The following is a 54864-nucleotide window of genomic DNA, read 5'->3' on the forward strand; positions in this document are numbered from 1 at the left end:
GGTGGCGTCATCGTCGAGGGCCGCGCCATCGGCCAGAAGATCGGCGCCGGCGCGGTCCGCGTCCTCGACAACCCCGAGTCGATGCACGACTTCCAGGCCGGCGAGGTCCTCGTCGCCGACATGACCGACCCCGACTGGGAGCCGGTGATGAAGCGCGCCAGCGCCATCGTCACCAACCGTGGTGGGCGCACCTGCCACGCCGCGATCATCGCCCGTGAGCTCGGCATCCCCGCCGTCGTCGGCACCGGCTCCGCGACGCGCGACCTTGCCGACGGACGTGAGGTCACCGTGTCCTGCGCCGAGGGCGACACCGGCTTCGTCTACGAGGGGCTGCGCGAGTTCTCCGTCAACGAGACCGAGCTCGACGACATGCCCGAGGTCCCCGTCAAGATCATGATGAACGTCGGCACCCCGGAGCAGGCCTTCGAGTTCTCGCGCCTGCCCAACAAGGGCATCGGCCTCGCCCGCCTCGAGTTCATCATCAACCGCCAGATCGGGATCCACCCGCGCGCGCTCCTCGAGCTCGACGACCAGGAGCCCGAGCTCAAGGCCGAGATCGAGAGTCTCATCGCGGCATACGACTCTCCTCGCGACTTCTTCGTCAAGCGCGTCGCCGAGGGCGTCTCGATGCTCGCCGCGGCCTTCGCGCCCGAGCCGGTCATCGTCCGGATGAGCGACTTCAAGTCCAACGAGTACGCGCACATGATCGGTGGGCCGCGCTACGAGCCGACCGAGGAGAACCCGATGATCGGGTACCGCGGCGCGGCCCGCTACCTCTCGGCCGACTTCGCCGACTGCTTCGCCATGGAGGCCGAGGCGCTCAAGATCGTGCGCGACGACATGGGCCTCACAAACGTCAAGGTGATGATCCCGTTCGTGCGCACCCTCGCCGAGGCCGAGGGCGTCATCGACCTCCTCGCCTCGCACGGTCTCAAGCGCGGTGAGAACGGGCTCGAGGTCGTCATGATGTGCGAGGTCCCGTCCAACGCGGTCAACGCCGACGCCTTCCTCGACCACTTCGACGGGTTCTCGATCGGCTCCAACGACCTCACCCAGCTCACCCTCGGTCTCGACCGCGACTCGGCGCTCGTCGCCGGCTCGTTCGATGAGCGCGACCCCGCGGTCAAGAAGATGCTGAGCATGGCGATCGAGGCGTGCAAGGCACGTGGCAAGTACATCGGCATCTGCGGTCAGGGCCCTTCGGACCACCCCGACCTCGCCGACTGGCTGCTGGACCAGGGCATCGAGTCGATGTCCCTCAACCCCGACACCGTCGTCGACACCTGGCTTCGCCTGGCGCAGCGCGCCGGCTGACCTTCGCGGTCCCGCGAAGGTGGGCGGACGGCATACCCGAATCTGTGGGTATGCCGTCCGCCCACTTGTGTCAGGTGCGCCGCCTTCGCGGGCGGAAGAGTCGGCGGCTTCGGCGTTCCTTGGTCGCGGTCTCCTCGCGGGCCCGGGCCTCCTCGTGGGCGCGACGGGCGGCAGCGGCCCGGGCGGCCTTGCGGTCGGCCCACTCGGTGACGGTGGCTTCGACGTCACGCGGCATGGTGATGAGCGGCGGGCCCTCCGTGAGGTCGTACCGCGCCCGGATGACCCGCTCGTTGAAGAGCTCGATCTCGTGGCGGACCTCTGCCTCGGTCCAGATCTCGTCGAGCAGGTCGTCCAGTGCGGCGTCGTCCTTGCGCAGCTGGATCGAGGGCGGCAGCAGGACGAGCCGTTCCCGCTTCATGAGGCTCTTGATCCACCAGTCGGGGTCGTGCTGCTCGGGCAGATCGAGGGGCTTGCCGGCGCCGGGCAGGTCGTCGAAATCGCCCCGTCGGATCGCCCGGCGGATCTGCATCTCGGCGATGAGGGCGATGGCCACCTCGGTGTCGATCGAGAAGGCGTAGGGGTTGCAGAACGCGGGCGACAGCCCTCGCTCCTCCCACGGCTCGGCGTCCGCCATCGCGTTCCTCCCTGTTTTGCAAGTCACCTGTATTGTGACACGAGCAGTGCCGAACGAGGAGGCAGGATGCCCAAGCAGGTCGACCATCGCGCGCGCCGAGAGGCCATTGCGCGCGCCCTGTGGACGGTGGTCGATGCGCAGGGGTGGGCGCGGGCAACGATGCGCGAGGTGGCGCGCGAGGCAGGCGTCTCGCTTGGGCAGGTGCAGCACTACTTCGCCTCACGCGCGGAGATGCTGGCGTTCGCCATGGAGTTCGCGTCCGAGCACACATCCGAACGGGTCTCGCGGGGCCTTGCCGCCCTCGACCCGCCGCCCCACCCCCGGGACGTGCTCCGCGTGGTGCTCACCGAATTCCTGCCGCTCGGGCCGGACGCCCGCGCCACGAGCCGGCTCAACGCTGCCTACGTGCTCGAGGCGCTGCACGACCCCGAGTTGCACGGGCGGGTCTCGCTCGGGCTCCGCGATGGGCGTGCCCTGGTCGAACGCCTCATTCGTGAAGCCATGGATCAGGGGTGGATTGCGCCGGACCGCGACCCGGTGGTCGAGACCGATCTCGTGCTCGCGCTGACCGGCTTCGCTCCGCTGATCGAGCTCGACGTGGTCAGTGCGGACGCGGCGCTCGCAGCGATCGACCGGCACCTCGACCGCCTCTTCGCGCCCACCCACTGACGGGACGGGCGCGGCGAACGCGAGCGGACGGCATACCGAATCATTTCGGTATGCCGTCCGCCCACCTCAGGCGAAGAAGTCGCGGATCGCTCCGCCGAGTTCCTCCGGCACCTCCATCGACGCGAAGTGGCCGCCCTTGGGGTGCTCGGTCCACGAGACGATGTTCGTGTTGTCCCGCTCGGCGAACGGACGCATCGAGCGGAAGTCGTCGGCGAAGACGGCGACACCGATCGGGCCTTCGTTGACGCGCGCCTCGACGGCTGCGTCGGTGCGGTAGTAGCGCGTTGCGCCGGCGCTGCTGTTGGTCAACCAGTAGAAGCTGACCTGGGTGAGGACCTGGTCGCGGGTGAGGGTGGAGGTGCCGTTGCCGAAGTTCTCGAAGAGCTCGTTGTAGGCGAGCTGGCCGACGGGCGAGTCGCTCAACGCGGCCGAAATCGTCTGTGGCCGTGAGGAATTCATCGTTGCGAACCCGTTGACGGTCTGGAACCAGCCGGCGAACTCGAGCGCCGCGTAGTCGGCGGGCGTCATCTTCTCGAACTCGGCCGGGTCGCCCGACGGGAAGGAGAAGAGCTGGAGGACATGCGCGCCGAGGAAGCCGTCCGGGTTGAGGATCGCGAGCTCGCGTCCGACCATCGCGCCGTTGTCGGAACCGTGGACGCCGTACGAGTCGTAGCCCAACCCGCGCATGAGCGCGTCCCAGGTGCGGGCGACGCGCGGGGTGTCCCACTCACCGTCGGACAGCGGCTGGCTGTAGCCGATGCCGGGGAGGGTCGGGATGACGAGGTGGAAGTCGGCAGTGAGCTGCGGGATGAGGTCGAGGAAGTCGATGAACGAGCCGGGGTAGGTGTGCGCGAGCAGGAGGGGCGTCGCGTCCTCGTTGGCGGAGCGGACGTGGACGAGGTGGATGCTCTGGCCGTCGATCTCGGTGAGGAACTGCGGGTAGGCGTTCATCGCGGATTCCTGTGCGCGCCAGTCGAATTCGCCGAGCCAGTGGGCGACCATCTCGCGCAGGTAGGAGACGGGAGCGCCGTTGCTCCAGTCGCTGGTGTCGTGCTCGGTGGCCGGCTCGGCGGCGAAGCGGGTGCGCTCGAGGCGGGCCTGCAGGTCGTCGAGGTCTGACTGCGGGACGGCGACGGTGAAGGGTCGGAGGGACAGGGCCTGGGTGTTCTCGGTGGTGTTCATGGAAGAACAGTCGCAAGGGTTCCGGCACGGTTAGTTCCTGATTAATCTGGGTCCGTCGACAAAGTTTTCGGGCCTGTTTGTCGGGCCGTTCCGGGAGGTGGTCGCGGTGCTCCAGACGTCGGCGCGACTGCTCGCGCTGCTCGGCCAGCTGCAGGCCCGCGACATCGTGTCGGGCGTCGAACTCGCCGAGCGGCTCGGCGTGGGGGAGCGCACCGTTCGCAAGGACATCGAGCGGCTGCGCGAGCTCGGCTACCCAGTCGATTCGGTGCGCGGACCGGCGGGCGGCTACCGGTTCGGAGACCACGGCCGGCTGCCTCCGCTGCTGCTCGAGCCCGACGAGGCTGTGGCTGTCGCCGTCGGATTGGCCTCTGTCGCAACGGTTCGCGGCATCGAGGAGTCGAGCGCGCTCGCCCTGGCCAAGCTCGAACACGTGCTTCCTGACCGGCTGCGACGTCGGGTGCGGGCGCTCCACGAGAGCACCGACGTCGGCCTCAACAACACCGAGAGCAACGTCCAGGCACCACCCGTCGACGTTGCCGTCCTCGCCGAGTTGGCGGCCGCGATCCGCGATCGCGAGGGATTGCGCTTCTTCTATCGACCTGGTGAGCGCGGGGACGAGGAACGCGTCGAGGCTGACCCCTATCGGCTCGTGAGCTGGCACGAGCGGTGGTACGTCGTGGCGCGTCGACGGCCGTCGAAGGAGTGGCAGGTCTTCCGGGTGGACTGGATGGAGCTGCGTATGCCGGGTGGCGGGCGATTCGTGTCCGATCCCCTCGACGGGGGCGACTATGCGTCGTTCGTCCTGCGCGAGGTGGCGTTCTCGGGCTGGAACTTCCATGCCCGCATCGCCGTCGACGCGCCCGCGGCCGAGGTGCTGTCGCGCATCCACGCCGCGGTGGGTGTCGTGGAGACGGTCGACGAGTCGCACAGCGTCCTCGTCACCGGTGGCGACAGCCTCGAGGTCGTCGCCGTCTGGATCGGGATGCTCGGCCTCGACTTCCACGTCACCGGGCCGCCGGAGCTCGTCGAGCACCTGAGGATCCTCGGCGAGAGGTACGCCCGAGCCATCGCCTCACAGCACTAGCGGCGGAGGCGTACCGGCGGACATGCAGTGGCCGCCCCACGAGTGCTTCGGCGGGGCTGGCTGAGCGCAACGATCCGGCCTGAACGGGACCATTGCATGTCCAGCGGCCCCGGCACCCACGGTGCGCGGACCGCGGGTGTCAGCCCTGCGGCATACGTTGCCAGAGTGCTGACCACCGTCGCGGTCTCGGGATACCGCTCACTGCGCGACGTCGTCGTGCCGCTCCACGGTCTTGACCTCGTCACGGGCGCCAACGGCTCCGGCAAGTCGAGCCTCTACCGCAGCCTGCGCCTCCTCGCGGGCTGTGGACGCGGCGATGTCATCGGAACGCTCGCCCGCGAGGGCGGCCTCCAGTCCGCGCTCTGGGCCGGTCCGGTCTCGCTCGATGGCGCCCGCAAGCAGGGCCATGTCGTCCAGGGGACAGTGCGCAAGGCTCCGATCAGTCTGCGGCTGGGCTTTGCCACCGAGGAGCTCGGCTACCTCGTCGACCTCGGGTTGCCGGTGCAGGGGCCGGCATCGGACAACAGTGGCTCGGCGTTCCTGCGGGACCCCGAGATCAAGCGGGAGATCGTGTGGGCCGGGCCGGTGATGCGGCCCAATTCGGTTCTCGTGAGGCGTCGTTGGGGTGTCGTCGAGGTGCGTGGCGACATGGCGACCCAGTCGGCTCGTTCGGGATGGGACGACGACTGGGCCACTGATCGAGCCCCCGGTTGGGAGTCCGACCCCGAACCGGAGCCGGACGAGCCGGCTCCCGGTCGGACGCGAGGCTGGACCCAACTCACGACCTCGCTGCGCCCCTGGCAGTCGATGCTCACCGAACTCGCCGACCCCGAGCGAGCACCCGAGCTGCTCCGGATGCGCCGGCTCATCTCGGGCTGGCGCTTCTACGACGGGTTCCGGGCGGACGCAGCCGCACCGGCGCGCCAGGTGCAGGTGGGGACGCGAACCCCGGTGCTGTCCGACGACGGATCCGATCTCGCGGCAGCGCTGCAGACGATCCGGGAGGACGGGCGGTCGGGGCTCGACGCTGCGATCGCCGACGCATTCCAGGGGGCGACGCTCGACGTGCCGGCCGTCGACGGGCGGTTCGGCGTGCACCTGCACCAGCCCGGGATGCTGCGACCGCTCGACGCTGCGGAACTGTCCGACGGGACGTTGCGCTACCTCTGTCTGGTGGCCGCCCTCCTCACGGTCGATCCGCCGCCGCTCATGGTCCTCAACGAGCCGGAGACGTCGCTGCACCCGGACCTGCTGCCGCCGCTGGCTCGGCTCATCCGGGCCGCGTCCGAGCGCAGCCAGATCATGGTGGTCTCGCACTCGGAGGCGTTGGCGCGTGAGCTCGGTGCCGGGGCGGGCACGGACTGGGACGACGACGCGGCCGACGACGATGAGCCGGCCGGACTGGGCTCGCGGCCGCGTCGAGTGACCCTGGTCAAGGACCTTGGCGAGACCTTCGTCGAGGGGCAGGGCCTGCTCACGACACCACCGTGGAACTGGGGCAGCCGCAGATGACCGAACTCCTCAACGCGCGGATCGGCGTTCGGTCGCCTACGGTGTCCGGATGGATTCGCTCCTCACCACCGACGCGTGCACGCTGCCGACGACCGATCGGCCGCTGCGGCTCGCGGAGTTCGACGACCTCTTCGAGACGTCGGTGCACCAGGCCGAGTTCGCCGGCGACCTCGTCCGGCTGCAGCTCACCGGTGAGGTCGGCCTCGAGGCGCGGGTGCGAGACCTCGCCGAGCGCGAGTCCGCGTGCTGCTCGTTCTTCACCTTCGAGCTCACCGGGGACGACGAGCACCTCACCCTCGACATCTCGGTCCTCCCGCAGCATCGCGACCTGCTCGACGACCTCGCGGCACGCGCCCGACGCCTCTCGGCGTGAGCGCTCGCCGCGGCTCCCCGTGACAGGGTGAGCGCATGCGTGGTGACAGCGACCTGACGCGCTTCGGCGGCCCGGACTCCGGCGAACCTGTCGTCTTCACCGGTCCGGTGATCGAGTGGCGCGGTCCCGCGCCCTACTACTTCGTCGCGATCGGGCCCGAGGACAGCGAGGACATCAAGCTCGCGGCCAAGGGCCTGGAGTACTGGGGCCAGGTGCCGGTGAGGGCCCGCATCGACGGCACCGACTTCCGGACCGCACTCTTCCCCAAGGACGGCGCCTACCTCCTGCCGGTCAAGGACGCCGTGCGGCGGGCCATCGGCGTCGAGGTGGACGATGTCGTCGACGTTGTCCTGTGGCTCGGGCGCGACTGACACGTACCCGGATTCGCGCGACGGCTCGCTGCCGGTCCTGACAGGATGACCCGATGGACGCCCTCAGGTCGATGGTCCTCTTCGCCGCCGCGGCCCTCGCCGAGATCGGCGGCGCCTGGCTCGTCTGGCAGGGAGTGCGCGAGCACCGCGGGTGGGCGTGGATCGGTGCCGGCGTCATCGCGCTCGGTCTCTACGGCTTCGTCGCCACCCTCCAACCGGACGCTCACTTCGGAAGGATCCTCGCGGCATACGGAGGGGTCTTTGTCGCCGGCTCGCTCGCCTGGGGGATGGTGGTCGACGGCTTCCGACCCGATCGATACGACGTCGCCGGGGCGCTGCTCTGCCTCGCCGGAGTGGCCGTGATCATGTACGCACCGAGAGAGGCCTGAGCGATGTCGACCCTCGAGATCACCGTCGCCGACCCGCTGCCGGGGTCTGTGGACGAGGCGAGCGAGCGGGCGGTGTGGACGGCCACGCGCGCGCGGGTGTGGTCGATCGTCACTCTCGAGAAGGTCATGCTCGTCGGGCTCATCAGCGTCATCTATGGCCAGGTGCTCCCGGATCTGCGCTCGACGGGGACGCAGTTGTTCATCGGCATCTCAGTCGTCGTTCTCGCCAATGCGGCGATGGCCCTCGCGTTCGCGCGTGCCGGGCGCAGCATTCAGGGGGCGGCGATGACGTTCGCGTTCCGGGTGGCCGTCAACGTCGCGCTGGTGCTCGTGGGCGGTTGGCTGCTCGGGCGCAACGGTGGAGACGCCAACGAAGGCGCAACCCTCTTCTTCATCCTCCTGCTCAGCCTCATCACTTCGCTCCACGACCGCTACTGGCCGGTGCATGCGACCCGCGTGCACGAGGAGGGCATGGATGAGCCGGGAGTGAGTGCGTCCGGCGTCGTCAGCTGAGGGTGAGTCGCATGACCCAGCGCCACTTGGCGATCCTCCGATCCCGCTCGAACCCGAACTCCTCGAAGAGGGTCTCCGGACCGGTGTGGAACCATGCTCCTCGCTGCGGGCCCCGCTCCTCGACCTGCTCAGGGTAGGCCTCCACGATGCCGCCGCCGGACGCGCGGATCCCGTCGAGGACGGCCGCGACGGCGGCGCGGGCGACGCCGCGGCCGCGGTGCTTGCTGCCCGTGAAGATGCAGCCGATGCGCCAGTTCGGGGGTGTGGTGGCCTCGCGCTCGTAGGTCTTGCTGTTCTTGATGTTCGGCAGCTCGGCCGGCGTGCCGAACTGGCACCAGCCGACACAGTCGTCGCCGCTGTAGACGAGGACCTGATGGACGGTGCCGGCTCTGGCGTGCGCCTCCTTGGCGGCGCGGTTGGCGGCGGCGCTCGGCGGCTTTGACAGCCCTTCCGGGTGGAAGCCGATGCACCAGCAGCCGCCCCACACGCCGTTGTTCGCCTCGACGAGTGCCGCGAAGTCGGGCCACGTCTCCTTGGTGAGCAGGCGGGTCGTGTAGTCGGGTGCCACCCGTCCAAGGTCCCACGGACCACGCCGCTGAGGGCGCGGTCCGTGGGACCCGTTCGGTGAGCGGTCGGCTCTGTGCACCGACCCCTCGGCTCAGGCACCGAAGTACTCAAGGCCCTTGCCATTGGCGCCGTTGGGGTTCATCCGGCCCGTCTCCTTCGGGTCGCCGATCGTCATCTTCTCGAAGATCTTGAGACCGACCGGGAGGCCTTCGGCGCGCAGGGCGGCGTAGCCGGCGTCGACTGCTGCGTCGCACTCGGCCTCGTAGCCCTCGAAGCCGGCACCGTCCTGCGCCGACAGCACGAACCAGTTCGAGCTGGTCGGCCCGTTGAGGGTGTACATCGGGACGAAGCAGTGGTGGGCCATGGCGGGTGCGGCGACGACGACGGCCGCAGTGCCGGCGGCCGCGACGGCGAGACCGGCACGGCGCAGGGTCTTGCGTGGGGACATGAGTTCCTCCTGTGGATGGGCCCGGCGGACCTCGGTGGCCGCCGTGGGTGTGGGACCACGGTCCAGCCGGGCGCGTCCCGTCCGACAGGGGTGGGCGTCCCGATCCACCGGGACGTTTCGAGGTGTTGCGGCAGGAGGTGTCGGGGCAGGAGGTGCCGGAGGGAAACTGTGGGGTCCGGAGGGCACATAAGCCTCCGGACCCCACACGTACCCTCATGGGGAGCAAAAGTTGGGGGCGGGGGTCAGTAGGGTGGCGGCGATGATCCTGCCGAAGGTCCGCGACCCGCGACTCATCACGGTGCGTCGCGGAGGCACGCTCACCGACGCCGACCACCAGCTCCTCACGCTGTGGGCGGCGCAGTGCGCGGAACACGTGCTCGACCTGTTCGAGTCGGCTGAGCCCGGCGACGAACGCCCCCGGGCCGCGATCGAGCACGCGCGGGCATGGGTGCGCGGCGAGGTCCCGATGATGGAGTCGCGAGCTGCCGGTGGGCACGCCATGGGTGCCGCCCGGCCGCTGCGTGGTGCTCCACGCTTCGCGGCGTATGCCGCGGGGCAGGCCGCGTGCGTTCCTCACGTCGCGGAGCACGACCTGGGCGCCGCCGCCTATGCCATCAAGGCGGTGTTGGCCGCGGCTCCTGCTGCGTCGGCTGAGGAGGTCCGGTTGCGGGAGCGCGACTGGCAGCGCGAGCAGTTGCCGGACCAGGTCCGCGACCTCGTGCTCGAGGACCAGACGCGTCGCAACGACATCTGCTGGTTCGTCTTCGCCGACTGACCGGCCGAGTCCACCGGCGCACGGAACCGGGCGGCACGGCATACCGGCGTGTTGCGGTGGAGCGTCGCTACGATCGAACGGTGACCACCACACTCGTCCTCTCCGTCATCGGCGACGACCGCGCCGGACTCGTCAAGGCGCTCGCCGACGTCATCGAGCAGGGCGGTGGCAACTGGGAGCGCAGCCATCTCAGCGAACTCGCCGGCAAGTTCGCGGGCATCGTCGTCGTGACCGTGCCCACCGACCGGGCGGACGACCTGCGTTCGTCGCTGGAGCCGCTGCAGGGTCTGCTCGACGTGGCCGTGCACGACGGCGCTGTCGTCGAAGCGGCGGAAGGCGTGCAGGAGGTGCGCGTCGAGCTGCTCGGCAACGATCAGCCCGGCATCGTCGGCAGGGTCTCGGGCGTCCTGGCCCAGCACGGTCTCAGCGTCGCCGAACTCGTGAGCACGACGCGGGACGCACCGATGGCCGGCGGGCGACTGTTCGAGGCGATCGCGGTGGCAACGGTCCCGGCCGACGCCGACCTCGATGCGTTGCAGGCCGACCTCGAGCAACTCGCGACCGAGATGATGGTCGACCTGACGCTCAGCCCGCACGACGACGACGCCGACTGACTCTGGTCACGGCGCGAGGCGCCAAACCGGAACACAACGAAGGCCCCCGACCGTGTGGTCGGGGGCCTTGGTCCGAGATCAGGATCTCGAAGCTGGAAGAAGGATCAGAGACCCTTGACCTTCTCGGCCTGCGGGCCCTTGGGACCCTGGGTCACGTCGAACTCGACCTTCTGACCCTCGGTGAGCTCGCGGTAGCCGGTGCTGTCGATCGCCGAGTAGTGAACGAAGACGTCAGCGCCGCCACCGTCCTGCTCGATGAAGCCGAAGCCCTTTTCGCTGTTGAACCACTTCACGGTGCCGGTTGCCACTTGGTGTTGCCTTTTCTGTATCGCGAGCGCTCCCGTGTGGAGCGCTCAGTGCCGCCGATGCTCACATCCGGAAAACTCACGCGACCTTCGCGCTGCTTCTCGACCGTGTTGGCCACGCGGACGTGGACTGAAAGGCAACAGCGATGACGTTAGCAGTCTTCGACGCTTCGGACCCAGCGCGCAGCGCGAACCTAAACATTGGTCTTGACTTATATAAGCGTATACGCAAATAATGAACCATGCACGCGCTCGACGTCCTCGGTGATCCGGTCCGTCGCCGCATCCTCGAACTGCTGGCCGATGGCGAGCTCAGTGCCGGGGACGTGGCGGCAACGATCGGCACGGAGTTCGGCATCAGTCAGCCAGCCGTGTCGCAGCACCTCAAAGTGTTGCGGGACAACGGTTTTGCCAGTGTTCGTGCCGAAGGAACACGACGCCTGTATGCCGTTGACGCCCGTGGCGTGACCGAGGCCCGTGAGTGGTTGTCGGCCTTCGAACGCTTCTGGCTGCCGAAGCTCGCCGCACTCGACACGGAGCTCGCCCGGGGCCGCCGCCAGCGCCGCCTTGCATCCGAAACCCAGAAAACACATCCCAAGGAGACCTGATCATGGTCGATGTCCTGTCCCAGCTCGGCGCCGTCACGCGCGAGTTCCGCAACGACGAGGTGGATGGCGAGCCGTCGCACATCCAGACCCTCGAGCAGACGTATCCCTCGCCGATCGACGACGTGTGGGACGCGGTCACCAGCGCGGAGCGCATCCCGCGGTGGTTCCTGCCCATCTCGGGTGACCTCGTGCTCGGCGGTCGCTACCAGCTCGAGGGCAACGCCGGCGGTGAGGTCCTCGAGTGCGAGCCACCGACTGAGGGCAGTGGTGCGGCGCGCTATCGCGTGACATGGGAGTACGCCGGGGGAGTCACGTGGCTCACCGTGCGCCTCCACGGCGAGGGCGAGCGGACTCGGCTCGTCCTCGAGCACCTGGCTCGCGCCGCCGACGTGCCTGCCGAGATGTGGGAGGCGTTCGGCCCGGGCGCGACCGGTGTCGGCTGGGACAGCGGACTGCTCGGTCTCGGGCTGCACCTCGGTGCCACCGACGGGAAGCTCGCGCCGGGCGAGGCCGCCGCCTGGGGTGCGACGGACGAGGGCAAGCAGTTCTATCGCGGTGCGGCTGACGCGTGGGGCGCTGCGCACGCTGCCTCCGGAGTCGACGCCGATGTGGCCCAGCGCGCCGCCGACGCGACCTATGGGGCCTACACCGGCGCCTGAGGGACTGGATCGCGTACCGCCGGACATGCAATGGCGCTCTGGTGCGGGTCTCGCTGCCCGGTCCGGAGCGTGTGGACGACCCCCCGCGGGGGCCTCCCCTGGACTACTGCATGTCCGGCGGCACGCTGCTGTGCTGCCGCGCTGGTCAGGACTCGAGCAGGAGGAGTGGGCGCGCTACTTCAAGAAGCTGGCGGCCCTCGGCAAGCTCGCCGCGGGCCTCGCACACGAACTCAACAACCCCGCCGCGGCGATCGAGAGCTACTCCCACATGGACCGCGCCGACCGAGCACTTCACCGACGTCCACGAGGGCATCGAGGACCCGCTTGTCATCCTCGCGCACCGCGGACGGTCTTCCGCGTGGCGCTGCCCCTTTCGGTGCCGCTTGCCTCGGACGCCTGACACCCGGCATACCGGCGTGTCGTGTCCCCAACCCGGGAAATGGGTGAGATCGGGACGGGTCAGGCGGTGGTGGTGACGACGGCGAGGAGGGCGGTCTCGGCTGCGGTGAGGTATTCCTCGAGCTCATTCCGTGCGCCCTTGACATCGCCCCGACCGAGCAGGTCGACGAGGGTGCGATTGCGCCGCAGGAACGGCTCGTGCAGCGCCTCGCGGTCGGGCAGTTGGAGGAAGGCGAGCCGCAGTTCCGCGAGCAGCCCGTCGAACATCGACGACACGTGGACGCTGCCGGCCGCCGCGACGAGCCGCCGGTGGAACTCGATGTCGCCGGTCCCGACGCTCTCCCAGTCGCCGGTCTCGGCGGCCTGCTCGGCCTCGGCGACGATCGCGTCGAGGGCTGCGAGAGTCTCGCGACTCGCGACGATCTCCCCGAGTCCGAGCGGCTCGAGGAGTCGTCGGGTCACATACATCTCGCGTATGCCGTCCGGTCCGATCGTGCGGACGAAGACGCCTTTGTGGAGGGCGTGCTCGACAAGCCGTTCGTGCCCGAGAAGTCGGAAGGACTCGCGCACCGTGTTGCGGGAGACCCCGAGTGCGGCCGCGATCTGCTCCTCGCGCAGTTGCGCCCCCGGGAGGATCCGACCCTGGGAGATCTGGGTGCGCAGCACACCGGCCACGGCCTCGGCAGTGCTCGCCCGGCGGGGGAGAGCCGGCAGGGCACCCAGGTCAGCGTCGACGGGAACGGGGGCGGACGGCATACGCGGAGCATAGTCACGACTCTCAAAAATGTTGCCGAATCCTCTTGTCGGATTGTTCAACAATCCGATACCTTCGTCGGAACCGAGCCGACACCGTCGTCGGCCCCCGGACGTCAAGGAGCATCCCGTGAGCGAGACGACCCCCAAGGTTTCGTCCGTCCGCCGCGTCATCATCGCGAGCCTCGTCGGCACGTCGCTGGAGTGGTACGACTTCTTCATCTACGGCACCGCAGCAGCCCTCGTCTTCAACAAGCTCTTCTTCCCCGAGTTCGACCCGCTCGTCGGCACGCTGCTGTCGTTCGCCACCTTCGCCGTCGGGTTCATCTCCCGCCCGCTCGGCGGCATCGTCTTCGGCCACTACGGCGACAAACTCGGCCGCAAGAACGTCCTCGTCGTCACGCTCCTCCTCATGGGGCTCGCGACGTTCGCGATCGGCCTCCTCCCGACCTATGCGTCGATCGGCTTCTGGGCGCCCGCACTCCTCGTCGTCCTCCGCTTCCTCCAGGGCCTCGGGCTCGGCGGCGAGTGGGGCGGCGCCGTCCTCATGACCCTCGAGAGCGGCGAATCGCACCGTCGCGGGCTCAACGCGAGCTGGCCGCAGGTCGGCGTGCCGTTCGGCCTGCTCCTCGCCAATGGCGTCCTGTCGCTCATGGGCGGCGTCACGTCCGACTCGGCCTTCCTCTCGTGGGGCTGGCGCGTCCCGTTCCTCCTCAGCGGCCTGCTCGTCATCGTCGGTCTTGTCATCCGCATGACCATCGCCGAGAGCCCTCTCTTCGCCGAGACCGAGGAGTCGGGCCACAAGGCCAAGGCCCCGATCGTCGAGGTGTTCCGCAACTACCCCAAGCAGGTCGCGCTCGCGATCGGTGCGCGGGTCGGCGTCGACGTCGCGTTCTACACGTTCGTCCTCTTCATCACGACGTACGTCACGACCTACCTCGACCTCCCCAAGAGCTACGCCCTCAACGCCGTGCTCATCGCGGCAGCCGTCCAGGTCTTCGCCATCCCCTTCTTCGGCCACCTCTCCGACGTGCGCGGACGGCGTCCCGTCTACATCGCCGGCGCGGTCGCGGCCGCCGTGTGGGTGCTCATCTTCTTCCGGCTGCTCGACACGGGCAACGTCGTGCTCATCGTGCTGGCGGCCATCGTCGCGCTCATCGTGCACGCCGCGATGTACGGCCCCCAGGCGGCGTTCATCTCCGAGATGTTCCCGACGCGCGTGCGCTACACCGGTGCGTCGATGGGCTATCAGCTCGCCGGCATCGTCGGTGGTGCGCTCGCCCCGATCATCTCGACGTGGCTGCTCGACCGCTACGACAGCTCGCTCGCCGTGTCCGGCTACGTCGTCGCCATGCTCGCCATCACCGTGGTCTGCGTCTTCCTCGCCCCCGAGACGTCGAAGGCCGACCTGGGTGACGGCGCCCCCCTCGAGGAGGCGCGGGCGTGACAGCCGTCATCGACCTCAACAGCGACCTGGGCGAAGGGTTCGGGCGCTGGACCCTCGGTGACGACGAGGCCATGCTCGGACTCGTCACGAGCGCCAACGTCGCGTGCGGCTTCCACGCCGGTGACCCGAGCATCCTGCGACGGGTGTGCGCGCAGGCGGCGGAGCGCGGCGTGGCGGTCGGGGCGCAGGTGGGCTATCGAGACCTTGCCGGATTCGGCCGCCGCCACATCGACGTCGACTCCGCTGAGCTCGTCGACGAGGTGATCTACCAGCTCGCCGCACTCGACGGCATTGCCCGCGTTGAGGGCACGCGCGTCAGCTACGTCAAACCGCATGGTGCGCTCTACAACGACGCCGCGTCGTCGCCGGTCGTTGCCGGTGCCGTGGCCGAGGCGACCGCCGCGTATGCCGGGTCCGCGCCGTCCGAGGACGCCTCACCGTTCGTGTTGCTCGGGCTCGCCGGCTCCGAACTGCTCACCGCGGCCGAGGCGGTAGGGCTGCGACCCGTGGCCGAGGCGTTCGCGGATCGGGCGTACACCGCTGAAGGGCTCCTGGTGTCGCGGCGTGAGCCGGGGGCTGTGCTCCACGACCCCGCGACCATTGCGGCGCGATGTGTCCGGCTCGCGACGGAAGGTGTGGTCGAGAGCATCGATGGGACGACCATTTCCGTTGCGGCACAGTCGATCTGCGTCCACGGCGACACCGACGGGGCCGTCGCCATCGCACGAGAGGTTCGGCAGGCGCTAGAGGGGGCGGGCGTCGAGATCCGCCCGTTCACCGGGTCATGAGGAGGTCGTCATGAGGGAGGTCCTGCCCGCCGGACACGGCGGCCTGCTCGTCGAGTGCGCCGACCTCACCGACGTCATGAACCTCCATCGGGCGCTCGAGGCCTCACGCCCTGCGGGCGTCGTGGACATCGTCCCCGCGGCTCGCACGGTCCTCGTCACCCTTTCCGACGGGGCCCCGCGTGCCGAGGTCGTCGCGGCGATCCATGCCGTGGACACGCGATCGCTGACGGAGACGGCCGATCGTGCCGAGGTCGTCGTTCCGGTGACCTACGACGGAGGTGACCTCGAGGACGTCGCGGAACTCACCGGCATACCCGTCGATGAGGTGGTGCGCCGGCACGCGGCGGCGGACTACGTCGTTGCGTTCACGGGCTTCGCTCCCGGGTTCGCCTACATCGCCGGGGGCGACCCTGCGCTGCATGTCCCGCGCAGGGCGACTCCGCGAACGCGCGTCCCTGCCGGATCCGTCTCTCTCGCAGGCGAATTCACCGGAATCTATCCACGTGTCGGACCGGGAGGGTGGCAGCTCATCGGTCGCACCGACGTTGTCCTCTGGGACCTGCAGCGGGAGTCGCCGGCCCTCCTCACGCCGGGCACGCCCGTGCGGTTCGAGGCGGTGACGTCGTGATCGAGGTCCTGCGTGCAGGCGCGCTGACCACTGTTCAGGACCTTGGCCGCCCCGGTCTGGCGCACCTGGGCGTAGGCCGGTCCGGGGCCGTCGATCGGCCGAGTCTCCGGCTCGCCAACCGGCTCGTCGGCAACGACGAGGGGGACGCCGGGCTGGAGGTCACGTTCGGCGGATTGTCCCTGACGACAACGGAACCCGTCATCGTCGCGCTCACGGGAGCCCCGGGAGCTGTGAAGGTGAATGGCCGCGGTCGCGACATGTTCGCGCCGCTGGCGCTGGCCGCCGGAGACGTGCTCGAGCTGGGTATGCCTTCCCGCGGCGTCCGCACCTACGTCGCCGTCCGCGGAGGGTTGGCCGTCGAGTCGGTCCTGGGGTCGGCATCCACCGACCTGCTGTCCCACCTCGGCCCGGAGCCGGTGCGGGACGGCGACCGGATCTCCGTGGGGGAGGTGCACGGTGACCTTCCCGGTGTCGACGTCGCGCCGGTGCGCACCCTGCCCGATCAGGTCGTGCTGCGGGTCGTCCTCGGCCCTCGCGACAACTGGTTCACGCCGGACGCGGTCGACGATTTCCGGAGGGGGCGGTTCGAGGCGACGTCCTCGTCGGACCGGATCGGAGTGCGCCTGACCGGCCAGCCCCTGACGCGGAGGAACGCCGACGAGCTGCCATCCGAGGGGATGGTCGAGGGCGCGGTGCAGGTGCCGCCCGACGGCCAGCCCGTCGTCTTCCTCGCCGACCATCCGGTGACCGGGGGCTATCCGGTGATCGCCGTCGTCCATCCCGCCGACATTGCCCTCGCGGCTCAGTTGCGACCCGGACAGGCCGTCCGGTTCGAGGTCGCCTCGCTCGGCCGCTGACCCTGCCGAGGCAGGATGGCCGTATGCCGACTCCATCCGTCCCGCTCCCGCCCGACGAAGCCGCTCTGGTCCGGTCACGCCTCGACGCGCTCGGACTTCCGGGGATGATCGACGTGCACACGCACTTCATGCCGAAGCGGGTGCTGGACAAGGTGTGGGCGTACTTCGACAGCGCCGGGCCGAAGCTGGGTCGCGAGTGGCCGATCGCGTATCGCGGCACCGATGAGGAGCGCGTGGATCGGTTGCGGGAGTTCGGTGTCGAGCGGTTCACGTCGTTGAGCTATCCGCACAAGCCGGGGATGGCCGGGTTCCTCAACGCATGGTCCGCGGACTTCGCCGGCGCCCACCCGGACGTGCTGCGGTCGGCCACGTTCTTCCCCGAGCCCGGTGCGGATCGCTATGTGCGAGAGGCCATTTCAGCCGGGGTGCAGGTGTTCAAGGTGCACGTGCAGGTGGGGGAGTTCGACCCCAACGACACCCTGCTCGACGGGGTGTGGGGCGCGCTCTCGGACAGCGGGACACCCGTCGTCATCCATTGCGGGGATGGGCCGCTGCCGGGACCGTTCACCGGTGCCGCAGGTGCGTCGGAGTTGCTGCGACGCTTCCCGCGACTCACCCTCGTCGTCGCGCACATGGGGATGCCGGAGTACGCCGAGTTCCTCGACCTCGTCGCTGCCCACGAACGGGTGCATCTCGACACGACGATGTCGTTCACGGACTTCACCGAGTCGATGCACCCCTTCCCGGCGGAGCTGCGCGGACGGCTGGCCGACCTGGGGGAGCGGGTGCTGTTCGGCAGCGACTACCCCAACATCCCCTATTCCTATCTCCATGCGGTCGACGCGGTGCTCGGGCTCGACCTCGGGGACGACTGGGCGCGGAAGGTGCTGCGCGAGAACGCCGTTCGCCTCTTCGACCTCGAGGCGTGAGTCTGCGAACCGTCGTGCTGCGGACCGGCGGGACGGCACGGAGGTGGGCGGACGGCATACGTGAATCGGGTTGTCCCAGAGCACGACGCAAGGCGGAGGGCTAGCGTCAGGCGCGTGGATCGGATCACGCACCGCCTCGCGCTTGCCGCGCTCATCGGTATCCCGCTCGGCCTCCTCGTACCACTCGGCGGCGACGTCGACAGGCTCGTGCGGCCGCTCGCGTGCTACGTGTTCACCGGTCTGGCCTTCGTGGCCCCGCTCGCGCGGACGATCCTCACCGAGGATCCCGCTCGCACCCGGGAGCGGATGAGCGGCGGCGACGGTGAGCGGGACCTGTCCGACGTGCTCGTCGTCGCGGTGGGCCTCATCAGCCTGCTCGCCGTTGCGGTCTTGCTCGTCGGCGGCCGGACGAGTGGGGACGCCAAGGCGATGTCGGCGGCGGTCGGACTGGCGACGGTGGCCGTGGGATGGTGCTGCGTCCACGCGATCTACACGATGCGCTACGCGCGGATCTACTACGCGAGCGACGAGCCGCCGATCGACTTCAACGACGACGAGGACCCGGCACTGTCGGACTTCGCCTACTTCTCCTTCAACCTCGGCATGACCTATCAGGTGTCCGACACGGACGTGAAGACGCGGGACCTGCGCAAGGTGATCCTCGCCCACACGCTGCTGTCCTACCTCTACGGCACGGTCGTCATCGCAACGACGGTCAACCTCGTCGCCGGCTTCACGAATTGAGCGTCAGGAGTTGAGCTCGCGTCGGTAGTGCTCCGCGAAGGCCGGGTAATAGTCGTTGAAGTCGATCGCCGCGAGGTCGGCGCCCGTCTCCGCAGCCACCATGCGGTCGAGGTAGTAGTCCCAACCGGGCCCCACGCTCTCCGCGAGCACCGAATCGCCGACCTCCTGGGCGAACGTCAGCGTCGTGACTCCATCGGCCTCGGCGAGGTCGATCTCCCAGCGCCACTCCTCGTTGTGGTCGTCGGGGCGCGCGGAGCGCATCGTGACGCGGCGAGGCGCATCGCACTCATCGATATGGATCGTCTCCTCGGGGGCGTCGGCCGCCTCGGCCGTCATCCAGAACGACACGGCGCCGGTGCTCGGGTCGCCGGCCCAGTGACCGATCCAGCGGACGAGCCGGTCCGACTCGGTCACCGCTGCCCACACGTCCTCGATCGGAGCGCGGAACGTGCGTTCAAAGACGAGGTATGCCGTCCCGTCGCGTTCCTCGTGACGTCCCGTCGCGCTGGGGCTGGTTTGCGTGGTGGTCATGCCGACTCCTCGGTGGATGTGCTGGTGGTGTTGGTGGTCCTGGTCTTGGTCTTGGTGCTGCGGCGTTCGCGGACGGTGCGGCGGACCTCGAGGTCGAGCCCGTCGAGGACCGACTCGTCGAAGCGCGGGCCGCGGTCGAGTGACGTGACGTAGGTCGTCAGGGGTGCGAGGCCGGCACGGTTCAGGCGGTAGTGCCGTTCGCGCCCGACGTCGTCCACGTGGACCAGGTCGGCCTCGCTGAGGACGCGGAGGTGCCGGCTGATCGCGGGCCGGCTGATGCCGTGGTCTGCCGTGAGGTCGACGACCCGGGCAGGGCCCGTGGCGAGTCGTCGCAGCAGATCCCGGCGTACCGGGTCACTCAGTGCTGCGAAGACGTCCACGCTCTATTGGTAACCCATAAGTTACCAATCTGTCAATCGGGCGGGGTCGGGAGGGCAGTGGGCGCGGGCGCCGAAAAACTCGAGAAAAGTCAGACGGTGATGTCGAAATCGGTGGCGGCCACCCGGCATACGGGTCAGAAGGCACCAAACCGGCGCCTCATCCGCAGCACCAGAGTCAAGGAGACAGTCATGGGTTCCATCACGAGCAGCCTGTTCATCTCGCTCGACGGCGTCATCGAGTCGCCCGAGAAGTGGCACTTCCCGTACTTCAACGACGAGATGGGAGCCGTCGTCGGCGAGCAGATGGGCAAGGCTGACGCGACCCTCCTGGGGCGCCAGACCTACGACGAGTTCGCCGGCTACTGGCCGAGCGCCGACCCGGAGGACCCCTTCACGCAGGCGATGAACGGAGCGACGAAGTACGTCGTGTCCTCCACCCTCGAGAACGCGGAGTGGGAGAACTCCAGCGTCGTCACCGGCGCCGACGACGCCGCTGTCGCGGCCGAGCTCACGAAGCTCAAGGAGACGCACCACCTCGGGACGACCGGCAGCGCGACCCTCGTCCGCTGGATGCTCGAGCAGGGCCTCGTCGACGAGCTGCACCTGCTCGTCCACCCGATCGTCGTCGGCACGGGCAAGAAGCTCTTCGAGGGCGGCGCGACCGTGCCGCTGACCCTCGTCTCGTCCACCACGTTCAGCACGGGCGTGCTCCACTTGGTCTACGCACCCGCACCCGCACCCGCACCCGCGGCCGGCGACGCCACCACCCCCGCAGAAGCCTGAGGAGAACGATCGTGCGCTACATGGTCATGCACTACCAGACCCAGGAGAACGAGGACGGTGTCGTGCCGTCGGCGGAGGAGCAGGCCGCCATCGGCGAATACATGCGCGAGGCGTCGCTCTCGGGTGTCCTCCTCGGCGGGGAAGGCGTCCACGGGAGCAGCAAGGGCGCGCGGCTCGAAGTCACCGACGGCAGCGTGCGCGTCATCGACGGGCCGTTCGCCGAGGCCAAGGAACTCATCGCCGGCTTCGCCATCCTCGACGTGTCCAGCCTCGAGGAAGCCGTCGAGCACGCCCGCAAGTTCGCCCTGCTCGTCGGAACGCACCGCGTCGACGTGCGCCAGGTCGTCGAATTCGCCGACCTCGCCCTGCCCGAGCAGGCTGACCAGCCTGAGCAGGCCTGAGCGAGAAGGTGATCCAGCGATGAGCGCAGCCGTCGACGCGACGATCGCCACCCTGTGGCGCGTCGAGTCGCCGCGCCTCATCGCCCGTCTGGGCCGGCTCGTCGGCGACCTCGACACCGCCGAGGAGCTGGCCCAGGACACGTTCGCCGCAGCGATCGAGAAGTGGCGGGCGGACGGCATACCGGACAATCCGGCTGCGTGGCTGACGACGACGTCGCGCTACCTCGCCATCGATCGGATCCGACGCCGCGACACCGGCCGCGACAAGCTCCGCACCGTTGCGGCGACGACCCCGGAGGTGACCGAGATCGACGTCGACTCCCTCATCGACGGTGACCTCGCCGACGACCTGCTCGGACTTGTCTTCATGTCGTGCCACCCGTTGCTCGCCCCCGACGCGCGCTCCGCTCTCGTGCTCAAACTCGTCTGCGGACTCACGACGACCGAGGTCGCCAACGCGTTCCTCACGCCGGAATCGACTGTGGCACAACGGATCGTGCGCGCCAAGCGCACCCTCGCCGCCGCCAACGTCCGCTTCGAACTCCCCGACGGAGCGGATCGGGTCAAGCGGCTCGACGCGGTCCGGGAGGTCGTGTACCTCCTGTTCAACGAGGGGTATGCCGCGTCGTCCGGTGACGCGTGGGTCCGCACCGATCTCTGTGACGAGGCGATGCGCCTGGGGCGCATGCTGGTTGAGCTCACCCCGCGTGACCCCGAGTCGCTGGGACTGCTGGCGCTCATGGAGATCCAGGCGTCGCGCCTCGCGGCCCGCGTCGGCCCGGACGGTGGGCAGGTGCTCCTCATGGACCAGGACCGGTCCCGCTGGGATCGACTGCTCATTCGACGCGGTCTCGACCTCATCGGCCGGATCGATGCCCTGCGCGGAACCGCGGGCCCGTATGCGCTCCAGGCCGCTATCGCTGCGTGCCACGCTCGGGCCGCGACGCCGGACGACACGGACTGGGCACGCATCGCAGCTCTCTATGACGGCCTCGTGCAGGTCGTGCCCTCGCCCGTTGTCGAGCTCAACCGCGCCGTCGCCGTCGGTCGGGCGTTCGGTCCCGAGGCGGGGTTGGAGATCGTCGGGCCGCTGCGTTCGCTTCCCGCGCTGGCCAACTATCACCTCCTCCCGGCCGTCGCCGGTGACCTCGAGTGCGCGGCCGGGCGGCACGCCGAGGCCCGGGACGACTTCCTCCGGGCGGCATCGCTCGCCGGCAACGATCGGGATCGCGCGACGATGCAAGGACGCGCAGCCGAGTGCGCCGTCCATTCGGCCTCCTGATGATCCCAACGGACGGTCGATTCGTCCCCCGACGCTGGCCCGCTGTGTCAGGCTGGCCCGCGTGACGAGCGCGGGTGGGCAGGACCAGATGGTCGTGGCGAGCGAGTCGGGGATGGATGAGATCGATGCGAGCGCGCCCGAGACGACTGTGCTCGGGCCGGGGTCGCCGGCTCGTCCATGGCAGGCGTTGCCGGGATGGGCAGTCTTCGTCCTCGCCGGGGCCGCATGGTGGCTCGTCGGCTTTCTCCCCTGGATCGTCGAGGGACTCCACGTCGACTCGTCGTCGGCCTGGCCGAACTTCTATACGGTCGACACTCCGCGAGTGGCGCTCCCGTTCGGCGAGTACCAGTTCCCGGCCCTCCTCACCAGCAGCATCATCGGCGGCGTCGCGGCGCTGGCTGTCGCACGGCTGGGTGCAGCAACAGTGGCACGCCCGAGGCTCCTGGCAGCAGGGGGCGCGATCGTCGCCATGACCGTCGCCTTGGGACAGACGCTGCTGACCGTCACTCCGGGGCTCGCGTCGATGTTCGAGGCGCGCCTCCTGGTCCTGGCCCTCGCCGTCGCGGCCATCGCCTCCGCGCTGCTGGGTGTCCTCGTCGGCGCCGCGTTCGCGGGACGACGCGGCGTGGCCTGGCTCCTCGCCGGGGCGCTGCTGGCGTCGTTCACCGGCCCGTGGTTCACCGACCTCGTGCACCGGGGACCCGCCGTCGACCAGCCCTGGACCGAACTCGTTGCCCGCACCTATCCGGGGATCAGCGGCGTGGTCCTGGGTCTGGTGCTCGGCGCCTACGGCGCGCGACCCGCACGTCGCCGGTTGGGCTGGCTTTCAGCCGTCGTCATCGCGTGGGCCATCCCGGTGGGCCTGTCGCTCCTGGCCTACGTGACCTATGCCGTCACGCGAGGACCGCTGCGGCAGAGCGTCATCACCGATCTGGCCCACTCCCTGCGGGGTGAGCTCCACTACTGGCTGACTCCCACCGTGAGGATTGTCGGGCCGCTGGTCCTCGCCGTCGTCATCGGCGCCGTGCTCTCCGGGATGAGGGTCAGTCGAGCCAACGACCATCCTTCATGAGGGTGCGGTCCGCGATCTCGGGGTACTCCCGCCACGCCTGAATCACGGTCGGAGTCACGACGTAGGCCGCGTAGTCGGGACCGGCGGCGCGTGGATCCCAACCGGTGCGGACGGCATACGCGTCCCATCGTTCTTCCGGGAGCGAGTCGAGAGGCGCCTCGACAACGGAACCGTCGATCATGACGACGTCCCGCAGCCCACCGAGTGCGAGTCGGACGTCACCGGTCTCGCGCAGGTTGCGACCGGCAGGCGTGGATCGCCCCGTGGCGAGCAGGATCGACGCCCCGTCCCAGTCGAACGACAGCGGCACGAGCCCCGGGGCGCCGCCTCTCGATGACGCCGTGGCGACCCAGACGTCGATGTCGTTCTCGAGGCGGGCGCGGGTGTCGGCAAGGCGTGCCTCGCGCGACCGAGGGGCGGGATCCATGAACCCCATCCTGCCCCTGCGACGCAGTGGCGGTGTCGGTGGCGCCACCTAGGTTTTCGCCATGCCCGAATGGTCCGATGTCCTCACCGCCGTCACCTCCGCCCGACCCGATGATCGCGAGGGAAGTCTCGCCCGGTTACGCGATGTCTGGGACGCGCTGGGCGACGACGACCACGCGCAGAAGTGTGTCGTCGCGCACTACGCTGCCGATCTCGAGTCGGTGCTCGATGACGAAGTCCGTTGGGACGAGGCGGCATTCGCGTCCTACGCCCACGTCGGCGACGAGGATCTCGCACCCGTCGGCATCCCGTCCGCACGCGGTCTGGCGCCGAGCCTCCACCTCAATCTCGCGGACGGCTATCTGCGGCAGGGTCGTCTGACCGAGTCCCGCCACCACCTCGACGCGGCCACCGAGGCGCTGCCCGTGTTGGCAGACGACGGCTACGGGCAGCTCATCCGGGACGCGGTGGCCGGCGTCTCCGAGCGATGGGACCTCGCCGACTCCACTGTCGGAAGCCCCGGGCGGGACTAGGGTCACGACCATGGTCATGGTTGCGTACGTCCTCGCCGGCCTCGCGGCCCTCATCCACGTCTACATCTTCCGCCTCGAGTCACTCGCGTGGACCGCGCCGGCGACTCGCAAGGTCTTCGGCACGACCCCGGAGACGGCCGAGGTCACGAAGCCGCTGGCCTACAACCAGGGCTTCTACAACCTGTTCCTCGCGATCGTCGCCGTGGTCGGGATCGTCCTCGCCGCGTCCGGTTCCGAGAGCGCCGGAAAGGCCTTGATGTATGCCGGGTGCGGATCGATGCTTGCCGCCGCCCTCGTGCTCGTCACCAGTGACGGAAGCAAGCTGCGAGCCGCGCTCATCCAGGGGCTCGCCCCGGCGCTCGCCGTGCTGGCACTGCTCCTCTCCTGACGTCGACGGGGGCTGTCATCGCGACCGTGCAGTCGCGAACCCCACGCGACGAAGGCGAGTAGCGTCGAGGTCATGCCCGCACCGGAGACCTTCCCCGAGTCCGCCGACCTCGACCCGAGTGTGCCCCCATCCGGGCCCGGCTGCGCGGAATGCCTTGCGGCACAGGGCTGGTGGGTCCACCTGCGTCGGTGCACCGCGTGTGGTCACGTCGGTTGCTGCGATACCTCCCCTGAGCAGCACGCGACGGCCCACTTCCGGGAGACCGGGCACCGGATCGTGATGAGTTACGAGCCGGGGGAGGTGTGGTTCTGGAACTACGAGACCGAACAGACCGGTCGCGGCCCTGCCCTCGCCGAACCCCAGTCCCGACCCGAGGACCAGTCCTCGCCCGGGCCCCAGGGGCGAGTCACCGACAACTGGCGCGATCTCATCCACCGGTGAGCGGACGGCATACGCGAATGAATGACGAAGCCAGGTTCCTCGGCGAGCAGTCGTACGTCGAGCTGACGACGTTCCGCCGCACCGGCGCACCCGTCGCGACCCCAGTGTGGATCGCGCCGGATGGCGAAGATCTCCTCGTCGTCACCGTCGACAACGTCGGCAAGACGAAACGCCTCGCCCACACCGCCCGCGTCGAACTGCGCCCGTGCGACGTCCGCGGCACCGTCGTGCCGAACGCTCCCCGGTATGCCGGCCGCGCCCGTGTCGATCGTGACCGCGCGGCTGTCGCTCGGGTCAAGAGGGCGATCGGGCGCAAGTACGGCTGGTGGTACCGCGCGCTGACGACGGTCGAGCCGGTCCTCGAGCGGTTGCCGGGGCGCAAGCCGCGCGCGACCATCGTCGTCACCGACGTCGTGCTGCTCGAGCCCTGAGCTCCTTCTCGATGCTGCGGCCGAACCCCGCGCCCATGGCGGCGAGGACCCCGTGCATGCTCGCCTCGACGGCCGGGCGCGCCAGCCGGGGGAAGGGCAGGTCCACGGTGACGGTGAGTTCGATGCGCAGGTGGGTCGAGTCCGTGCCGACGTCGAGGAGGTCGTAGGGTCCGTCCGTTCCGGCGTGCTCTGTGCCAACGGGGCTGTGCCGGAACGTGATTCGTGTTTTCGGGTCGTAGGTCATGAGCTCGGTGAAGCCGAGTTCGAAGGACTTCCCGAGCACGTCGATCTTCGCGAGCTGCCAGTGCCAGAGGTCACCGTCAGGGCCCGTCGACGTCGTGATCGATCGGACCATCGGGGTCAGGCGGGCGATGGCTGTCGGGTCCGTGAGGACGTCCCACACCAGGTCGCTCGGGTGCTCGACCGTCGCCTCGGAGGTCTTCGTCGCGGAGAACGTCGCCATGGCTGCTGCCTGTCAGGTCTGGGTCAGTAGCCCGACGAGCCCTCGATGATCGACACGCACAGGCCGCCGAGCACCAGACTCCCGATGGCCAGGCCGATGATGAGGCCGACACCCCACGGCCGGGTGCTCTTGCCAAAGAGGAACGGCACGCCGATGAGGGCAGGGAGGACGGTCACGAGGAAGATCTTGAGGCCGGTGGGTCCGGGGACTTCGGTGAGGACGAAGGCAAGGATGGGCGCGAAGATCGACACTGGGAGGCCGATGAGGACGCCGAAGAGGGTCTTCGCCCAGTTGGGCAGGCCGGGGGCAGGCGGGTAGGCGCCGTAGGGGTTCTGCGGGACCGGCTGGCCGTACGGGTTCTGGCCCTGGGGGTTCTGGCCGTAGGGGTTGTGACTGTGTGGGTCCTGGCCGGGTGGTGGCTGGTTGCTCATGTGATCCTCCAGGGTCCGAATCCGATGATGAGGGCGGCGATGGCGAGCGCGACGAGTCCGACGAGGTAGGCGAGCACGATCCGGGTGTCGCCGAGCAGGCATTTCGACCGCAGCAGCCCGGCGCGGCGTGCTCGGGCGTAGCCGACGGCGCCGAGAGCGGCGAAGAACGCGAGGGCGATCGGCCCGAGGAGCCAGCCGAGGAGGGCAACGGTGGCGAAGATGCAGAGCCGCAACGGATCGAACGGTGTTGCGGCAGAGGCTGAGGTCGCCGTCGGCGGTCCGTCGTCGAGGGGCACGATGCGCGGATCCAGCGTGGGATCACTCACGACCGGCTCCCCGTTGTCGGACGCCCCGTCGCGGTGGAGATCCGGGTGCGGGACAGTGGTGCCCACGCCTGGACCGCGCAGAACGGCGCGCACTGGTGGGCATCCGTCTCGGCGTTGACCGTCGCCACGTGGACGCAGCACTGGGTGAGCCGCTCCTCGATCATCGTGTTCATGTCCATGAATGGCTTGACCGTCACCCGGAGGACGCGCTCCCCGAGCAGCGATCGCAGCCGCTCCCGCTGGCCCGGCAGCCGCGACGTGGCCAGGGTGGCGAGGGTGCCGATCCCGAGGTCACAGTTGGCGCAGATGTCCTTCCAGATGGAGGCCATCGACGGGTGCGACAGCGACGACTGCTCGCTCAGCAGGTCGAGGAGTGAGTCCTTGACGATGGACTTCATCGCTGCGGGGATCGTGTCGTCGGCGATGCGGTTGGCGAGGAGGTCGGGTTCGAGGTCGAGCCATTCCTTGAGGCGGTCGTGGCCGATGAGCGAGGTGAGCGACCGCCACTCGTCGGCGTCGTCGCGCAGGAGGTAGCCGACGGAGCAGCAGTGCGGGTGACTGCACGGCAGGGCGGTGAGGTCGCGCCATGTCACCTGCCCACCGGTCTGTCCCTCGAGCCGCGCGAGGACCCCGGTGTGGGTGAGGCGGTCGAGGGGGTCGATGCCACTGCCGCGTCCGCTGCCGAAGACGGGTTGGATCGTCACGCCTCCGACGTAGGGCGTGTCGAGAGCCCGCTTGATGACGTGCCCGATCTCGTCGTCGTTGACGCCCAGCTTGGCCGTCATCGTCAGCGTCGTGAACACGCCTGCGGCAGAGAGGCGTTCGATCGCCCGCTCCTTGAAGCGCCGGATGTCCGCGCCACGGTGGTGGATCGACGCCTCGGCGGACTCACCGTCGTACTGGAGGTAGACCTCGACCCGCTCCCGGTGTCGACGCAGCAGCTCGATGAACGCGTCGTCCTGGGCGATGCGCAAACCGTTGGTGTTGATCAGGATTCGCACGATCGGTCGGGCCGTGACGGCGTCGAGCAGCTCCTCGAGCCACGGGTAGAGCGTGGGCTCGCCGCCGGAGAGCATGAGGACGTCGATGCGGCCGTTCTCGCGCGAGAGCCGGGTGTCGATCGACGCGAGCACCGACTCGAGCGGTGCGACCGACGCCAGTGCCGGCGACGACTCGGCAAAACACGTCGGGCACTTGAGGTTGCAGTGGTCGAGCAGGTCCTCGAGCAGGATGCACGTGTGCTGGGTCTGCATCTGCGGCAGCCCGTCCTCGTAGGCACTCGGCACCGGCTTGAAGTTGCCGGTCGTGTCGGGCCCGTGAACCTTGGTGGGGGCCGTCCACTGCTCGAGGTAGGTCAGGATCTCGGGCGACTCGTCATAGAGCGTTCGCACCAATCCGTGTGTGGCACAACCTCGTTCGAGCCAGACGCGCCCGTCTCGCACCGCGAGCCAGCCGCTGAGCCGCTGCACCTCCGCCAGCGGCCGATCGGGAGACTCCTCGTGGCACAACGGGCAGAACGCGTTGACGTAACGGTGCACGCGATAGTCGCGCAACGGCATACCGGATCCGCGGGACTCGCTCACAGCGCCACCTCCACCGGCGTTGGGGACGGGACCACACGATAGGCGCCGGAGCGCCAGCGCCACGCGATCCGCACGACGACGAGCGGCACCGTCACCGCGAGGAACAGCTGCGGCCGGGTCAGCCCCGCCCACACGACCTCGTTGCCGCGCACGAACTCGACGAGGAACCGGAAGATCCCGTATGCCGCGACGTACCAGACGAACGTCTCTCCCGGAGGGAGATCCTTGCGTCGCAACCAGAGCCACAGTGCGACGAAGGCGGCGAGATGGAAGGCGATCTCGTAGACGAACGACGGGTGCAACGGCACGCCAGCGACGCCGCCGGTCGCGGCCGCGGCGCCCGGGTCGAGGGTGATGCCCCACCCGCCGCCGGTGGGTGTGCCCGGCTTCTCGGTGAGGAGGCAGCCGATCCGCCCGACCGCCATGCCCAGGGCGACGGCCGGGGCGAAGAGGTCGCCGGTGCGCAGCCGGTATCCCGCGACGCGTTTGGCGACGTGCACTCCGAGCCAGGCACCGACGAGCCCACCAAGGATCGACCGGTTGCCGTAGGCCCACTGCTCGACGAGGGACGCGTTGTCGCGCAGGTCGACGTGCTGGAACCAGGTGCCGAGCCGCATGAACAGGGCGCCACCGACGAGCGCACCCATGACGACCTGGAGGAGCCGTTCGTCCCGCTGACCGCGGCGCCGTGCCTCGACGAAGAACACCGCCGCAGCGGCCAGAACGCCGAGCGCCACGAAGAGCTCGTGGCTCGGGATCGGGCCGATGCGGGGGATCACGTGTCCCACCCTCCCACCGAAGGCGTCAAGGACGCGTCAAGATCGCGCGAGGGGTCTTGACGTGGGCCTACGGTGAGGGATCGTGACGACTCCTGTGCCCCCGGGGCCCATCAAGAAGTGGCTCCTCGAGGTGGAGGACGCCGACCCCGGCGGCTATTACGAGGGCGAGCGGGAGGTCGAGCGCAAGGACCACGCCCAACCGTGGTGGCGGGTCATGTGTCTCACCGGTGTCGACTACTTCTCGACACTCGGATATCACGCTCGTCCTCATCGCACTGCTCGCGGCGGTCTTCCTCAAGGGCTTCAGCGAGGCCATCGGGGTGGCGGTCGTCCTCGTCGTGAGCTACCTCGGGCTCAGCGCCGTCGTCCTGGCGCGCGGCGTGTGGGAGGTCGCCCAGCACCCGACCGTCTTCGGCGACTGGACCGACCACATGAATGCGGCGCACGCGATGCCCTTCGGGATCATCGCGGCCTCACTGCTCGTCTTCCCCGCGCTCGCCCTGGGCCTGTCCGGCTTCGAGACCGGCGTCGTCGTCATGCCGCTCGTCAAGGGCGACCCGGCCGACACCCACGAAGCCCCGCTCGGTCGGATCCGCAACGCCAAGAAGCTGCTCACGTCGGCGGCCCTGATCATGAGCGTCCTGCTCGTCGGATCCTCCCTCGTGACAACGCTACTCATCCCCGAGGAGGCGTTCCAGCCGGGAGGTGAGGCCAACGGTCGCGCCCTGGCCTACCTCGCCCACGAGCTGTTCGGCGACGGGTTCGGCACGGCCTACGACGCGGCGACGATCGACATCCTGTGGTTCGCCGGTGCGAGTGCGATGGCCGGCATGCTCAACATCGTTCCGCGCTACCTGCCGAAGTACGGAATGGCGCCCGACTGGGCGAGCTCGACCCGTCCGCTCGTCCTGGTGCTCTCCGCCATCGCTGCCGCAGTGACGATCGCGTTCAAGGCGGACGTCGACGAGCAGGCGGGCGCCTACGCCACGGGTGTCCTCGCGCTGATGACCTCGGCGGCGATCGCGGTCTTCCTCACTGAACTGCGGCGGCGCCACCGCAGTGCGGCGCTGTTCTTCGCCGTGGTGAGCGCAATCTTCGTCTACACGTTCGTCGTGACGATCGTCGAGCGTCCGGAGGGCCTCATCATCGCCGGGCTCTTCATCGCGATGATCCTTGTCGTCTCGGTGGCTTCGCGGATCTCGCGCAGCACCGAACTGCGGTTGCGCGACGTCGTCTATGACGATGGTGCCGCGCGCCTCATCGACCGCACGAGCGACGGGCTGAACCCGCTGCGCTTCATCGCCAACAAACTCCATGCGGGCGACGATGCCGAGTACGAGCACAAGAGCCTCGACGTCCGCATCGACAACCACCTCAAGGGCTGGCAGAAGGCAATCTTCATCGAGGTGGAGATCACCGACGCGAGCGACTTCGACTCACCCGTGTCGGTGCGCGCGGTCCGCGTCGGTCGCCACGAGATCCTGCGCGCGTCGGGGACGTCGGTGCCGAACGTGCTCGCTGCGGTCTTCCTCGACATCCGCGACCGCACGGGCATCCCCCCGCACGGCTACTTCGAGTGGAGTGACCGCGCGCCCGGCGCGAACGTGCTGCGCTTCCTCCTCGCCGGCGAGGGTGACGTCCCGCCGCTCACGCACGAGATCCTGCGCCGCGCCGAACCCGACGAGGAGCGCCGCCCCAAGGTCCACGTCGGCGGCTGACCGGCCACCCTGCCGCGGTCGCGCCCTGCACGAAACGGTTCGCGAACCTTCTCGTGACTCGATCACCGGATCGATCCGGTCATCGAGCCACGTCGTGGTTCGCGAACCGCTTTGGGTCAAAGGCATCGCGTATGCCGCCCGCTCACCCTCGCGTCCCCAACTCGCCAATTCCTCCCCTCCGGGACGCGGTATGCCGCCCGCCGGTCGTGCGTTGGCGGGCTCGGCTCAGGCGTCCCCCGAGGACGAAGACCGGCTCGGGAGCCTGGCGGCCCCTCCCGAGCCGCATCGATGAGGCTCGGGCGACCTGACCCGGCTCCCGAGCCGGATTGAGCGACTGGCTCAGGGGATGAGGCCGCGCTCACGGGCGATGGCAGCGGCCTCGGTGCGCGACGACGCCCCGAGCTTGGCGAGGATCCGGGAGACGTGCACGCTCGCCGTCTTGGTCGAGATGAAGAGCTGCTGCCCGACCTGGCCGTTGCTCAGGCCCCGGGCGACGAGTTCGAGCACTTCCTGCTCGCGTGCGGTGAGCGTCTCCGCCGACCCTGCCGTGTCGGAGCCGAACGCCTTGCGCCCGGCCCCCGCGCCGTGGAGTTCGTCGAGTTCGGCCAGGAGTGGTCCCGCCCCCAGTCGAGCAGCCACAACACGTGCAGCCTCGGACTCGCGCCGCGCACCAGCTGCGTCACCCGTCGCCGCGAGCACCGCGGCCAGGCGTGCCCGCGAGCGAGCGGTCTCGTAGGCGTGCCCGTAGCGCTCGAACGCCTCCACCGACGCCACCCAGGCGGCCACCATCTCGGCCGGGTCCGGGGGCGTGCCCGTGCCGAGGCGCCACTGGAGTCGGAGCAGCTCGGCGCGCAGGCGGAGGTTCCACGCCCACGTCTCGGTGTTGGTCTCGTCGAGCGCCTCAGTCGTCGGCTCGCGCACCCCCCGCTGCGGCATGGCGACGATCTGGTCGACGCCCTCCATCATCGCCTCGAGGTCGGCTACGGCCCGGCGGTGCAGCGCATCCGACAGGGTGGGCGCGGCGCTCGCGGCCTGACCGGCGACAAGTGCGGCGAGTCGAACGATGGCGTGGAAGCGACCCCAGGTGCGTTCGAGGAAGTCAATGGCGTCGCGAGCGATGTCGAGGGCCCGGGTGAGGTCGCCCTGCCGCCCGTAGTGCTCGACCGCAGGCATGACGAGCTGCACGACGCCGAATCCGTCGACGTGCCACCACGAGCGCACCGCCGCGATCTCCTGATCGGCAATGTCCTCGCCCCGCCCCGCGCGCACGAGCATGAGCGCCGCGTCGAAGAACGAACGCCCGGGCTGGGGGAGCGCAGGGTCGGTGACGTGGAGCCGTCGCCGTGCGCCGTCCCAGTCACCGAGCTCGTATGCCGTGAGCCCACCGATGAGGAGCGACTCCAGGGCAAAGGGGGAGAACTCGAGGTGGAGCTCGCGGGCTAGTGCGGCTCCCTTGTCGTAGTGCTCCAGGGCCCGGACGAGGTTGCCGCGTCGGTGGTGCATCGTCGCGGCCTGGTGGTGGATGCGGATGCGCAGCGGGTCGGGCCGGTCGCCGAGGTCAGCGAGTAGTCGGTCGATGTGCGCCTCGAGCGCGTCGAGATCGTCGTGGACCTCGATGACGCGCGACATGACCGTCCGCACCTCGGTGAGCGCGCCGGGCAGGTTGAGGCGCTGGGCGAGCGCGGTCGCCTCGTCGCCGAGCTGGGCGGCCTCGGTGTATTGCCGCGTGTCGACGAGCTGCTGCATGTGGGCAGTGAGGACGAACAGCCGTTCCGGGGTGTCCTCAGCGGGGACGAGCGCCATCGCCTCGGCGGTGAGCGCCGGCCCACGTTCACCGACGGCGAGGTCGATGAGTCGGGCCCGGTTCGCGCACGTGGCGAGCAGTCGAGCCCGCATCACCGGGCTCTGGTCGTCACCGGGGTGCTCGATCCGGTCCTGGAGGAGCTGGACCGAGCGCACGACGTCCCCGGCCGACAACGCCGCATCGGAGGCCTCGAGACTGACCTCGTCGCGTTCGGGGGCCGACTCCGGAAGCCAGCCCATGGCCTGCTCGAGGTGCGCGAGGGCGTCGGCGGGGCCGCCGGCGGCCAGGTCCTTGCGGGCCGCCCGTCGCGAGGCGGCGACGGCGGTCTCGAGGTCGCCCGAGGCGGCCGCGTGTCGAGCCAGCTCGGACGCGGGGCCGAGCGTGGGATCGGAAGCCAGCGCCGCGGCATACGCGCGGTGAAGTCTCATGCGCGGCCCGGGCAGGAGGTCGTTCGTCGTCGTCTCACCGATGAGGGCGTGCCGGAACGTGTACGCCGGTGGCCAGCTGGTCTCGATGACGTGGCGTTCGACGCCCTCCGCGATGGCCTCCTCGAGCTCGGGCTCGGTGAGGTCCACCAGCTGCAACAGGAGGTCGTGGCTGATGGTGCGTCCTCCGAGGGCCATGGTGCGCACGACGTGCTGGGCCGGATCAGAGAGCTGGTCGACGCGAGCCCACAGGACACGGCCGAGATTGCCGGTGATCGGCTGGCCGGACACGGTGCTCGCAGCGAGCTCCTCGGCGAAGAACGGGTTGCCCTCGGCGCGGCGGGTGATCTCGACGGTCGTGCGCTCGTCGAGGTCCGGTGACTTCGCGGAGGTGACGATGTCGCGGATGGCGCTGTCCGCCAACGGTTGCAGGTCGAGGCGCTCGACTCCCGCGATGCGTGCCCAGACGGCAAGGGTCTCGTGGAGCGGGTGCTGGCGGTGCAGGTCGTCGGAGCGGTAGGTCACGACGAGCGCGACGGGCGAGGAGAACCCACGGGTCAGCAGCAGCGTGAGGAGGTCTCGTGAGGAGTGGTCGGCCCAGTGGGCGTCCTCGATGACGACGAGCAAGGGGGCGACCTCACCGACGGCGGTGAGCAGGGCGTGGACACCTTCGGCGACTTGGCTGGGTGAGCTGGGCGCGACCGACTCGTCGCGCGCCCCGGGCAGGAGGGCCGCGAGTCCGGGCCGAGCGGCGACAGCGTCCTCGACGACGTCGGGGACCAGCTGCTGCAACCGGGCGACGAGCTCGGTGAAGGGGAGGTGGGCGACGCCGCTGCCGGACTGGCCGACGCAGTGGCCCCAGGCGACGGTCCATCCGGCTGCTTCTGCGTCGGCGGAGACGGTGGCGAGCAGGCTGGACTTGCCGATGCCGGCGTCTCCGGACACGACGACACCGACCCCGCGGGGATCGTCGAGTCCGAGGATCTCGGTGATCCGGGCGAGGTCGGCGTCGCGTCCGACGAGCTCGCGCACGGGAGGAGTCATGAGTGGAAGTATTGACGACTCCACTGACTCCTGCGTCGCGAGGCCCACTCCGGTGCCCACGATCTCAGCGAACGTTGCGGGCGGCCTGAACCCGGGCGCGAACCCGGCGAATGACGTGGAGTGAGGATCCGGGACGCTCGTGCGGCTCGGAGAACTGACCGTAGCGGGCGAGCATCTCCGCGCGGACCGCTTCGGGGGTGATGAACGAGGTGTTCATGGCTGGTCCTTTCCGTGACCGTTGGGTTGACCTGTGGTGGTCGGTGCCAGCTCCTGCTGACCTCCACAACAGTCGTCGGATGAGGTAGGCGGTCACATCGGGCAGGTGTCGTATTTCCCGCGGGCCGCTACCTCAGACGCGGTCGCCCGGCTACCTCAGGCGCGCTGCGCGACAACCGAGTGGGTATGCCGTCCGCCCGCCTCCGATGTCTCGCGCACCCCAGCTCTTGCCTCGCAATAAATACCCCCCTAGGGTATGCTGTTGGACTCGTAGCCGGAACTCTCGCAGCACAATTCGATGCACAGGAGCGCACGATGAACTCTCGCAACGCCATGGCAGCCAGTGCGACGCTGCACTGCCTCACCGGGTGTGCCATCGGTGAGATCGCCGCCAACCTGATCGAGTAGTCACGACCGCCTGGTCAGTCCAGGGTGACCGTCAGGGCCGAGTGGTCGGTGAGCCCATCGACCCTCGGCTCGTGCACCAGTTCGGACGCCTCGACCACGAGATCTGGTGTGGCAAAGGCGTGGTCGTAGCGGCAACCCACTCCTGAGTGGTCCATCCACGACATCTGCGCGTCGTCGTGGTGGGCCCGGAACGCATCGACGAGCCCGTGCCGCTCCGAGAGGTCGTGGTACATCGCCGTCTCCTCCGTCAGCACGTACTTCAGCACGTCGTCATGCACCGGGTCGACGAGGTTGAGGTCGCCGAGGACGATCCCGCGCTCGCCGCGCGAAACCCATTGGGAGACAACCTTTTCGTATGCCGTGAGCCACTGGCGCTTTCGCTCGCGTTGCGCCTTGCTCGCGTACCGAACCGGATCGCTCGCCACCCCGTAGGTCGCCAGCACACGGATGGGCTCGACGTGCGAATCCTCCTGCCAGAGAACGGAATCCACCCGACCGGGAAGCAACGATGGTGGATCGATGGTGGCCTCGTCCAAGGTGCCCACCCGGGCCACCGTCATGACGCCCAGCTCCGAGCGATCGGTGACCCGAATGGCGAAGCCAGCTGCCCGGCATACCGAAAGGAGAAGGTTCGATCCCTCGCCGCGACCGACCTCGGTGAGCACCCAGAGGTCCTCCTCGCGCGGCCACAGCCAGTGCAGCAGCGACTCGGCCCGGGCCCGGGGCGGGTTGGAGACGTTGAGCGTCAGCAACGAGGTCACAGCGGCCATTGTCGCCGCCGGACCGTCGTGGGTGCGTGCCAGACTGGCCGCATGCCCGACTACGGTCACGAGCTCGAGTTCGGGGTCTTCCCGACGCCCGATGCCTCCCGGCACCACGCGGTCCTCGAACTCGCGCAACTCGCCGACGTCGTCGGCCTCGAGCACGTGAGCGTGCAGGACCACCCCTACCAGCGCAGCTTCCTCGACACGTGGACCCTGCTGTCCGTCATCGGTGCCCGGACGAGTCAGGTCCGGGTCTCCACCAACGTCGTGAGCCTCCCGCTGCGGCCGCCCGTGGTGCTCGCGAAGTCGGCCGCCAGCCTCGACGTCCTCACGGGTGGCCGCGTCGAGCTCGGCCTCGGTGCCGGCGCGTTCTGGGACCCGATCGTCGCGGCGGGCGGTTTGCGACGCACGCCCGGGGAGGCAGTCGATGCGCTTGTCGAGGCGATCGGCATCCTGCGCAGCTTCTGGGCGGGAGAGCCGGGGAGGTTCGACGGTGAGCACTACTCCAACAAAGGCCTCAAGCCCGGGCCCGTCCCCGCCCACGACATCCCCATCTGGATCGGAGCCCTCAAACCCCGCATGCTCGGCGTCACCGGACGCCTGGCGGACGGCTGGATCCCGAGCATGGGCTATGCCCCACCCGAGGCCCTGCCCGACATGAATGCCCGCATTGACGACGCAGCTGCCAAAGCGGGACGGGCGCCGCAGGACATCCGCCGGCTCTACAACATCAACGGGCGATTCGGTTCCGGCTCAGGGCTGCTCGAAGGTTCGCCGAAGGACTGGGCGGAGCAGCTGACCGACATCGCGGTGGGTATCGGGATGAGCACCTTCATCCTCGCGACCGATGACCCGGCGACCCTGCAGACGTTCGCCGAGGAGGTCGCGCCACTGACCCGCGAGCTCGTCGCGGCTGAGCGCGAGGGTGGGGGTTCGTCCGCGGAAGGCCGGGCCAGCGCGTCGGTGCCGGCGTCCACGGAGCCGGCGGGGTCCACGGAAACCGCTGGGGCACAGCCGGACTCGCGCTTCACGCCCCAGCAACTCGCCATTCCCGCCCACCTCGTCGAGGTCCACGACTACCTGCGTGCCGAGCTGGACCAGGTTCGCGACATCGTCCGACAGGTCCGCGAGGGCCACACGACGGTGGGTTCTGCCCGCTCGGCCATCAACACGATGACGATGCGACAGAACAACTGGACCCTCGGCGCGTACTGCGAGTCCTACTGCCGGATCGTCACGGGTCACCACACCAACGAGGACCGAGCGATGTTCCCGCACCTGCTGCGCGCCGACCCGAGGCTCGAACCCGTCGTCACCCGCCTGCATGCCGAGCACGAGGTCATCGCCGGTCTCCTCGACGACCTCGACCGGGCCCTTGTCGCCCTCGTCGGCGACCCTGCGTACGGCTCCGAGGGGCAGCGTTCCCTCGACGCCCTCGGGGACGCGCTCGACGAGCTCACCGAGTCCCTGCTGTCCCATCTCTCCTACGAGGAGGAGGCGCTCCATGACGCCCTCGCGAACCACGGCTTCGGCTGAGTAGAGGAGAGCCCGCCCGCCGAAAGCCGGGCCCTTGGTCCCTGTTGGGTCGCGGACCGCACCGGCACGCTTCGGTGAGGAGCCGGCGTACGCCAACTCCTTCACCTGCAGTGACGGAATGCGATAGGACAGAGATGGCACCACGCAGCGGGATACACATGACGACTCCGAAGGAGGAGGCCATGGCGGAGGATATTCGCTCCGTCGGTTCGGCGGCCCGTGCCCTCGTGCTCGCGACGGTCGGCTTCGCCGTCAACTTCTGGGCGTGGGCGCTGCTCAGCCCGCTCGGGCCCAGGTTCAAGGAGCTTCTCGAACTCAGCTTCGGCCAGCAGGCGCTCCTCGTCGCGGTGCCGGTCATTGTCGGCTCGCTCGGCCGCATCCCCGTTGGCGCCCTGACCGACCGGTTCGGCGGGCGGGTGATGTTCCCGCTGCTGTCGCTCGCGACGATCGTGCCGGTGCTCTACCTCGGACTTTCAGGCCAGTACTCCCTCGCTGGCCTGCTCGTCGGCGGGTTCTTCCTCGGCCTCGGTGGCACGGTCTTCGCCGTCGGTGTCCCGCTCGTCAACGCATGGTTCCCGCCGGAGCGGCGCGGCCTCGCCATCGGCATCTTCGGGGCCGGCATGGGCGGCACCGCGATCAGCGCCCTGACGACCGTTCGCTTCGTCACCGGGCTCGGCGACAAGGCACCGTTCCTCATCACGGCCGCTGCTCTGGCTCTGTATGCCGGTGTCGCCTGGCTCCTCCTGCGGGATGCGCCCGGTCGGGTGGTTCCGTCCACGTCCGTTGTGAGTCGCCTCAGTGCCGCGGCTCGCCTGCCGATCGCGTGGCAGGCGTGCGTTCTGTATGCCGTGGCGTTCGGTGGGTATGTCGCGTTCTCGGTCTACCTCCCGGCGTACCTCAAGACGGCCTATGGACTCGAACAGGTCGACGCGGCCAACCGCATGGCCGGGTTCGTCGTCGTCGCCGTCCTCATGCGGCCGGTCGGCGGCTGGCTGTCGGACCGGTTCGGCGCGATTGCCGTCCTCACGGGTGTGTTCGCCGTCGTCGCTGCCGGCGCGACTCTGCAGTCGGCGACGCCCGGGCTCATGCCACTCGGGACGGTCGCCTTCCTCGCGATGGCCGCGGCCCTCGGCGCGGGCAGCGGCGCGGTGTTCGCCCTCGTCGCGCGGACAGCCCCGGCGTCCCAGGTCGGCTCGGTCACCGGGCTCGTCGGTGCCGCCGGCGGCCTGGGTGGCTTCGTCCCGCCACTCGTCATGAGCGCTGTGCACGGACGCACCGGGTCCTACGGGCTCGGCCTCCTGCTGCTCGCCCTCGTGTCCCTGGGCTGCCTCGTCCTCACCGTCACCATCGTCCGTCGCACCACGAGCGCAAGGAGCTGACACCGCACCATGAGCATCGACACCCCCGGGCTGGATGGCCCCCTGGCAGACGCGCTGGTCGGGACGAGGCGGTTCTTCACTCGGGCGGAGGTGTCGCAGGACAAGCGGTCGATCCATGCCACGGGTGGGCGCTCCGGCGACGCCTTCTACCGCGACCGGTGGAGTCACGACAAGGTCGTGCGCTCGACCCACGGCGTGAACTGCACCGGTTCCTGTTCGTGGAAGGTCTACGTCAAGGACGGGATCATCACGTGGGAGGCGCAGCAGACGGACTACCCGAGCCCGGGCGCGGACCGGCCCGACTATGAGCCCCGCGGCTGCCCTCGAGGGGCGGCGTTCTCGTGGTACACGTACTCGCCGACTCGGGTGCGCTACCCCTACGTCCGTGGGGTGCTCCTTGACCTCTTCCGTGCCGCGAAGCTGGAGCACGGAGGCGACCCCGTCCTCGCGTGGGGGTCGATCGTCACCGACGCCGAGAAGGCCCGTCGATACAAGTCCGCCCGGGGCAAGGGTGGACTCGTGCGTGCCTCGTGGGAGGAGGTCGTCGAGATCGTCGCCGCGGCCCACGTGTGGACGATCAAGGAGCTCGGGCCGGACCGCATCGCGGGCTTCTCGCCGATCCCCGCGATGTCACCGGTGTCCTACGCCTCCGGCGCCCGCTTCCTCGAGCTCGTCGGAGCTCCGATGCTCTCGTTCTACGACTGGTACGCCGACCTCCCCAACGCGTCGCCACAGATGTTCGGCGACCAGACCGACGTGCCGGAGTCCGGGGACTGGTGGGACGCGGCATACCTCATCATGTGGGGCTCGAACGTGCCGCTGACCCGCACGCCGGACGCCCACTGGATGACGGAGGCGCGCTACCGCGGGCAGAAGGTCATCGCGGTGGCGCCCGACTACGCCGAGAACGTCAAGTTCGCCGACGAGTGGGTCACGCTCGGCCCCGGCACCGACGGCGCGCTCGCGATGGCAATGGGTCACGTCATCCTCAAGGAGTTCTTCGTCGACCAGGACGTCCCCTTCTTCGTCGACTACAACAAGCACTACACGGACCTGCCGAACCTCGTCAGCCTCGTGCCGGGCGAGGCCGAGGGCACCTGGCGCGCCGGCAAGTACCTCGTCGCCGGCGACGTCGAGGGTGCGCCCGAGTCCGACTCCGAGCACGCCATGTGGAAGCCGCTCGTCCTCGACGCCGCGACCGGCGAGCTCGCCGTCCCGCGCGGCTCGATCGGCGACCGCTACGGCGACGAAGGCCTGGGGCGGTGGAACCTGCAGCTCGGCGATCTCGACCCGATGCTCACGGTGTGGGAGAGCCGCGACGACGTCGTCGAGGTCGAGCTGCCACGGTTCGACGGCGCCGACGGCAAGGTCGCCCACGAGCGTCGTGGCGTGCCGGTCCGCCGTGTGGGCGACCGGCTCGTGACGACCGTCCTCGACCTCCTGCTCGCGCAGTACGGCGTGCGGCGCGACGGGCTGCCCGGCGTGTGGCCGACTGGCTACGACGACCCGTCCGTGCCGGCGACCCCGGCGTGGCAGGAGCAGCACACCGGCGTCCCCGCGGCCCAGGTCGAGCGGCTCGCCCGTGAGTGGGCGCAGAACGCCATCGACACCCAGGGTCGCGGCATGATCCTCCTCGGCGCCGGGACGAACCACTGGTTCCACAGCGACCAGATCTACCGGGCGATCCTGCTGCTCACGACGATCACCGGATGCCAGGGCCGCAACGGGGGAGGGTGGGCGCACTACGTCGGGCAGGAGAAGGTCCGCCCGCTCATGGGCTTCCAGCACATGGCCTTCGCGCTCGACTGGCACCGTCCGCCGCGCCACATGAACCAGACCGCCTACTGGTACGTCCACACGAGCCAATACCGCTACGACACGTTCTCGGCCGACGACCTCGACGCCGGGACGGGTATCTTCGCCGGCAAGAGTGTCATGGACCTGCTCGCCCAGTCGGTGCGGCTCGGCTGGACGCCGAGCTACCCCACGTTCGACCGCAGCTCGCTCGACCTCGCCGATGACGCGGAGGCCGCCGGGATGGAGGTTCCGGAGTACGTCGCGCAGGAGCTCAAGGAGGGCCGACTCCGCTTCGCGGTCGAGGACCCGGAGTCGGGCACGAACCACCCGCGGGTCCTGTCGCTTTGGCGCTCCAACCTCCTTGGCAGTTCGGCCAAGGGCAACGAGTACTTCCTGCGGCACCTCCTCGGCACCGACAGTGCGGCGACCGCGGTGGAGGCACCACCGGAGCAGCGGCCCTCGACGGTGGCGTGGGCCGACGAGGCACTCCACGGCAAGCTCGACCTGCTCACGACGATCGACTTCCGCATGACGAGTTCGACAATCCTCTCGGACGTCGTGCTCCCGGCAGCGACCTGGTACGAGAAGCACGACCTGTCCACGACCGACATGCACCCGTTCATCCACTCCTTCAACCCGGCGATCAGTCCGCCGTGGCAGACGAAGTCGGACTGGGACACGTGGAAGGCCGTCGCGGCGAAGTTCAGCGAACTCGCCGTCGACCACCTCGGCACCCGCCGTGACGTCATCGCCAAGCCGCTGTGGCACGACACCCCGGAGGCGATGGCGACCGTCCACGGCGAGGTCAAGGACTGGCGGGCCGGAGAGTGCGAGCCCGTGCCCGGGAAGACCATGCCCGTCATCGCCGTGGCCGAGCGCGACTACACGGCCGTCTTCGACAAGATGACGAGCATCGGACCGCTCCTCGAGAAGGTCGGCATGCTCACCAAGGGCGTCGCCTACGACGTCAAGCGCGAGGTCGAGATCCTCCGGCAGCGCAACGGCGTCCAACGAGGCGGAGCCGGTGACGGCCAGCCGAAAGTCGACACGGACATCCGGATGGCCGACGCGATGATCCACCTCGCCGGCGTCTCGAACGGCCACCTCGCGACCCAGGGGTTCCGCTTCCTCGAGAAGCGAACGGGGACCCAGCTGGCCGACCTCGCCGCCGAGCACGAGGGCAAGCAGATCACCTTCGCCGACACCCAGGTCGCGCCCGTCCCGGTCATCACCTCACCGGAGTGGTCCGGCTCCGAGTCCGGAGGCCGGCGCTACAGCCCGTTCACCATCAACATCGAGCGGCACAAGCCGTTCCACACCCTCACCGGGCGCCAGCAGTTCTACGTCGACCACGACTGGTTCCTCGGGATGGGGGAGGCGCTCCCCGTCTACCGTCCGCCGCTCAACATGACGCAGTTGTTCGGGGAGAAGGCCATCGGCGAGCTCGAGGACGACGGCGAGCACGGCGTCGCGGTCTCCGTCCGCTACCTCACCCCGCACAACAAGTGGTCGATCCACAGCGAGTACCAGGACAATCTCTTCATGCTCTCGCTCTCGCGCGGTGGCCAGTCGGTGTGGATGTCGGATCGCGACGCGGCCAAGGTCGGGATCCGGGACAACGACTGGATCGAGATGGTCAACCGCAACGGCGTCGTCGCCGCCCGGGCCATCGTGAGCCACCGTATGCCCGAGGGCACCGTGTACATGCACCACGCCCAGGACCGGCTCATCGACGTGCCCCTCACCGAGCGGGACCGGAAGCGGGGCGGCATACACAACTCCCTGACGCGCATCCTCCTCAAGCCGAACCACATCGTCGGCGGGTACGCCCAGCTCGCCTACTTCTTCAACTACATCGGGCCGATCGGCAACAACCGCGACGAGGTCACGATGATCCGTCGCCGGACGACGAAGGTGGAGTACTGAGATGCGCCCCATGGCCCAGATGGCGATGGTCATGAACCTCGACAAGTGCATCGGGTGCCACACGTGCTCGGTGACCTGCAAGCAGGCGTGGACGAACCGCTCCGGCATGGAGTACGTCTGGTTCAACAACGTCGAGACGCGGCCCGGCCTCGGCTACCCGCGCACCTACGAGGACCAGGACACGTGGCAGGGCGGGTGGGTCCGCAAGGGCAACGGTCGGCTCACCCTGCGGTCGGGTGGCCGGTGGAAGAAGCTCGCCACCATCTTCAGCAACCCCAAGCTCCCCGGCATCGAGGACTACTACGAGCCGTGGACCTACGACTACGAGACGCTGCTCAACAGCCCTGCGACCCAGACGTTCCCGGTCGCCACCCCGAAGTCCCTCATCACCGGCAAGGACATCAACATCCGGTGGTCGGCGAACTGGGACGACGACCTCGGCGGCAGCCTCGAGCACGCCACGAGGGACCCGATGCTCAAGGGCATCGAGGACAAGGTGAAGTTCGAGTTCGAGCAGACCTTCATGTTCTACCTGCCACGGATCTGCGAGCACTGCCTCAACCCGTCCTGCGCGGCGTCCTGCCCGAGCGGCGCGATCTACAAGCGGTCCGAAGACGGCATCGTTCTCGTCGACCAGGACAAGTGCCGTGGCTGGCGCATGTGCGTCTCGGGGTGCCCTTACAAGAAGATCTACTTCAACCACCGCACCGGCAAGGCCGAGAAGTGCACCTTCTGCTACCCGCGCATCGAGGTTGGCATCCCGACCGTCTGTTCCGAGACGTGCGTCGGCCGACTGCGCTACCTCGGTCTCGTCCTCTACGACGCCGACCGGGTGCTCGAGGCCGCCAGTGTGGAGAACGACCACGACCTCTACGAGGCCCAGCGCTCGATCCTCCTCGACCCCGACGACCCAGAGGTACGTCGCGAAGCCGAGCGGGCCGGCATACCGGCCGACTGGATCGAGGCGGCGCGGCGGTCACCGGTGCACAAGCTCATCAACACCTACAAGGTGGCGCTGCCGCTGCACCCGGAGTACCGCACCATGCCGATGGTCTGGTACATCCCGCCGCTCTCACCCGTCGTCGACGTCATCAAGGACACCGGGCACGACGCAGAGGACCGCCACAACCTCTTCGCGGCGATCGACACGTTGCGCATCCCCGTCGAGTACCTGGCGAACCTCTTCACCGCCGGCGACACCGCGCCCGTCGACTCCGTCCTCCGCAAGCTCGCGGCCATGCGCTCCTACATGCGCGACATCAACCTCGGCCGCGACCCCGACGACTCGATCCCGGAGTCCGTCGGCATGGACGGCGAGTCGCTCTACGAGATGTTCCGGCTGCTCGCGCTCGCGAAGTACGACGAGCGTTACGTCATCCCGACCGCCCACGTCGAGCAGGCCCACGCCCTCGAGGAGCTCGCGACGGAGTGCGCCCTCGACTACGACGGCGGGCCCGGGATGATGGGTGAGTCGGGGCCGTTCGGCGAGGGCTCGGGCGAGCTCACGCCGGTGGCGGTCGAGAACTTCCAGATGCTCAAGCAGCGCCAGACCGCGGACTCGATGAGTGGGGCCAGAAGTGCCGAGAGCGGTGGCGAGGACTCGGGCAGGGGGCGGCTGCGTGGTCGCCTCAACTTGCTCAACTGGGACGGGAAGGGCTCTCCCACAGGGCTTTTCCCGAAGCGCAGTCCCGAGGAGGACGAGTGATGTTCGCCCGTCGGCGGTCCCCGCGCCGCCACGATGACGCCTCGCTCGCGACGGCCTGGCAGGTCGTGTCGCTGCTGCTCGACTACCCGACCGAGGAGCTCGTGGAGCGTCGGTCGCTCCTCGAGGCCGCCGCCGCGCCGTTGCCCGCGGAGGTGAGAGATCCGGTATGCCGGTTCCTCGCCGTCCTGGGGTCGGCGGACCTGGGTGCCCTGCAGAGGGAGTACGTCGAGACGTTCGACACGACACGTCGCTGCTGCCTCTACCTCACCTACTTCGCGCACGGTGACACCCGCAAGCGCGGTCTCGCGCTGCTCGAGTTCAAGCAGGCCTACCGGCGCGCCGGGGTGGAGCTCACCGCCGACGAGCTGCCGGACCACCTCTGCGTGGTGTTGGAGTTCGGCGCGACGGCGGACCGTGCGGTGGCGCAGCGGCTGCTCGATGACCACCGCGCCGGTGTGGAGATGCTGCGCCTCGCCCTGGCGGACCGGCAGTCCCCGTGGCACGACGTCGTGCTCGCTCTCGTCGCGACACTGCCCGAGCTCGAGAGCGACGACGCCGACGCCGTCGCTGCGCTCATCGCGAAGGGTCCACCGTCCGAGGACGTCGGCATCGACACCCAGCCCTACGCCCTCGATCCACGTCTGGCCGAACCCCCGGCGCGGTCGAACGCCCCAGTCGCCCTCGGCACCACCATCCCCGTAGGAGCTCCCTGATGGACACCTTTCTCTGGGTGGTCTTCCCCTACATCTGCCTCGCGGTGTTCGTGGTCGGCCACTACTGGCGCTGGACCTACGACAAGTTCGGCTGGACGACCCGCTCGTCCCAGCTCTACGAGAACCGCCTGCTCCGCTGGGGAAGCCCGCTCTTCCACTTCGGGATGCTCGGCGTCATCGGCGGGCACGTCATCGGGCTCATCATCCCGAAGTCGTGGACCGAGGCCGTCGGTGTGAGCCAGGAGCTCTACCACTTCCTCGCCGTCTCCCTCGGCGGAGTCGCCGGGCTGGCGACGGTCGTCGGTCTGGCGATCCTCGTCTACCGGCGCCGAACGGTCGGGCCGGTCTTCATGGCGACGACGCGCATGGACAAGACGATGTACGCCCTCCTCGCGGCCGTCATCCTCCTCGGACTCTGGAACACCGTCGCGAGCAGCATCTTCGGCCACTACGACTACCGCGAGGGTGTCTCGCCGTGGTTCCGCAGCATCTTCACGCTGCAGCCCGACGCGAGCCTCATCGCGGACGCGCCCATCGGCTTCCGGCTCCACGCCCTCCTGGCGTTCGCGCTCTTCGCGCTGTGGCCGTTCACCCGACTGGTCCACGTGTTCTCCGCCCCCATCGGATATCTCACCCGCCCCTACATCGTCTATCGCAGTCGCGACGAGGCCCGCGAGGGCAGCAGAGCACCCCAGCGTGGCTGGGAGAAAGCAGGACGGCCATGACCGAACAGACCAACCACGCCAACCACGCCGACCACCAGGATCGCGCCGACCGCGCCGACCGCGCCGACCACCCGGCCGACCACGAGACCGTCGACCTCGTCGCCGCCGGGGCTTCCCTCCTGGAGGCGGCCCGCTCTCAGGCGAACGGGCACGCGTCGACGCTCGTCGTCGGAGGCACGGCGCAGCGCGCGGTCCTCATGGCCCTCACCGCAGGGTCCGCGCTCGGCGAGCACGACTCCCCGCCGGCCGCGACCTTCCAGGTCGTGACCGGGAGTGCCCGCCTGTATGCCGTGGACGGGCCGTCGTGGACCGTGCGGACCGGCGAGGTGGTCGCCATTCCGTCGGCGCGGCACGGGGTGGAGGCGCTCGAGGACTGCGTCATCCTGCTCACCGTCGCCCTCGCCTGACGCAGTCAACGCATCAGGCGAGGCCCAACGCGCGGGCCTCCTCGTGCAGCTCGGCACGCACCCGTGGGTGGGCGGTCTGCTCGATGAGGTCTCGCGCCTGGCTCTCCTGGTCGCGTCCGAAGAGGTCGGCCACTCCCTGCTCCGTGATGACGGCGCTCGGTTGGAACGACGTCACCGGCTCGTCGAGGAGGGGCACGATCGACGACACATCGGCCCTCGGGTGCCAGCTGCGCAGCGCGAGCATCGCCTGCCCACCGGGGGAGTGGAGGGCCCCGACGATGAAGTCGGTCTGGCCGCCGTAGCCGGAGTGGATCCGGCCGTTGATCCGTGACGCGTTGGCCTGTCCGTAGAGGTCGACCTCGAGCGCGGTGTTGATGCTCGTCATCGCGGGATTCTGGGCGATGAGGCCGGGAGAGTTGACCACCTCGGTCCGGGCCATGGTGATGCCCGGGTTGCCGTCGACGACGTCGTAGAGCTCCCTCGAGCCGAAGCAGAACGACGCGGTGATCCGACGCTCGCGGTCAAGTGCCCCGGCCCGGTCGAGGGTGAGCAGTCCGTCCGAGAACATCTCGCTCCAGATGCCGAGCCCGCGCCGGCTCGTGAGCCCACCGACCGCGGCGTCGGGGATGGCGCCGATGCCCATCTGCAGCGTCGCACCATCGCCGATCCGGTCCGAGACCCGTTCTGCCACAGCGAGACTCGCGTCGTCGGGAGGCACGGCCTGATGTTCGGCGAGCGGCACGTCGATGTCGACGACGAGGTCGATGAGCTCCGCGTCGAGCTGGCTGTCACCGAACGTGTAGGGCATCGCGTCGTTGCGCACCGCCACGACGAGCCCACCCCTCGCGTGACATGCCTCGATCGCCGCCGGCAGCACGTTGACCTCCGTGCCGAGGCTGAGCCGCCCATCCCGCTCGGGGGCGCAGTGGACGATGACGACGTCGGGTGGCATCGGACCCGCGAACAGCACAGGCACCATGGACAGCCGGGACGGGACGTAGGACAGCGCGGAGTGGTGACGCATTCCCACCCCGACGAAAGACGTCTCGGCCACCACGCCGGGGCGATCCGGTATGCCGTGTCCCGCGTTGAGTGCCCAGATCCGGTATTCGGGGACGGCTGAGTCGAGGGCCGCGACCGCGGCCCACGGGGTGGCCGCGTTGCCGCTGACGACGACTCTGGGTTGCGGAGGGAGTTTGGCGAGGGCGGTGGCGAGTCCGTCGAGGGAGACCTGGCGCATGGCACCACCGTGCCGCGCAGAAGGGTTGCAGGACAAGGCCCTTGGTCCCTGTTCGGAGCGCGTTGGGGTTGCGACTGTGGAACCAGGAGCTGGCCGTCAGGGCCGGCGGACACCAAGGAGCAGTCATGAGCACGAATGCATCCCCGGCCCGGGTGGTTGTCGCGGTCGACGGCACGAGCAGCGGGGCTGCCGTGGAGTGGGCGACCCGGCTCGCCTCGGAGCGCGGTCGCACGCTGCACCTCGTCCACGTCCGCGTGCCGTTCGTCAGCCAGATCAGCGGGGCGCCCGTCCAGCTCCTCGACGACGGACTTGGCGAGGCCATCCTGCGCGAGTCGGTCGAGCATGTTCGTGAGCTTCAGCCGGGACTCACCGTGACCATGGAGCTCGGGGACTCCCCCATCGCCCCGGTCATCGTCGAGGCCTCACGCGACGCGGAGCTCGTCGTCGTCGGCGCACGAGGCCGCGGTCCGATCAGCAGTGCCCTGCTCGGCTCGACGTCGGTCGATGTCGCGGCCCACGCCCACGCACCCGTCGTCGTCGTCCGTTCCAACGCCACCGACACCGCCACCGCCACCGCAGTCGACGCAGCCGCGGAGGCGTCGACGGCCCGCAATGGCGTGGTCGTCGGCAGTGATGGGTCCGCGGTCTCCGAGGCCGCGATCGGCGTCGCTTTCGCCGAGGCGGACGCGCGCGGCGTGCCGCTCACGGTGGTCCACACGTGGGCCCTCGACATCGCCGAGTCGGCGTGGGTCTCGCCCGGCTACGACCAGGTGCAGAAGCAGATCCGGGAGACGGAGGCGGCGCTTGCGGCGGAGACGGTGGCTGGGTGGACGGAGAAGTACCCCGATGTCCACGTCCGCACTGTCGTCCGGCACGGCCACCCGGTCGAGACCATCGCGGGACTCTCCCTGGACGCGGAGCTCGTCGTCGTGGGCAGCCGCGGTCGTGGCGGCTTCTCGGGACTGCTCCTGGGGTCAGTCAGCCAAGGCGTCCTGCACCACGCGCACTGCCCCGTCATGGTGGTGCGCCCGGAGGATGGGGCGTCGTGATGGGCACGCCGAGAGCAGCCGGTGAGTCCGCCCGGGAGCAGGGGACTCGGGAGTACCCGACTCGGGAACTCCCGGCCGTCGACCACAGTGGTCTCGAGGTCCTCGACTTCGACGTGGCTCTCGACCGGCTCCGAGCCGTCCCGATCGGACGCTTCGCCTTCGTCCACAGCGGCGAGGTGCTCGTCCTGCCGGTCCAGCACGTCGTCCACGGTGTCGACGTCTGCTTCCGAACGGCCGGCGACGCCAAGATCGAGGTTGCCCGTGACCACGGCCGGGTCGCCTACGAGGTCGACGCCTTCGACCCGGCGACCCGGACCGGGTGGAGCGTTCTCGTCCAGGGCACTGCCGAGATCGTGCGCGACCCCGACGAGACGCGCGACCTCGACGACCTGGCGCCCGCGCCGTGGCTCGGCTCGCTCGCCACGGAGCGCGAGTGGGTGCGGCTGCGGCCGCACGCCATCACCGGTCGTGAGGTGGCTGCGCCGAGTGGTTCGTGACCGGGTGGTTCGTGACCCAGACCGCCGCTTGGGTGCGTCGCTCCATCCCGAGCTTGGCGAGAACCGAGGTGACGTAGTTCTTCACCGTCTTCTCGGCGAGGTGGAGTGAGTCGCCGATCTGGCGGTTCGTCATCCCCTCGCCGATGAAGGTGAGGATGCGGCGCTCCTGGGGGGTGAGCGTCGCGAGCCGGGGGTCCGCCGTCTCGGAGTGGCCCCACTGGCGGCGAAGGCGGGCGACGTGCTCGGGGTCGAGCAGTGACTCGCCTCGTGACACTCGACGAATCGCGTCGACGAGGTCGGTGCCGCGCACGTCCTTGAGGACGTACCCCGCGGCACCCGCTGCGACGGCTGCGGTGAGGGCCTGCTCGTCGTCGAAGGACGTGAGGATGAGCCCCTCGATGTCCTCGTCGCGAGAGCGCACGTCACGGCAGACGTCGATCCCGGACCCGTCCGGGAGCCTGGCGTCGAGGACCATGACGTGCGGGCGCAGGGCCGGGATCCGTCGTGCGGCCTCGGCGGCCGAGCCGGACTCGCCGACGAACTCGATGTCGGCTTCGGTCTCGAGCATCTCGCGCAGCCCTCGCCTCACGACCTCGTGGTCGTCGAGGAGGAAGAGCCGGATCGTCATGGCACCAGCGTAGCCACGCTCGGTCACTGGAGTGCTCCGCGGCGCATCACCGCGACGGGGCAGCGACTCGCGCCGACGACGCCGAGCGTGACGGACCCCAGCATGAGCCCGGGGAAACCCCCGACCCCCCGACTTCCGAGCACGAGGACCGACGCCTCGGCCGAGCTGTCGATGAGGGCCCGTGTGGGGTCGGCCCGTTGCACCCGGGTCGTGACCTCGAGCCCGGGGTGCCGCCGACGGATCGTCGCTGCGGCGCGCACGACGTTGGCGTGCGCCCGGGCGAGCTCCTCGACGCGCACCGTCGTGCGCAGCGTTGGGGAGGAGGGCAGCTCGTCGGACCACGGTTCGCCCTCTGGCGACTGCCAGGCAGCGAACACGACGATGGGAACCTCCCTGGAGCGGGCGAACCCGGCCGCGAGGTCAAGTGTGTCCTCGGCCCGTGAGCCGTCGACCCCGACGACGACCGGTGCCGGCGCTGAGAGGGAGGGGGGCGCCGCGTCCACGGGCCGACCGCCGCGGGCGAGGTCGACGGACCGAACGCCCTCGGTCGCATCACCGGCCGCAGCCTCGGGCAGGTCGACTGGCACGACGACGACGGGGCACCGTGCGTGCACGGTGGCCGCGAGCGACACGGCACCCAGGCCGCCGGAACCCTCGCGTCCCACGACGACAAGCTCTGCGCCGACCGAACGGGCGACGAGCTCGGCCCCGGGTGTCCCGACCTCACCGACGGCAGTCACGCGCACGTCGACCGCGTCGCCGTCGAGCTGCGCGCGAGCGTTCTGCACGGCGCGCAGCGCCACGGAGCGGCAGAGGGCACGGAGCTCGACAGGGCTGGGAGCGACGCTCACCGCGCGAGGCGGTTCCGCGGCATACACGACCTGCAGGGGCGCATCGAGGGACGCGGCCTCGCGCAGGGCCCACGAGGCCACCTGCCCACCCGATGGCGTGCCGTCGACACCCACGACGATCGGCTTGGGAGGCCGGCTCGGTTCGATGGATGACTGCTGGGTGGAGGTGGCTGTGCTCACCTGCCCAGCCTGCGCTCGCGCAGGCCGCCGAGGGCAGTGACGAAGGTCCTCTCGTTGCGGGGTCAGGAGCGGGGGAGCAGGGGCACGACCCAGCGGACCCGGGTCCCGCCGCCCTGGCCGGCCTCGGCCGTGAACCTTCCGCCACGCGTGGTCGCCCGCCGTGCGAGGTTGTCGAGTCCGGAGCGCGGCACCTGGGCGTCCAGCCCGCGCCCGTTGTCGGCGACCGTGACCCGGACGTTCTCGTCGACGACGATCTCGACCTCGACCCGGTCGGCGCCAGCATGGCGGGCCGCGTTGCTCAAGCCCTCGCGGACGACGGCGAGGAGGTCCGCGGCGAGCGCGGACTCGATGTCGGAGGTCGACCCCTGGACGGTCAGTGTCGGCGCGAATCCCAGCGTCACCGCTGCGGCGTCACACACGGCCGAGATCTCGGCGGTGAGGTGACGCGAGTCCTGCACCCGGTTGAGCGCGAAGATCGTGTGCCGGATGTCCTTGATCACGGCGTCGATCTCGTCGACCGTGACGTCGACCCGTTCACGGAGCGTCTCGTCGGTGAGCTGGCGAGCCACGGACTGCAGCGACATCCCGGCGGCGAAGAGCCGCTGGATGACGTGGTCGTGCATGTCCCGGGCGATCCGGTCGCGGTCCTCGAGCAGCTCGATACGCGCGCGCTCCTGCTGGCTGAGCGCCGCCGCGAGCCCGACGCCGATGCGCTGGCCGAACTCGGCCAGCCGGTGGATGTCGGCGGGTCCCGTGACACCGGTGAGCGCGAGGATCCCGCGCGGGTCACGGTTCGTGCCGAGCCTGACCACGTGCGTGGAGTCGTCCTCGGCGACACCGCTTGGCCCGACGAGCGCGGCACGCCAGAGGGCGTCGTCGACGGCGTCGCCCACCCTGTGCGGGACTGTCCCCTGCGCGGCCGAGACGACGAGCGATCCGCCGTCGTGGCTCGCGACGACGGCTCCGGTGGCCCGGGTGAGGGACCGGGTGCGGTGCGCCACCTCCCCGAGAACCTCGTCCGTGGGGCGGCCCTCGAGCAGCCCCGACACGAGGTCGCGGGTCGCTGCACCCCACTCCTGGTCGGCGACGCTGCGCTCGTAGAGGCGGGCGTTCTCGATGGCCACACCGGCAGCGGACGCCAAGGCGATGAGGATCGCCTCGTCATCGCGGGTGAACGAGTCTGCGCCGACCTTGTCGGTGAGGTAGACGTTGCCGAACACTTGGCCACGGATGCGGATCGGCGCGCCCATGAAGCTCGTCATCGGTGGATGGTTCGGCGGGAAACCGTACGAGTCGGGGTGCTCCCCGATCCGCTCGACGCGCAGGGGAGTCGGGCTCGCGATGATGACGCCGAGGAGCCCGCGCCCGTGCGGTTCGGGTCCGATGGCGGCCCGCTGCTCGTCAGTGATGCCGTGCGTCACGAATTCGACGAGCTCCTCGCCGGCCGGCCCCAGCACGCCCAGCGCTCCGTAGGTCGCGTCGACAAGGGCGCACGCCGACTCGACGATGCGTCGCAGCACCGCGGCGAGCTCGAGGTCGGACGACACGGCCACCACGGCGTCGAGCAGCGCGGACATGCGCACCTGGGCGAGGCGCGCGTTGCCCGCGCGGGCCCGCAGCTCGTCGAGGAGGTCGTCGAGCTCGAGCGCGGAGGGATGGGCGATGTCGCCCATCCCGCTGGAGGTCGGTCCTGTCGGCACCCTCGGATCGTATTGCGCCACACTGGATTGCATGGCAGGTCACGTCGCAATCCCGCAGGTCGATGGCATCCCGCTCGATGCTGTCGCCTTCTATCGCGAACTCGCGGAGTCGAACTCACGTGAGTGGTGGGCCGCCAACAAGGACCGGTATGCCGTGTCCGTCCAGGAGCCCATGGCGCACCTTGGCGACGTGCTCACCGATGAGTTCGGCGAGCCCAAGCTTTTCCGGCCGAACCGGGACGTCCGGTTCAGCAAGGACAAGTCGCCCTACAAGGACCACCAGGGGCTCTTCGTGCCGACGTCCGCGCGGATGGGGTGGTACGTCCAGATCGGTCCGGACGGGCTGCGCACCGCCGGTGGCTTCTATGCCTCGGAGTCCGACCAGGTCGCCCGCTACCGCGCCAGTGTGCAGGACGACGTGGCCGGTGCGCTCCTCGTGAACATCGTGGATGCCTTGTTGGACAACGGTTTCGACATCGGAGGCGACGTCCTCGCGACGCGACCACGCGGCATACCCGAGGATCATCCGCGACTGGAGCTGCTGCGACACCGGACCCTGACAGCGGCACGGGACCACGGGACGCCCGACTGGCTCGAGACCGAGGAGGCGCACGAGCGGGTGCGGGCCGACTGGGACGCGATGCGACCGCTCATCGAGTGGTGCGACCAGTACGTCGGGGCCAGCGAGAAGCCGGGCCGGCGCTGATGGCACCCCGGACGCGGCGGGCGCGGGCGAGTGACGTCGACGAGATCGCGGCAGCGCTGCCCGAGACCGAGCTCGGCATCTCGTGGGGCGACCGCCCGACGTGGAAGGTGCGGGGCAAGGGTTTCCTGCTCTATCGCATGCCGCACAAGACGGCAGTCGACCCGGACACCGGCGAGATGTGGGACGACCTCCTTGTCGTCTTCATGCCCGACATGGGAGCGAAGCAGGCCCTCGTCGAGGCGGACAACCCGTTCTTCACGATCCACCACTTCCGGAGCAATCCGGGCGTCCTCGTCCGGCTGTCCCGGCTCGGCGAGATCGGCCGGGACGAGCTCGAGGAGATCATCACCGAGGCGTGGGCCGGCAAGGCTCCGAAGAGGCTCGTTCGGGAGCACTTCGGGGAGTGACTCAGGGCGCGGGGGTGCCGATCGCCGTGCGGACCGAGAACAGCTCGGGGAAGAAGGTCAGCTCGAGCGCGCGCTGGAGGAAGCCGACACCGCTGGACCCGCCCGTGCCGGTCTTCATGCCGATGGTGCGCTGGACGGTCTTGAGGTGGCGGAAGCGCCACAGCTGGAAGTTGTCCTCGAGGTCGACGAGCTCCTCGCACGCCTCGTAGACGTCCCAGTGGTTCTCGGCGTCCTCGTAGATACCGGTGAGCACCTGGACGAGCCCTTCGTTCGGGACGTGCGCGACGCTCACGTCGCGGTCGAGGATCTCCTGCGGCACGGCATACCCGCGGCGGGCGAGGTAGCGCAGGAACTCGTCGTAGATGCTCGGCGCCTCGAGGAGCTCGGTGAGGAGCGCGTGGGCGTCGGGGTCGGCCTCGTGGACCTTGAGCATCCCGCGGTGCTTGTTGCCGAGCATGAACTCGACGGCCCGGTACTGCCACGACTGGAAGCCGGACGCGTGGCCGAGGAAGCCGCGGAACTGCGAGTACTCCGTCGGGGTGAGGGTCGCAAGGACGGACCACTGGTCGGTGAGGGTGCGCTGGATGTGCTTGACCCGGGCGATGCGCTTGAGCGCGATCCGCATCTCGTCCTGCGCGAGCAGCTCTGCGGCAGAACGGAGTTCGTGCAGGACGAGCTTGAGCCAGAGCTCCGACGTCTGGTGCTGGATGATGAAGAGCAGCTCGTCGTGGTGTTCGGGGTCGCTCACCGGGTGCTGGGCGCTGAGGAGCTCGTCGAGCGAGAGGTAGGAGCCGTAGCTCATCTCCCGGGCGAAGTCCGTGTGGATGCCCTCTTCGATGGCCCGGGTGTTGCCCTGAGTCGTTGAACTGCCCTGGGTTGCTGCATTGCCTGGAGCGGTCTCACTCATGCAGCCACCCTAGAACCCTCCGACTGATTGCGACTTCGCACATGAGGAGGGCAGCGACGAGCTGTGCGAAGTCGCAATCAGTCGAGATCAAATCCTGCGGAAGAGGGCGGCGAGGGCCTGACCGCCACCGATGCACATCGTCACGACGCCCGTCTCGAGGTCGCGACGGTGCAGGTCCTTGGCGACGCGCAGCGACAGGATCGCGCCCGTGGCACCGACCGGGTGGCCGAGGGCGATGGCCCCGCCGTAGGGGTTGACCTTCTCCGGGTCGAGCTTCGCATCACGCACGACGGCAACCGCCTGCGCCGCGAACGCCTCGTTGACCTCGAACGTGTCGATGTCGTTCGGCCCGAGACCGGTCTGCTCGAAGAGCTTCTCCAGCGCGATGACCGGCGCGTAGCCCATGAGTTCGGGCTCCATCGCACCGGTCGTCACGGCCTCGAGCGTGACGAGCCCCGTGAGGCCACGCTCGGCAGCGACCGACTCGCGCGCCAGGACCACCGCTGCCGCACCGTCGTTGATGCCGGAGGCGTTGCCGGCCGTGACCGTGCCCTCCTTGGCGAACGCCGGACGCAGCCCGGCGAGGATCTCGAGGGTGGTGTCGGGCTTGGGGTGCTCGTCCTCCGTCGCCGTGAACGGCTTGCGCCCGCCGACTTCGACCGGGGTGATCTCCTCCGCGAAGGCCGCCCGCCCCTTCTCACTCGTCGCGAGTTGCTGGCTGCGCAGCGCGAACTCGTCCTGCTGCTCTCGACTCACGCCGTACTTCGCCGCGACGTTCTCGGCCGTCACGCCCATGTGGATGCCGTGGAACGGGTCGGTGAGCATCATGACCGTGCCGTCGACGAGCTCACGGTTGCCCAAGCGGTAGCCCGCGCGGGCACCGAAGTCGTAGAACGGCATACGCGTCATCGATTCGTCACCACCGGCGAGGGCGAGGTCGACGCCGCCCCAGCGCATCTGCATCGCGGCCGACCAGATCGCCTGGAGTCCCGATCCGCACAGACGATTGACCGTGTATGCCGGTGCCGACTTCGGGAGTCCGGCTGCCAGTGCCACGCGGCGCGCGTTGTAGGCGTCCGGCCCGACCTGACCGATGCAGCCCATGACGACCTCGTCGATGTCCTCGGCGGCGACGCCCGCGCGGGTCAGGGCCTCACGGGCGGCGGTCGCGCCCAGTTCGTGCGCGGGCACGTCCTTGAACATGCCGCCGAAGCTGCCGATCGGGGTGCGGGCCCCATCGACGAGGACAATCTTCTCTGCACTGTCGCTGCTCACTGCCGTCATGCGGTCCATCGTAGGAAGCGCTCCGCGCGGGCAACA

Annotated in this window: 63 protein-coding genes (1 of these 63 cut by a window edge); 40 read left to right on the top strand and 23 right to left on the bottom strand. The window is 69.5% G+C overall.

The features are described from left to right. Positions 1–1314, top strand: partial view of a phosphoenolpyruvate synthase gene (gene ppsA, locus N803_RS08330; RefSeq protein WP_035904160.1) — the 3' portion only. The gene continues 1086 nt to the left of window position 1, outside the view; the window shows 1314 of its 2400 coding nt (coding positions 1087–2400); its start codon lies off the left edge, out of view; it ends in the stop codon at positions 1312–1314. 70 nt (positions 1315–1384) lie between these two features. Here ppsA and N803_RS08335 read toward each other — a convergent pair whose 3' ends face one another. After that, positions 1385–1948 carry a DnaJ family domain-containing protein gene (locus tag N803_RS08335; RefSeq protein ID WP_052112067.1) on the bottom strand — a complete coding sequence of 188 codons (564 nt, stop codon included), beginning with the start codon at positions 1946–1948 and terminating at the stop codon, positions 1385–1387. A gap of 66 nt (positions 1949–2014) precedes the next feature. Between N803_RS08335 and N803_RS08340 the strand changes: the two genes are divergently transcribed. Then, complete coding sequence (locus N803_RS08340) at positions 2015–2617, top strand: TetR/AcrR family transcriptional regulator (RefSeq protein ID WP_035904163.1); 603 nt, start codon at positions 2015–2017, stop codon at positions 2615–2617. A 66-nt stretch (positions 2618–2683) separates the two neighbouring features. Here the strand turns inward: N803_RS08340 and N803_RS08345 are convergent, their stop codons facing one another. Next, on the bottom strand, positions 2684–3799 hold the full coding sequence (locus tag N803_RS08345) for an epoxide hydrolase family protein (protein ID WP_035904166.1): 1116 nt from the start codon (positions 3797–3799) through the stop codon (positions 2684–2686). A 106-nt stretch (positions 3800–3905) separates the two neighbouring features. Between N803_RS08345 and N803_RS08350 the strand changes: the two genes are divergently transcribed. The 6 genes from N803_RS08350 to N803_RS08375 all read left to right on the top strand — a co-directional run bounded on the left by N803_RS08350 (position 3906) and on the right by N803_RS08375 (position 8041). After that, positions 3906–4883, top strand: coding sequence for a helix-turn-helix transcriptional regulator (locus tag N803_RS08350; protein WP_035904169.1), 978 nt, complete (start codon positions 3906–3908; stop codon positions 4881–4883). A 165-nt stretch (positions 4884–5048) separates the two neighbouring features. Continuing rightward, on the top strand, positions 5049–6395 hold the full coding sequence (locus tag N803_RS08355) for an AAA family ATPase (RefSeq protein WP_035904171.1): 1347 nt from the start codon (positions 5049–5051) through the stop codon (positions 6393–6395). 49 nt (positions 6396–6444) lie between these two features. Next, a complete protein-coding gene (locus tag N803_RS08360; protein ID WP_035904172.1) occupies positions 6445–6768 on the top strand; it encodes a hypothetical protein in 324 nt (107 codons plus the stop codon). 35 nt (positions 6769–6803) lie between these two features. Beyond that, positions 6804–7139 carry a DUF1905 domain-containing protein gene (locus N803_RS08365; protein WP_052112068.1) on the top strand — a complete coding sequence of 112 codons (336 nt, stop codon included), beginning with the start codon at positions 6804–6806 and terminating at the stop codon, positions 7137–7139. 53 nt (positions 7140–7192) lie between these two features. After that, a complete protein-coding gene (locus N803_RS08370) occupies positions 7193–7528 on the top strand; it encodes a YnfA family protein (protein WP_035904174.1) in 336 nt (111 codons plus the stop codon). A gap of 3 nt (positions 7529–7531) precedes the next feature. Continuing rightward, a complete protein-coding gene (locus N803_RS08375; RefSeq protein ID WP_052112069.1) occupies positions 7532–8041 on the top strand; it encodes a hypothetical protein in 510 nt (169 codons plus the stop codon). On the opposite strand, the gene N803_RS08380 is transcribed toward N803_RS08375, so the two are convergent. Together N803_RS08380 and N803_RS08385 are read right to left on the bottom strand one after the other, a co-directional pair. Then, positions 8034–8609 carry a GNAT family N-acetyltransferase gene (locus N803_RS08380; protein WP_035904175.1) on the bottom strand — a complete coding sequence of 192 codons (576 nt, stop codon included), beginning with the start codon at positions 8607–8609 and terminating at the stop codon, positions 8034–8036. The genes N803_RS08375 and N803_RS08380 overlap by 8 nt on opposite strands. Before the next feature lie 90 nt (positions 8610–8699). Beyond that, complete coding sequence (locus N803_RS08385) at positions 8700–9056, bottom strand: hypothetical protein (protein ID WP_035904176.1); 357 nt, start codon at positions 9054–9056, stop codon at positions 8700–8702. Between the two features lie 259 nt (positions 9057–9315). Here N803_RS08385 and N803_RS08390 point away from each other — a divergent pair, with 259 nt between their 5' ends. Both N803_RS08390 and N803_RS08395 read left to right on the top strand, forming a co-directional pair. Next, positions 9316–9831: a putative immunity protein gene (locus tag N803_RS08390; protein WP_035904177.1), complete on the top strand. Its 516-nt coding sequence runs from the start codon at positions 9316–9318 to the stop codon at positions 9829–9831. 80 nt (positions 9832–9911) lie between these two features. Further along, the gene (locus tag N803_RS08395) at positions 9912–10445 is read left to right on the top strand and encodes a glycine cleavage system transcriptional repressor (RefSeq protein ID WP_035904471.1); all 534 of its coding nucleotides are present in this window, start codon (positions 9912–9914) and stop codon (positions 10443–10445) included. Positions 10446–10549: 104 nt separating this feature from the next. Here N803_RS08395 and N803_RS08400 read toward each other — a convergent pair whose 3' ends face one another. Further along, positions 10550–10753, bottom strand: coding sequence for a cold-shock protein (locus tag N803_RS08400; RefSeq protein WP_035904179.1), 204 nt, complete (start codon positions 10751–10753; stop codon positions 10550–10552). A 239-nt stretch (positions 10754–10992) separates the two neighbouring features. Between N803_RS08400 and N803_RS08405 the strand changes: the two genes are divergently transcribed. The 3 genes from N803_RS08405 to N803_RS08415 all read left to right on the top strand — a co-directional run bounded on the left by N803_RS08405 (position 10993) and on the right by N803_RS08415 (position 12417). After that, positions 10993–11358 (top strand): ArsR/SmtB family transcription factor, encoded by a 366-nt coding sequence (locus N803_RS08405; RefSeq protein WP_035904181.1) that lies wholly within the window; start codon positions 10993–10995, stop codon positions 11356–11358. Between the two features lie 2 nt (positions 11359–11360). Further along, positions 11361–12017: an SRPBCC domain-containing protein gene (locus N803_RS08410; RefSeq protein ID WP_035904182.1), complete on the top strand. Its 657-nt coding sequence runs from the start codon at positions 11361–11363 to the stop codon at positions 12015–12017. A gap of 130 nt (positions 12018–12147) precedes the next feature. Next, on the top strand, positions 12148–12417 hold the full coding sequence (locus tag N803_RS08415) for a hypothetical protein (protein WP_035904184.1): 270 nt from the start codon (positions 12148–12150) through the stop codon (positions 12415–12417). 59 nt (positions 12418–12476) lie between these two features. Here N803_RS08415 and N803_RS08420 read toward each other — a convergent pair whose 3' ends face one another. Further along, a complete protein-coding gene (locus N803_RS08420; RefSeq protein ID WP_035904185.1) occupies positions 12477–13172 on the bottom strand; it encodes a GntR family transcriptional regulator in 696 nt (231 codons plus the stop codon). Between the two features lie 127 nt (positions 13173–13299). On the opposite strand from N803_RS08420, the gene N803_RS08425 reads away from it, so the two are divergent. The 6 genes from N803_RS08425 (at position 13300) to N803_RS08450 (ending at position 18562) form a co-directional block, all read left to right on the top strand. Further along, positions 13300–14616, top strand: a complete 1317-nt coding sequence (locus N803_RS08425; protein WP_035904187.1) for an MFS transporter — start codon at positions 13300–13302, stop codon at positions 14614–14616. After that, complete coding sequence (locus N803_RS08430) at positions 14613–15404, top strand: LamB/YcsF family protein (RefSeq protein WP_035904188.1); 792 nt, start codon at positions 14613–14615, stop codon at positions 15402–15404. The genes N803_RS08425 and N803_RS08430 overlap by 4 nt, the downstream gene beginning before the upstream one ends. A 10-nt stretch (positions 15405–15414) precedes the next feature. Then, positions 15415–16032, top strand: a complete 618-nt coding sequence (locus tag N803_RS08435) for a 5-oxoprolinase subunit B family protein (protein WP_035904189.1) — start codon at positions 15415–15417, stop codon at positions 16030–16032. Further along, complete coding sequence (locus tag N803_RS08440) at positions 16029–16889, top strand: 5-oxoprolinase subunit C family protein (RefSeq protein WP_035904191.1); 861 nt, start codon at positions 16029–16031, stop codon at positions 16887–16889. Before N803_RS08435 ends, N803_RS08440 begins: the two co-directional genes overlap by 4 nt. Positions 16890–16912: 23 nt before the next feature. After that, the gene (locus tag N803_RS08445; protein ID WP_035904192.1) at positions 16913–17818 is read left to right on the top strand and encodes an amidohydrolase family protein; all 906 of its coding nucleotides are present in this window, start codon (positions 16913–16915) and stop codon (positions 17816–17818) included. 114 nt (positions 17819–17932) lie between these two features. Next, on the top strand, positions 17933–18562 hold the full coding sequence (locus N803_RS08450; protein WP_035904193.1) for a DUF1345 domain-containing protein: 630 nt from the start codon (positions 17933–17935) through the stop codon (positions 18560–18562). Between the two features lie 3 nt (positions 18563–18565). On the opposite strand, the gene N803_RS08455 is transcribed toward N803_RS08450, so the two are convergent. Next, positions 18566–19093: an SRPBCC family protein gene (locus N803_RS08455; protein ID WP_035904196.1), complete on the bottom strand. Its 528-nt coding sequence runs from the start codon at positions 19091–19093 to the stop codon at positions 18566–18568. Further along, on the bottom strand, positions 19090–19473 hold the full coding sequence (locus N803_RS08460; RefSeq protein WP_035904197.1) for an ArsR/SmtB family transcription factor: 384 nt from the start codon (positions 19471–19473) through the stop codon (positions 19090–19092). The genes N803_RS08455 and N803_RS08460 overlap by 4 nt, the downstream gene beginning before the upstream one ends. Before the next feature lie 189 nt (positions 19474–19662). Between N803_RS08460 and N803_RS08465 the strand changes: the two genes are divergently transcribed. From N803_RS08465 to N803_RS08480, 4 genes are all read left to right on the top strand, one after another. Further along, the gene (locus tag N803_RS08465; RefSeq protein ID WP_052112070.1) at positions 19663–20256 is read left to right on the top strand and encodes a dihydrofolate reductase family protein; all 594 of its coding nucleotides are present in this window, start codon (positions 19663–19665) and stop codon (positions 20254–20256) included. Positions 20257–20276: 20 nt separating this feature from the next. After that, a complete protein-coding gene (locus tag N803_RS08470; protein WP_211253490.1) occupies positions 20277–20657 on the top strand; it encodes a YciI family protein in 381 nt (126 codons plus the stop codon). A gap of 19 nt (positions 20658–20676) precedes the next feature. Further along, positions 20677–21939 carry an RNA polymerase sigma factor gene (locus N803_RS08475; RefSeq protein WP_035904200.1) on the top strand — a complete coding sequence of 421 codons (1263 nt, stop codon included), beginning with the start codon at positions 20677–20679 and terminating at the stop codon, positions 21937–21939. Positions 21940–22000: 61 nt separating this feature from the next. Then, positions 22001–23011, top strand: a complete 1011-nt coding sequence (locus N803_RS08480) for a hypothetical protein (RefSeq protein WP_156969705.1) — start codon at positions 22001–22003, stop codon at positions 23009–23011. Here the strand turns inward: N803_RS08480 and N803_RS08485 are convergent. Beyond that, on the bottom strand, positions 22983–23438 hold the full coding sequence (locus tag N803_RS08485) for a pyridoxamine 5'-phosphate oxidase family protein (protein ID WP_035904202.1): 456 nt from the start codon (positions 23436–23438) through the stop codon (positions 22983–22985). The two genes, N803_RS08480 and N803_RS08485, sit on opposite strands and share 29 nt — an antisense overlap. Before the next feature lie 61 nt (positions 23439–23499). On the opposite strand from N803_RS08485, the gene N803_RS08490 reads away from it, so the two are divergent. The 4 genes from N803_RS08490 (at position 23500) to N803_RS08505 (ending at position 25230) form a co-directional block, all read left to right on the top strand. Beyond that, positions 23500–23970: a hypothetical protein gene (locus tag N803_RS08490; protein ID WP_052112071.1), complete on the top strand. Its 471-nt coding sequence runs from the start codon at positions 23500–23502 to the stop codon at positions 23968–23970. A 10-nt stretch (positions 23971–23980) separates the two neighbouring features. After that, positions 23981–24358, top strand: coding sequence for a DUF1304 domain-containing protein (locus N803_RS08495; RefSeq protein ID WP_035904203.1), 378 nt, complete (start codon positions 23981–23983; stop codon positions 24356–24358). Positions 24359–24430: 72 nt separating this feature from the next. Beyond that, positions 24431–24799, top strand: a complete 369-nt coding sequence (locus tag N803_RS08500) for a UBP-type zinc finger domain-containing protein (RefSeq protein WP_035904205.1) — start codon at positions 24431–24433, stop codon at positions 24797–24799. Between the two features lie 17 nt (positions 24800–24816). Beyond that, on the top strand, positions 24817–25230 hold the full coding sequence (locus N803_RS08505; protein ID WP_035904207.1) for a PPOX class F420-dependent oxidoreductase: 414 nt from the start codon (positions 24817–24819) through the stop codon (positions 25228–25230). On the opposite strand, the gene N803_RS08510 is transcribed toward N803_RS08505, so the two are convergent. The 5 genes from N803_RS08510 to N803_RS08530 are packed head-to-tail and all read right to left on the bottom strand — an operon-like array spanning position 25202 to position 28812. Continuing rightward, positions 25202–25693, bottom strand: a complete 492-nt coding sequence (locus tag N803_RS08510) for an SRPBCC family protein (RefSeq protein WP_035904208.1) — start codon at positions 25691–25693, stop codon at positions 25202–25204. The genes N803_RS08505 and N803_RS08510 overlap by 29 nt on opposite strands. A 23-nt stretch (positions 25694–25716) precedes the next feature. Beyond that, entirely contained in the window at positions 25717–26124 is a 408-nt protein-coding gene (locus tag N803_RS08515) for an aromatic acid exporter family protein (RefSeq protein WP_035904209.1), read from the bottom strand. Continuing rightward, positions 26121–26450, bottom strand: a complete 330-nt coding sequence (locus tag N803_RS08520; RefSeq protein ID WP_245617113.1) for a hypothetical protein — start codon at positions 26448–26450, stop codon at positions 26121–26123. The genes N803_RS08515 and N803_RS08520 overlap by 4 nt, the downstream gene beginning before the upstream one ends. Next, positions 26447–28033 (bottom strand): radical SAM protein, encoded by a 1587-nt coding sequence (locus tag N803_RS08525; protein WP_425402405.1) that lies wholly within the window; start codon positions 28031–28033, stop codon positions 26447–26449. Before N803_RS08525 ends, N803_RS08520 begins: the two co-directional genes overlap by 4 nt. Next, entirely contained in the window at positions 28030–28812 is a 783-nt protein-coding gene (locus tag N803_RS08530; protein ID WP_035904211.1) for a prolipoprotein diacylglyceryl transferase, read from the bottom strand. Before N803_RS08530 ends, N803_RS08525 begins: the two co-directional genes overlap by 4 nt. Positions 28813–29039: 227 nt before the next feature. Here N803_RS08530 and N803_RS08535 point away from each other — a divergent pair, with 227 nt between their 5' ends. Continuing rightward, positions 29040–30530 carry an APC family permease gene (locus N803_RS08535; RefSeq protein WP_245617115.1) on the top strand — a complete coding sequence of 497 codons (1491 nt, stop codon included), beginning with the start codon at positions 29040–29042 and terminating at the stop codon, positions 30528–30530. A 339-nt stretch (positions 30531–30869) separates the two neighbouring features. Here the strand turns inward: N803_RS08535 and N803_RS08540 are convergent, their stop codons facing one another. Together N803_RS08540 and N803_RS18290 are read right to left on the bottom strand one after the other, a co-directional pair. Then, the gene (locus N803_RS08540) at positions 30870–33803 is read right to left on the bottom strand and encodes a helix-turn-helix transcriptional regulator (RefSeq protein ID WP_035904213.1); all 2934 of its coding nucleotides are present in this window, start codon (positions 33801–33803) and stop codon (positions 30870–30872) included. Between the two features lie 64 nt (positions 33804–33867). Then, positions 33868–34020, bottom strand: a complete 153-nt coding sequence (locus N803_RS18290) for a hypothetical protein (protein ID WP_156969706.1) — start codon at positions 34018–34020, stop codon at positions 33868–33870. Positions 34021–34334: 314 nt separating this feature from the next. On the opposite strand from N803_RS18290, the gene N803_RS18295 reads away from it, so the two are divergent. Then, a complete protein-coding gene (locus tag N803_RS18295) occupies positions 34335–34427 on the top strand; it encodes a DUF4396 domain-containing protein (protein ID WP_156969707.1) in 93 nt (30 codons plus the stop codon). Positions 34428–34441: 14 nt separating this feature from the next. Here the strand turns inward: N803_RS18295 and N803_RS08545 are convergent, their stop codons facing one another. Beyond that, entirely contained in the window at positions 34442–35188 is a 747-nt protein-coding gene (locus tag N803_RS08545) for a hypothetical protein (protein WP_156969708.1), read from the bottom strand. A gap of 51 nt (positions 35189–35239) precedes the next feature. Between N803_RS08545 and N803_RS08550 the strand changes: the two genes are divergently transcribed. The 7 genes from N803_RS08550 to N803_RS08580 all read left to right on the top strand — a co-directional run bounded on the left by N803_RS08550 (position 35240) and on the right by N803_RS08580 (position 45379). Then, on the top strand, positions 35240–36727 hold the full coding sequence (locus N803_RS08550; RefSeq protein WP_035904482.1) for an LLM class flavin-dependent oxidoreductase: 1488 nt from the start codon (positions 35240–35242) through the stop codon (positions 36725–36727). Positions 36728–36909: 182 nt separating this feature from the next. After that, a complete protein-coding gene (locus tag N803_RS08555; RefSeq protein WP_035904485.1) occupies positions 36910–38106 on the top strand; it encodes an MFS transporter in 1197 nt (398 codons plus the stop codon). A 9-nt stretch (positions 38107–38115) separates the two neighbouring features. After that, a complete protein-coding gene (locus N803_RS08560) occupies positions 38116–41829 on the top strand; it encodes a nitrate reductase subunit alpha (RefSeq protein WP_035904219.1) in 3714 nt (1237 codons plus the stop codon). 1 nt (position 41830) lies between these two features. After that, the gene (narH, locus tag N803_RS08565) at positions 41831–43534 is read left to right on the top strand and encodes a nitrate reductase subunit beta (protein ID WP_035904221.1); all 1704 of its coding nucleotides are present in this window, start codon (positions 41831–41833) and stop codon (positions 43532–43534) included. Continuing rightward, on the top strand, positions 43534–44247 hold the full coding sequence (gene narJ, locus N803_RS08570) for a nitrate reductase molybdenum cofactor assembly chaperone (protein ID WP_052112072.1): 714 nt from the start codon (positions 43534–43536) through the stop codon (positions 44245–44247). The genes narH and narJ overlap by 1 nt, the downstream gene beginning before the upstream one ends. Next, entirely contained in the window at positions 44247–44972 is a 726-nt protein-coding gene (gene narI / locus N803_RS08575; protein WP_035904223.1) for a respiratory nitrate reductase subunit gamma, read from the top strand. The genes narJ and narI overlap by 1 nt, the downstream gene beginning before the upstream one ends. Beyond that, positions 44969–45379 (top strand): cupin domain-containing protein, encoded by a 411-nt coding sequence (locus tag N803_RS08580; protein WP_211253483.1) that lies wholly within the window; start codon positions 44969–44971, stop codon positions 45377–45379. The genes narI and N803_RS08580 overlap by 4 nt, the downstream gene beginning before the upstream one ends. Before the next feature lie 13 nt (positions 45380–45392). Here the strand turns inward: N803_RS08580 and N803_RS08585 are convergent, their stop codons facing one another. After that, positions 45393–46619, bottom strand: coding sequence for an acetyl-CoA hydrolase/transferase family protein (locus N803_RS08585; protein ID WP_035904224.1), 1227 nt, complete (start codon positions 46617–46619; stop codon positions 45393–45395). 125 nt (positions 46620–46744) lie between these two features. Here N803_RS08585 and N803_RS08590 point away from each other — a divergent pair, with 125 nt between their 5' ends. Continuing rightward, a complete protein-coding gene (locus N803_RS08590) occupies positions 46745–47668 on the top strand; it encodes a universal stress protein (protein ID WP_035904225.1) in 924 nt (307 codons plus the stop codon). Next, positions 47668–48165: a pyridoxamine 5'-phosphate oxidase family protein gene (locus N803_RS08595; RefSeq protein WP_035904226.1), complete on the top strand. Its 498-nt coding sequence runs from the start codon at positions 47668–47670 to the stop codon at positions 48163–48165. The genes N803_RS08590 and N803_RS08595 overlap by 1 nt, the downstream gene beginning before the upstream one ends. Here the strand turns inward: N803_RS08595 and N803_RS08600 are convergent. The 3 genes from N803_RS08600 to N803_RS08610 form a co-directional block, all read right to left on the bottom strand. Beyond that, a complete protein-coding gene (locus N803_RS08600; RefSeq protein WP_052112105.1) occupies positions 48128–48793 on the bottom strand; it encodes a response regulator in 666 nt (221 codons plus the stop codon). The genes N803_RS08595 and N803_RS08600 overlap by 38 nt on opposite strands. Before the next feature lie 23 nt (positions 48794–48816). Continuing rightward, a complete protein-coding gene (locus N803_RS08605; RefSeq protein WP_035904227.1) occupies positions 48817–49824 on the bottom strand; it encodes a universal stress protein in 1008 nt (335 codons plus the stop codon). Between the two features lie 62 nt (positions 49825–49886). After that, a complete protein-coding gene (locus N803_RS08610) occupies positions 49887–51524 on the bottom strand; it encodes a GAF domain-containing sensor histidine kinase (protein WP_156969709.1) in 1638 nt (545 codons plus the stop codon). Positions 51525–51555: 31 nt separating this feature from the next. On the opposite strand from N803_RS08610, the gene N803_RS08615 reads away from it, so the two are divergent. Both N803_RS08615 and N803_RS08620 read left to right on the top strand, forming a co-directional pair. After that, entirely contained in the window at positions 51556–52230 is a 675-nt protein-coding gene (locus tag N803_RS08615; protein WP_035904493.1) for a DUF2461 domain-containing protein, read from the top strand. Then, positions 52230–52637 carry an MmcQ/YjbR family DNA-binding protein gene (locus N803_RS08620; RefSeq protein WP_035904229.1) on the top strand — a complete coding sequence of 136 codons (408 nt, stop codon included), beginning with the start codon at positions 52230–52232 and terminating at the stop codon, positions 52635–52637. The genes N803_RS08615 and N803_RS08620 overlap by 1 nt, the downstream gene beginning before the upstream one ends. 1 nt (position 52638) lies before the next feature. On the opposite strand, the gene kynA is transcribed toward N803_RS08620, so the two are convergent. Continuing rightward, on the bottom strand, positions 52639–53544 hold the full coding sequence (kynA, locus tag N803_RS08625; protein ID WP_052112073.1) for a tryptophan 2,3-dioxygenase: 906 nt from the start codon (positions 53542–53544) through the stop codon (positions 52639–52641). Between the two features lie 87 nt (positions 53545–53631). Beyond that, a complete protein-coding gene (locus tag N803_RS08630; protein ID WP_035904499.1) occupies positions 53632–54828 on the bottom strand; it encodes a thiolase family protein in 1197 nt (398 codons plus the stop codon). Positions 54829–54864 lie beyond the last annotated feature (36 nt).

This window comes from Knoellia subterranea KCTC 19937, from assembly GCF_000768685.1.
GTDB lineage: Bacteria > Actinomycetota > Actinomycetes > Actinomycetales > Dermatophilaceae > Knoellia > Knoellia subterranea.

Excerpts from the sequence above, each read along its gene's own strand:
- N803_RS18290 (WP_156969706.1), bottom strand. The coding sequence starts at position 34,020 with ATGAACACCTCGTTCATCACCCCCGAAGCGGTCCGCGCGGAGATGCTC.
- N803_RS08555 (WP_035904485.1), top strand. The coding sequence starts at position 36,910 with ATGGCGGAGGATATTCGCTCCGTCGGTTCGGCGGCCCGTGCCCTCGTG.
- N803_RS08345 (WP_035904166.1), bottom strand. The coding sequence starts at position 3,799 with ATGAACACCACCGAGAACACCCAGGCCCTGTCCCTCCGACCCTTCACC.
- N803_RS08420 (WP_035904185.1), bottom strand. The coding sequence starts at position 13,172 with ATGCCGTCCGCCCCCGTTCCCGTCGACGCTGACCTGGGTGCCCTGCCG.
- N803_RS08405 (WP_035904181.1), top strand. The coding sequence starts at position 10,993 with ATGCACGCGCTCGACGTCCTCGGTGATCCGGTCCGTCGCCGCATCCTC.
- N803_RS08515 (WP_035904209.1), bottom strand. The coding sequence starts at position 26,124 with ATGAGCAACCAGCCACCACCCGGCCAGGACCCACACAGTCACAACCCC.
- narH (WP_035904221.1), top strand. The coding sequence starts at position 41,831 with ATGCGCCCCATGGCCCAGATGGCGATGGTCATGAACCTCGACAAGTGC.
- narJ (WP_052112072.1), top strand. The coding sequence starts at position 43,534 with ATGTTCGCCCGTCGGCGGTCCCCGCGCCGCCACGATGACGCCTCGCTC.
- N803_RS08560 (WP_035904219.1), top strand. The coding sequence starts at position 38,116 with ATGAGCATCGACACCCCCGGGCTGGATGGCCCCCTGGCAGACGCGCTG.
- N803_RS08375 (WP_052112069.1), top strand. The coding sequence starts at position 7,532 with ATGTCGACCCTCGAGATCACCGTCGCCGACCCGCTGCCGGGGTCTGTG.
- N803_RS18295 (WP_156969707.1), top strand. The coding sequence starts at position 34,335 with ATGAACTCTCGCAACGCCATGGCAGCCAGTGCGACGCTGCACTGCCTC.
- N803_RS08600 (WP_052112105.1), bottom strand. The coding sequence starts at position 48,793 with ATGACGATCCGGCTCTTCCTCCTCGACGACCACGAGGTCGTGAGGCGA.
- N803_RS08445 (WP_035904192.1), top strand. The coding sequence starts at position 16,913 with ATGCCGACTCCATCCGTCCCGCTCCCGCCCGACGAAGCCGCTCTGGTC.
- N803_RS08340 (WP_035904163.1), top strand. The coding sequence starts at position 2,015 with ATGCCCAAGCAGGTCGACCATCGCGCGCGCCGAGAGGCCATTGCGCGC.
- N803_RS08390 (WP_035904177.1), top strand. The coding sequence starts at position 9,316 with ATGATCCTGCCGAAGGTCCGCGACCCGCGACTCATCACGGTGCGTCGC.
- N803_RS08615 (WP_035904493.1), top strand. The coding sequence starts at position 51,556 with ATGGCAGGTCACGTCGCAATCCCGCAGGTCGATGGCATCCCGCTCGAT.
- N803_RS08620 (WP_035904229.1), top strand. The coding sequence starts at position 52,230 with ATGGCACCCCGGACGCGGCGGGCGCGGGCGAGTGACGTCGACGAGATC.
- N803_RS08385 (WP_035904176.1), bottom strand. The coding sequence starts at position 9,056 with ATGTCCCCACGCAAGACCCTGCGCCGTGCCGGTCTCGCCGTCGCGGCC.
- N803_RS08485 (WP_035904202.1), bottom strand. The coding sequence starts at position 23,438 with ATGGATCCCGCCCCTCGGTCGCGCGAGGCACGCCTTGCCGACACCCGC.
- N803_RS08510 (WP_035904208.1), bottom strand. The coding sequence starts at position 25,693 with ATGGCGACGTTCTCCGCGACGAAGACCTCCGAGGCGACGGTCGAGCAC.
- N803_RS08465 (WP_052112070.1), top strand. The coding sequence starts at position 19,663 with ATGGGTTCCATCACGAGCAGCCTGTTCATCTCGCTCGACGGCGTCATC.
- N803_RS08500 (WP_035904205.1), top strand. The coding sequence starts at position 24,431 with ATGCCCGCACCGGAGACCTTCCCCGAGTCCGCCGACCTCGACCCGAGT.
- N803_RS08585 (WP_035904224.1), bottom strand. The coding sequence starts at position 46,619 with ATGCGCCAGGTCTCCCTCGACGGACTCGCCACCGCCCTCGCCAAACTC.
- N803_RS08490 (WP_052112071.1), top strand. The coding sequence starts at position 23,500 with ATGCCCGAATGGTCCGATGTCCTCACCGCCGTCACCTCCGCCCGACCC.
- N803_RS08590 (WP_035904225.1), top strand. The coding sequence starts at position 46,745 with ATGAGCACGAATGCATCCCCGGCCCGGGTGGTTGTCGCGGTCGACGGC.
- N803_RS08435 (WP_035904189.1), top strand. The coding sequence starts at position 15,415 with ATGAGGGAGGTCCTGCCCGCCGGACACGGCGGCCTGCTCGTCGAGTGC.
- N803_RS08540 (WP_035904213.1), bottom strand. The coding sequence starts at position 33,803 with ATGACTCCTCCCGTGCGCGAGCTCGTCGGACGCGACGCCGACCTCGCC.
- N803_RS08495 (WP_035904203.1), top strand. The coding sequence starts at position 23,981 with ATGGTCATGGTTGCGTACGTCCTCGCCGGCCTCGCGGCCCTCATCCAC.
- N803_RS08365 (WP_052112068.1), top strand. The coding sequence starts at position 6,804 with ATGCGTGGTGACAGCGACCTGACGCGCTTCGGCGGCCCGGACTCCGGC.
- N803_RS08370 (WP_035904174.1), top strand. The coding sequence starts at position 7,193 with ATGGACGCCCTCAGGTCGATGGTCCTCTTCGCCGCCGCGGCCCTCGCC.
- N803_RS08360 (WP_035904172.1), top strand. The coding sequence starts at position 6,445 with ATGGATTCGCTCCTCACCACCGACGCGTGCACGCTGCCGACGACCGAT.
- N803_RS08630 (WP_035904499.1), bottom strand. The coding sequence starts at position 54,828 with ATGACGGCAGTGAGCAGCGACAGTGCAGAGAAGATTGTCCTCGTCGAT.
- N803_RS08410 (WP_035904182.1), top strand. The coding sequence starts at position 11,361 with ATGGTCGATGTCCTGTCCCAGCTCGGCGCCGTCACGCGCGAGTTCCGC.
- narI (WP_035904223.1), top strand. The coding sequence starts at position 44,247 with ATGGACACCTTTCTCTGGGTGGTCTTCCCCTACATCTGCCTCGCGGTG.
- N803_RS08475 (WP_035904200.1), top strand. The coding sequence starts at position 20,677 with ATGAGCGCAGCCGTCGACGCGACGATCGCCACCCTGTGGCGCGTCGAG.
- N803_RS08595 (WP_035904226.1), top strand. The coding sequence starts at position 47,668 with ATGGGCACGCCGAGAGCAGCCGGTGAGTCCGCCCGGGAGCAGGGGACT.
- N803_RS08470 (WP_211253490.1), top strand. The coding sequence starts at position 20,277 with ATGGTCATGCACTACCAGACCCAGGAGAACGAGGACGGTGTCGTGCCG.
- N803_RS08505 (WP_035904207.1), top strand. The coding sequence starts at position 24,817 with ATGAATGACGAAGCCAGGTTCCTCGGCGAGCAGTCGTACGTCGAGCTG.
- N803_RS08550 (WP_035904482.1), top strand. The coding sequence starts at position 35,240 with ATGCCCGACTACGGTCACGAGCTCGAGTTCGGGGTCTTCCCGACGCCC.
- N803_RS08455 (WP_035904196.1), bottom strand. The coding sequence starts at position 19,093 with ATGACCACCACGCAAACCAGCCCCAGCGCGACGGGACGTCACGAGGAA.
- kynA (WP_052112073.1), bottom strand. The coding sequence starts at position 53,544 with ATGAGTGAGACCGCTCCAGGCAATGCAGCAACCCAGGGCAGTTCAACG.
- N803_RS08580 (WP_211253483.1), top strand. The coding sequence starts at position 44,969 with ATGACCGAACAGACCAACCACGCCAACCACGCCGACCACCAGGATCGC.
- N803_RS08335 (WP_052112067.1), bottom strand. The coding sequence starts at position 1,948 with ATGGCGGACGCCGAGCCGTGGGAGGAGCGAGGGCTGTCGCCCGCGTTC.